Raw genomic sequence first — 57,671 nt, forward strand, 5'->3', positions numbered from 1 at the left:
TCAAGCCAGTTATTTTGACGGCCGCATTGAAAAATTGAATATCAATTACACCGGACAGGAAGTCAGGAAAGGACAGTTGCTCGCCACCATCTATTCACCGGGACTGGTTGCCGCACAACAGGAACTGCTCACTTCGAAGAACCTGAAAGGCACTCAGCCAGGACTCTATAATGCTGTCAGAAATAAGCTCAAAAACTGGAAACTGACTGAGAAGCAGATCAACGAGATAGAAAACAGTGGTAAGATACGGGAAGAATTCCCGATCTACGCAACGGTCAATGGTACTGTTACGGAAATTATGGCTGCCGAAGGTGATTTCATCAAACAAGGCGAACCCATTGTCAAGGTCAGTAACCTCGATACCGTCTGGGCCTCCTTTGATGTGTATGAAAATCAGATTGGCCAGTTCAGTAAAGGGCAAAGTATTCGCATTACGCCAAGGGCTTACCCGGAGCATGAGCTTGAGGGACGCATCTCGTTTATAGATCCCGTAATGGATAATAGATCCCGAACGCTGAGTATCCGGGCTACCTTACCTAATAGAGATGGCTTACTAAAACCCGGAATGTTCTTAACTGGCCGAGTTGAAACGGACCCTGCTACGGGGACCACACAACAATTACAAGTACCCGCCAGTGCTGTGATGTGGACCGGGGAACGATCCGTGGTGTATGTACAGACAGAAGCAGGGCAACCCGTATTTGAAATGCGCGAGGTAAGACTGGGCAGCAGGATTGGGGATCAGTACATGGTCACCGAGGGCCTTAAACCCGGAGAGTATGTTGTAACCAACGGTACCTTTACCGTGGATGCCGCAGCTCAATTGCAATCTAAGAGTAGTATGATGAATCCGCCCCAGCTCAGCGAGGGACATGCCACCATGTACGACATGGATATGGAAGTTTCTGATTCCTTCGCCAAATTTTTCACAAAGGCTTTACCGCAATATTTACGCCTTCAGGAGGCATTGGTAGCGGGGAATACGGAGGCTGGAAGTGAATCTGCCAGGCAGACCCTGAAAGCTTTGAATGAAGGGAAGTCCTCGCTACACGGCATGGCCCGGGATCACCTGCAGAAAAGCATACGAATGCTGGAGGCCATTGCCGGAAATGAAATCCTTGACAACCAACGGGAACATTTCGTAATACTTAACGAAAACCTGATTGCGCTCGCAAAAAACACCAACAATCTTCCTGAAGAGCTATATATCGTACAGTGTCCTATGGCAAATAATAACCAAGGTGCGCTATGGCTCAGTAAGGATAAACAGGTCAGGAACCCTTATTATGGGGATGCCATGCTCAGCTGCGGTAGTGTCATAGATTCCTTAGGACAGGAGTAATCATTAGCCTCAGAAAGCATACCCGGACAGATCTCCCAGTCCGGGGCTTTCACCGGGATAAAGAATTCCGTCCTTCAACCGGAACAATCCTTTAAAAGGATCCCCGATGATATCCATATGTCCATCCAGGTCTGCGTATTCAACGTTTGCCCTGCTGAGCGCAAAATGTAAACCCGCGGCTATCCCAAGACTGCACTCGTCTATACAACCTACCATGGCTTCGAGGCCCGCAGATTTAGCGACAGAATTAATATGCAGTGCTTCCATGATCCCTCCAACCTTCATGATCTTGATGTTCACCATGTCTACCCGTTCATTCTGAGCCAGGCGGAATGCATCGGCCAGGGTTTTGATACTCTCATCGGCCATCACGGGCAGGGTCACATGCTGGGTTACTTCGCCCAGGCTTTCTTCCCCTCCAACTCTGGTCGGTTGTTCAAAGATCTCAATGCCTACCGTGGCAGTCTGTCTTACAAACGAAATGGCCTCCGCCACCGAATAACCCTGGTTGCCGTCAAACCGCAATAAGACATCGGGGAAAACTTCTCTTAACCTGGTCATTTTCTCCACATCCTCTTCCAGGGACTTCCCGCCTTTTACTTTTAGGACAAAAAAACCTGCCTTTACCCATTCACGGGCATGGGCTATGGTATCCGCTACCGGCAAGATCCCGATCGTTACACTGGTCGGAATACTGCTTTTATACCCCCCTAAAAACTTATATAATGGAACCCCTGCTTTCTTAGATACCAGGTCAAATAAGGCAATATCCACCATGGCCAGTGTTGAGGATTTACCGGGCAGCATCCTTTTTAATTCTTCAATAATAAGGGCATAGGTAAAAGGATCCTTCTGTTTCAGGTAAGGACTGATGATCTCTTTTATAGCCTGGGTCACCTCCTCATTAGTCTCCCCGGTAACAAAACCGTCCGGACAGGCACAGCCATAGCCGGCAAGGCCGGTATCGGTCTCCAGTTTCAGGATGAAATTCGTGGCACTGCTTACGGTTTCATAAGCAATGGTATACGGCTCTGACAATTTAAGGTCCAGCCGTTGATAGGTCACTTTGGTGATCTTCATAGGCCTAGTACCTTTTCTGGTATAGATCTTCTAACGGGGTGCTCTTGATTGATTCCACGAATTTTACCATGTTCCTGATCATCAGCTGCCACATTATCTCTCCCTTTTCTGCCGTAGCTTTGGTAGCATCACCCATGACCCCGCTTTGGGAAAGTTTATGGGTATGGGCATACCAACTGACGCCCTGCTCATTGTCGTAGTCGAGAAATTTACTACCGAATTCAAGGGTCTGGTTTACGGCCTTAGACATGTCGACCATATCCGGTCTTACAGCCAGGGTTGTACTGGTCTCAATTTCACCGGCATGTATATCGTTTGGTGTATCTATTAGCCTGTACAGGTCCACATCACTGGTTTCCCCTGTATCCACACACACGAAAATTTTTGCATCCCGGTTGATCATCTGGGCTGCGTAGGATAAAGTCGGGGCATTATCCCCGTGCCCGTTCAGGATGATGATTTTCTTGATCCCGTTCTTGGCAAGCCCCATCCCGATATCATACACGAACCTTGAAAGCGCATCGTTGGTGACACTCAGGGTTCCTTTAAAGTCTTCGTGGTGGTACGATACCCCGAAAGGAATAGTAGGCAGCACCAGGGGTTTTGGGTCCTGGCAGGCTTCCGCAACCTTGTATGCCATGTACTTGGCATCAAAGTAATCAATATCTACCGGCAGGTGAGGTCCGTGCTGTTCTATTGCACCACAGGGCAGGATAACCGTGTCCGTGGTTTTCAGGTAATCTTCTATTTCGGGCCAGGATTTGTGCTCCCACAAAAAGCTGGCTTTTTCATTAATGGGTGTCATGTTCTTTGTTTAAAAAATAGGGAACCTCAAAAGGCTCATTTTCAAGAGCGAAGGTATGCCATTTCCGCTCCCGTAGTTGCACTGCACCCCCGGAATATTTACCGAGAATATCAAATAGTGGCCGGCGAACATATTCAGGGAGATCCCGCAGGTTACTGCGCTCATTATCAAAGCGCAACTTAACGATCTCGCTGTATTCTTTTGCCAATCTGGTGGTGTGTTCATTGGCCGGGATAAGCTCCTTATCAAGCAGCAGGTGGTATAGGTGTGCGGCATCGCTGCCGATCTGTTTCACACTCCTGCTGGCCAGTGCCTGTAATCCACGTTCTACCTGTTCTTCAGTATACCCACAGCGCCCAGGGTCTTCATCCAGGGCCTTCAGCATTCCAACAATCCGACGGCATTTTTCACAATTCCCACAAGGCAGCATGGTCCCCAGGTGTTCATGGGCTGCATGACAGGAGACCTGCCTGCGCTGTAACTCAGGGTAGCGTTTCACCAGGATCTTCAGGATGAGCAGCTCTGACAAGCTTCTCAGGATGGAAAATTGGTGTATATCCCATTGCTTTTTCTTGTAATACCGGGTAAGGGCATTATCAAAATACTTGCTCTGGTCATACAGGCCATGGTAATGGGTAATACCGTCGTGGTTTCCTTTGACCGTAGTGTCGTACTCGTTCCCGATAAGGATATTGCCGATGTTGCGTTTCCGGACCACGGGTAGTACCCCGAAGAGGAAGACTGCTACGGTCCATAAGCGGATAGGGTAAATATCGGCGCGGATATTCTGGAAATTTTCCTTGATAAACGGCATCTGCCGAACCATCCAGTTGAAAATCCGGTCGCTGTTACACCATGGTTTCACGGTATTGGGTTCTATCTCCTTGAAATATTTATGTGCATTAACAGCAGTGTACCAGTGGCGACCTGATTCGTTGATGTATACCGGGTGGGCTTCCCCTAGCTCCTTTACAATCCCGTAGGTAAGAAGACTGTCTTTCCCCCCGCTGCTCAGGATAGCATATTGATTCTTATCGGTACTGTAATTTCTCTTTTCAGGTTTCATCTCCCGGAAAACGGTATTGTCAAAGATGATCTCAGCTGCCGTATAGCGTTCCATCTTTTCGGGCCGGATCTGGTCAAAAGGCGTTTTTAGGAATTCGTTCCTGGCAAAGAACTTATTCACCAGGATCTCGCGCGAAGTGTTCTCCATCATATCCCTCAGGAACCTTTTATCGGTCTCATCAAATAAGCCGTCAAAGACGATCTTCTCGAAGAACAAGCCGTAATTCAGAGCCACCTGTGCCACCATCATCGAGGCCAGGTTAACATCTTCCGGGGCTTTGGGATCAAAATACCGGCTTTCGTAAGAATAAATAAGTTCATTACTCTGTGACGAACCATCCTTTTGTACCACCGTATAGGTCGCTTTTACCCGCTTAGGCTCTACCATTATCTGATGAACTTTCAGGGTATCGAGAACCAAGAGAGAGCGAATATTGCTCATGGGAGGTAATTTTTCAGCAATTCTACAAGTTCCCCTGCACCATACTCAAGGACATCATAGGCCGGGATACCGGTCTCTTTAGTGATCGCCTCACAGGCCGGGCGGATCTCATCTTTTTCCATCATCTCATGGTTGACGGTTATGGCTATCACCTTTTTCCCGGAGATCACTTCTATTGCGTTGATCTGTTCTTCCAGGGAGTGTAACTTATAGCCGGGGAAGCCGTCGTACTCTTCTCTTTTAGGTGCGTGCTGAAGGATCACGTAATCCGGCCTCCCCGCCGCGAGAATCTCGAATCCCCCGGGATAGGCCGGGTTCATTAGGCTGCCCTGCCCTTCGATAACCACGACATCCGGTTTTTCATTTTCCCAGGCACTTACCACGGCATGTTCAATCTCCCCGGAGACAAAATCGTTGATACAACTATCCATCACCATACTGTATTTGGCTCCCTGCATCCAGGCTGTTTGCCCTGTACCTATCATCTCTGCCTTAAGCCCGGCATCCCGGAAAGCATGTACCAGTATCCAGGAAGTAGTTCTTTTTCCCAGGGCAGAATCTGTCCCCAGTACCGCCAGCTTCAGGCAATCCACTTTTTCTATGTCCCCGGTAAAGAAATGAAGCTGGTCCCGGTCCGGAGTCTTGCGCACATCCCTGATCCGAAGGCCTTTCTCTGCTGCCAGGGCTGTCAGCTCAGTATCATTAGTCAGGAAATCGTGCAGCCCGCTGTCCACATTCCAACCTAATTCCAAGGCTTTTTTAATGGTTGCCTTCGCCACCTTGGGTAGCCGCCCACCATCAGGTGCCAGGCCTATGACCAAACTTTGAGGGAGGTTTTCGGTGCCCAGTTTTTCCACAGCCTCTCCCAGGTCTTTAAATACAGGGATGCCATTGGGCCTGCCATCCAGTATCTCTCCGGCATCACCACCGGCGTACTTTTCATCCAGAACCCCTACCACCTCGTACCGCTCTGTAAAGCGGACCAGGCCATGTGCAGTCTTGCCATTGGGAGTATTAAAGGCGCCCTCGCAGTACACCAGGGCTTTTCCATCTATCGTTCTTTTCATGCTATTAGTGTTTTGCCGTCAGTACTGCAACATACCTGTCGGGTTCAAAATTCTGTGTCTCATTCATTTCAAGCAGAGCGATCAAGCCTGCAGTAGATGCGGGCAATATCCGCATCCCTTCTTTTTTCAGGAGAAAAGTACTCATCTCCTTCATTTTCCTATCACTGATATTAAATGCATCACCGCCAGACTGCCGGATTGCATACAGGGCTTCCTCCCCATCAAAACTATGCCAGTTCACCAGGGGCTCATTGTACTTCGTTTCCCGGATAGCCTCCGGGTTCAGGTCTTTACAATAATCCAGCCCGGAACGGAAGGAAGAAACAATAGGGTTTTTCCTAGTTGAAGATGCAGCTATCATTTTTGGGATGCGGGAAGTTTTTCCTCGTTTATAGAGGCTTACAAAACCACGGTATATCCCGGCCAGCAGTGTCCCGTTAGAGACGGGGCAGGCACAGAATTTTGGGGCATCACCCAGATCTTCCACCAGTTCAAAAGCCATTTGAGAGTATGCCGTGATCTGCAGTGGTGTATTCACCCCACCCGGGTTAGCATCATACCATTGGTGCTGTTGGGCAAGAATAGTGCTCTCTCGCACCACATCCTCATAGCTGCCCTTCATCTGTACAATATCCGCCCCAAGGGCTTCCATTTCCTCGAATCTTTCGGTATTGTAGGAATCCGGGATATAAATTCGGCAACCCAGGCCTGCCAGGTTTGCGGCGAGAGCTACGGCCACCCCGTAATTACCACAGGTAGCCAGGGAAACGGTATCAAACTCGCGCCTCAGTGCATCATATACCTGTGCAAAGGCAATGCGGTCTTTCTGTGTCCCGGTAGGATTATCTCCTTCGTATTTAATATATAATTGCCGGATATTGAACTCCCTCTCCAGGTTCTTTGCGCGGTTAAGCCCGGTATCTCCAACTTCCAGGTTGATGATATCCTCGTAACATTCCAATCGATCAATGAGGCTTTTACTGTCATCCCTGACAAAGGCACTCAGTTTTTTAGCTTCCGCAGAAACCTTATTCTCCGCTGTTTTAACACCGTCTTTTAAATTCATATAATCATGGTAATTCCCAAGATGAAATTACCTTTTTTCTTTATGTTGAAGTTATAATTTTTGAGCGCGACAAGACAAATTTATTGACCCCTCATCCGGACCTGTTCAGTTGCCGCGCTTGGACAGCACGGAAGAATCCCTGAAGGCGCTAATAGAAATAACCGGGGATCCATATAAATATGTCTTGGATGAGCCACTGGAATCCAGTTCAAATTCACTACTCGCATTGATCTCCGCCGCAGGAGACCCGGACAATACCGCCCTGACCAGCCCGGCTTCCATTTTCTCCGCATCGAGGTCTGCATTATCACGGAGGTTAGCCCGCATGATTCCCGTTCGCCCTTCCAGTTTTGCTTTTGCATTCTCTGCCATATCCATGGCGATAGCTTCACCAGTTGTATATAATTTAAGATCGGCCTTATCCTTGGCATATACCTGGAGCGAATCCGAATCCACGTTAAACTCCCCGGAACTGTTTCCTTTCTGATTGATCTGTACAAAGGAGGCCCTGGCATCTAATTTCATCTTGGCAGAACCTTTTAGTTGTATCTCCACGGTATTAGAGACGATCACATCCTTTGCCGTAATATATCCATCATCTGCACTGATACTATTCAGTTCATTGAATTGCACAATAATCTCCAGTTTCTTTTTAGCCCTAACCTTGTAGAAGGAACTCACCACCAGGGTACTGTCCTCTACCCTGAATTTGAATATATCTATGAGGTTGTCATCTGCCCTGATAATAAAACCCGGTTCTGATGCCTTTTCCAGGGTGATTTCAATATCATCGGATAAGACCAGGGCATTAAAGGATGCCAGGCTTTCACGCACCTCTACCACTTCCCTGCTCCCCTTGATCTTTGGTTTTCGCTGGGCATAAGTGGATGCAACGGAAAATAATATAAGGATTAAAAGAAACTTCTTCACACTAACTGGTTTTAAGCCCCCGGAACAGCCGGGAACTACCCTCTAATATATCATAATTATGCGATATACGTATGTGATAGTACGGATTGTCGTTTTCATTTCAATTCTCTTATATTAGCTCATCTTGTTATTGTTATCCGGTCAATATTGAGCCTAAACAACCCTGAATCATGATTAAATATTTGTACGCCTTCCTATTCCTGATGGGCCTCTCCCATGCAGAAGCCCAATCCTTGTCGACACAAGAACTATTAGACAACGCAATAGCTTACCACGATCCTGACGGGAAGTGGGATACCCTACAGCAGAAACTATTTATAACGATGACTTACCCGGACGACAGGAAGAGGCTAAGCGAGGTTACAATTGATCTGCCAAAGGAATATTTCAGCCTAAGGTCTGAGAATGGAGATGATGTCAGCCAATATACCCTGGTAAAAGGCGAATGCAGCCTGATGCTTAACGGCAGTACGGATATCTCCGAAGAAGAGAAGAAAACACATCGCTTAAATTGTGAGCGTGCAGAGAGTATGAAGAACTATTACCAGTATTTATACGGTCTGCCTATGAAGCTAAAAGATAAAGGCACACAACTAAGCCCCACAGTGGCCACTAAAGAATTTAAAGGCAAGGAATATAAGGTCTTAAAGGTCACCTATGATGAAGCGGTTGGGAAGGACACCTGGTATTTTTATTTTGACCCTGAAACCTATGCCATGGAGGTTTACCAGTTTTTCCATGATGAATCCAAAAATGATGGGGAATATATTCTCCTGAGCGAAATAGAAAATGTGGGGACGATAAAGATGCCCAAGGTCAGGAAATGGTACTACAACAAAAATGACAAGCATTTAGGCACGGATACGCTGACCAAATCAGAACCGCTGCAATAGTCATTAAAAGCAGCGAGCGGTGTTTGAACCAGGTACAATAAAAAAGCCCATCCTTGACAGGTGGGCTTTTGTATTTATTAGGAGTGCATCAATGCTGCAGCTCTTCTTCGTTCTCCTGAAGCGGGATATGTTGTGGCACATAATCCTGCCCGGGGATGATATAGTCGCCGTTATCCCAGGTCTTACTGTAATCGTAAGCCCAACGGTGTACATGTGGAATTTCGCCTTCCCAGTTCCCGTGAAAATGCTTTACAGGAGCTGTCCATTCCAGTGTGTTCGATTTCCATGGATTCTGCTCTGCAGGTCTTCCGTAGAAAATACTGTGGACAAAGTTATAAGCGAAAACCAACTGTGCTGCACCAGCAATCAGGGCGAACACGGTCATCAGTATCTGTACATCCGTCAGTTCATCGAACATCGGGAAAGCAGTATTTTCGTAATAACGTCTTGGCACCCCGGCCATCCCTACAAAGTGCATAGGGAAGAATACTCCGTAAGCACACACAGCTGTTACCCAGAAGTGAACGTAACCCAGGTTCTTGTTCATCATCTTTCCGAACATTTTAGGGAACCAATGGTACACCCCTGCAAATAATCCGTAGAGAGCAGAGATTCCCATTACCAGGTGGAAGTGAGCAACCACGAAGTAAGTATCATGTACGTTAATATCCAGTGTACTATCCCCAAGGATAATCCCTGTTAGTCCCCCTGTAATAAAGGTAGATACCAATCCTATAGAGAACAGCATAGCAGGGTTTAACTGCAGATTACCTTTCCATAGGGTAGTGATATAATTAAATGCTTTTACCGCAGATGGGATTGCGATCAGCAGGGTTGTAAAGGTAAATACCGATCCCAGGAATGGGTTCATCCCGGAGATGAACATATGGTGACCCCATACGATGGTCGATAAGAACGCAATAGCAAGGATAGAAGCAACCATGGCCCTGTAACCGAAAATAGGTTTACGCGCGTTGGTCGACATCACCTCGGAAGTGATTCCCAGTGCAGGAAGTAATACGATATATACTTCGGGGTGACCTAAGAACCAGAACAAGTGTTCAAATAAGACCGGAGAACCCCCCTGGTAATGCAATACTTCTCCTTGTATAAAGATATCCGACAGGAAGAAAGATGTACCAAAACTACGGTCCATGATCAGTAACAACGCAGCAGACAACAGTACGGGGAAAGAGATCACACCGATGATGGCCGTTACGAAGAATGCCCAGATGGTCAAAGGCAAACGCGTCATAGACATTCCCTTTGTTCTCAGGTTGATTACGGTTACGATATAATTCAATGAACCCATCAATGAAGAGGCAATAAAGATCGCCATGGAAACTAACCAAAGGGTCATCCCAAGTCCGGAACCGGGTTGAGCCATAGGTAATGCACTTAATGGCGGGTAGATCGTCCATCCGGCCGCTGCAGGTCCTGCTTCAATAAAGATAGAAGAAACCATGATGACACTGGAGATGAAGAACAACCAATACGATATCATGTTCAGGAATCCTGAAGCCATATCCCGTGCACCGATCTGAAGCGGAATAAGCAGGTTACTGAAAGTACCACTTAAACCTGCTGTCAATACAAAGAATACCATGATGGTACCGTGTATGGTGACCAGAGCCAGGTAAATATCAGCATCCATAACGCCATCCGGAGCCCAGTCTCCCAGGAACCATTCAAATAATAAAAAGGATTCTCCGGGAAAAGCAAGTTGCATCCGGAACAGTAAAGACATCCCGATACCGATGAATCCCATGATCAGTCCTGTAATCAGGTACTGCTTGGCAATCATCTTGTGATCCTGGCTAAAGATATACTTCGTGATGAAGGTCTCTTTATGATGATGCCCGTGATCATGTGCATGATCTTCAGTATGCTCTTGAACTATTGCTGACATAATCAGATAATTTGTATAATTTATTATTCTCTTTTAAATAGCCTTTTTTAATTCATGGAAGCCATAGTCTGGCCGAAGGTTTGTTGCTCCTGCAACCAAGCCTCGTACTCCTCCTGGCTTTCCACGATGATCCTCATCTGCATGTTGTAGTGTGATTTTCCACAAATTTTGTTACAGAGAAGAATGTAATTGAACTCCCATGGGTCTGAATTGGGTTCTCCCATAGCCGCACGCTCTGCCCGGATCTTATTGGTCCGCTTTACTTTTTCGATGACTTCGGGGTTCTGCCTCATCTCTTCAGTAGTAATCGTCGGGGTAAAAGAGAACTCGGTGATCATCCCGGGAACACAGTTCATCTGCGCCCTGAAATGGGGCATATACGCAGAGTGCAGTACATCCTGGGAGCGAAACCTGAAATTCACTTTCCTTCCAACGGGCAGGTGTAGTTCCTTGGTGATGATATCATCACTTGCATAAGGGTCAGACTCGTCAAGTCCCAATACGTTTGCCTTATCGATATCGATCATCCGAACGTTAGCCATACCCAGCTCATTATCTTCACCACCATAACGGGCGGTCCAGTTAAACTGCTGTGCGTAAAGCTCTACGATAAGGGGATCGTCCTCGTCATTCACATCCATGATATTGGTCCAGGTGTATAATCCCCAGAGGATCAGTCCTGCCAATACCACTACCGGGATAATGGTCCAGATAAATTCTAATTTGTCGTTATCGGCATAGAACAAAGCCTTCTTTCCTTTTTCACCTCGGTATTTGTAGCCGAAGTAATGTAAAAGTGCCTGTGTTATGGTCTGTACGATAAAGATGATTACAAAAGATATATACATCAATGAATCGTACTCACCTCCATGCTCAGAGGCAGCTTCCGGCAATAGAAATTTGCCGTATTTCGCAAAACTGAAAATAGTGATCCCGTAGATGAAGATCAGGAAGGCGAACAGCAGGTAGCCGTTGTACTTATTGTCTTTATCGTTGGCAACCTGTGAATTATCGGCCTTGATCTGTGACAATTCGAAAATCTTGGTCATTTGCCAGATTGCAATTGCCACTAAAACTAATACCGCAATGGTCAATACTATAGTCATCCTATGAACTGATATTAAACTTTATTAATAGTGAAAATGCCTACTCTCTTCGATAAACGGATTCCGTTTAGGCTGCAATGGCACGGTGGCCATGGCCCTGAAAATCCAGAAGGTAAACAATCCCATAAAAAACAATATTGAACTAATTTCCGGGATTCCAATATACCATTGGTCACCTACGGTAGCCGGCATGATCATATTGAATACATCCAGGTAGTGCCCTGCCAGGATAATGATACCCGCCATTACCACGAACCAGTTTACTCGTTTGTAATCGCTGTTCATCAGCACCAGTATCGGGAATAAAAAGTTCATTACGATCATCCCGAAGAAGGGCAATTTATAATCATCGATTCTGGTTACAAAATAGGTCACCTCTTCAGGTATATCCGCGTACCAGATCAACATGAATTGTGCAAACCAAAGGTAGGTCCAGAAAATACTGATCCCGAACATGAATTTTGCAAGGTCGTGCAAGTGGCTGTCATTAACATCGGGGAGGTATCCACGAGATTTCAGGTAGATCACAACCATAGCGATCACTGTAATCCCGGATACGAACATACTTGCGAACACGTACCATCCAAAAAGTGTACTGAACCAGTGTGGATCAACACTCATGATCCAATCCCAGGACATTATAGATTCAGTAACCAGGTAAAATACCAGGAAGGCCGCAGACCACTTGAAGTTTTTGACAAAATTAGTGTTGTCATTAGCTTCATCCTGGGCTAAAGATAATTTCCGTGAATACTCGCGATAGAAAATCCATCCGCCCAAAAATATCGCGGCTCGGATCAGGAAGAAAGTAGGGTTAAGATATCCCTGTTTTCCTTGTAATAATTCATCATGTGCCACCACTTCCGGATCCATCCATACAAAGATATGGTTCAAATGAAGTACAGACAAGAGCAGTATCACAAAAACGATGATCCCGCCGGGCACCAGGTAAGCCGTGATTCCCTCCATTACCCGGAAGAGCAATGGCGACCAGCCTGCCTGTGCGGCACGTTGTATCGCATAAAAGGCTAATACCCCTAAAGCGATAAAGAAAAAGAACAATGCGGCTACGTAAAGTGCAGACCAAGGCCTGTTCTGTAATTGGTGTAAGAGGTGTTCATCATGAGACATCTCGTGCTCCTGTTCGTGAGCTAATGCGTTGCCGTGATCTACCTCGGCACCCATACCTACTGTTGGATGTGCCTTCCCGGCATCATCCATATGGACCTCTCCCTCTGTCTGTCCAGGAACTGCGTGGCCATCTCCGTGATCGCTACCATGACCCTCACCATGTGAGGCCACCATAGCCTTGGCTTCCTCAACCGTTGCAGGTGCTGATATAAAGCCGACAGCTATACCTATCAAACCTACGGCCATCAGGATGAAAGAACCAATTTTTAATCTGTTTGAAAACGTGTACATATCTTAATTCCTGGTCTTATTTGGTTAAGTCTTCTTTCAGTTGCATCACATACTCAGATACCATCCAACGCTCCTCGTGGTTTAACTGGCCTGCGTAAGACCCCATCGAGTTCAGCCCGTAATAAATTACGTGGTATACCCCCCCAACCTGAATGTCACGTGCTGGGTCTGCATAGCTAGGCACACCGAGTATCTTTTCCCTTTTGACCAAGGTACCTTGCCCTTCACCTTTATCCCCGTGGCAAATTGCACAGTAGATGGTGTACAGCTGCATTCCTTTGGCCATATTTTCTTCGTAGCTCAACGAGTCTAAGGGGCTGCTTGCTGCTTTAGACAGCTCTTTCCCTTCAGGAGTATTCTCAAATTCGTAAGGCATCCAGCCTCTCATAATAGTATGTTCCGCTGGTTGCAAAGCTTCCTGTTCATCAGGAAGGAAACCCACCTTGTCATAGGTCTCGTAGCCTACAGATTCATACATATCAGGCATATACTGGTAGTTAGGCTCAGCGTTTTCCTGACAACTGCTGATACTAACAATCAATCCTAAGAGGCAACCTATTTTGATAATATTATTCATATTTCCAAGACTACTTTTCAATACTATTTATTTCTACTGCACCGGTATCTACTAAAAGATCGTACAGTTCCTGTTCGTTTCCATGAAGTTCTATTTCCATCAGGAAATGATCATCGGTTGTCCTTACATCAGGGTTCTCTGCTTCTTTGAACGGCCACAATTTACTTCTCATGTAAAATGTGATCACCATAAGGTGAGCCGCAAAGAAAACAGTCATTTCAAACATGATCGGTACAAAAGCCGGCATGTTCTCCAGGTAACTGAAACTCGGTTTACCACCGATATCCTGTGGCCAATCCTCGATCATGATAAAATTCATCATCAGGATAGCGACGGTCAGCCCCACACATCCATAAAGGAATGCGGTGATGGCCAGCCTGGTCGGCGCCAGACCCATGGCTTTGTCCAGCCCGTGAACGGGGAATGGAGTATAGACCTCCTCTATATGATGTTTAGCGGCGCGCACCCGTTTAACCGCATGCATCAGCACATCATCATCGTTATAAAATGCTTGTATCACCTTAGATGCCATAATCTAGCTTTTGTTGTTTAACCTAACGGCCTGACCGGCCCAATCGTCCCGTTGTGCCCTTCCTGGGAAGGAACCGGTAATCTCATCAAGTAGCCTGTATTCCTTTTCCGTCATTCGGCTTACCTGGTCATATGTATAGATTCCCAGTTGATTCAGGGTTTCCTCCATCTGAGGTCCTATCCCCTTAATTTTCTTCAGGTCATCCTTACTTTCCTTACTGGCATCAAAAGTACCAAGTGCATTAAGTAAAGCTTCTTTTTCGGCCATAGGTGCCTTTTCCACTACTGTCTTTTCAACCACAACTTTCTGAGGTCCTACTTTCATCTTAGTCACTTCGTAAAGTGGCTTACCGGCATCACGTAAAAGCTTATATCGCTCTCCGGATGATTTCAGTATGGACTTCACCTCTGCCTGGGCAATCACCGGGAAGGTTCTTGCATATAACAGGAAGAGTACAAAGAAGAAGCCGATGGTACCGATAAAGATCCCAATATCGACAAACGTCGGTGAGAACATAGTCCATGAAGACGGCAGGTAATCACGGTGTAATGATGTGACGATAATTACAAATCGCTCAAACCACATCCCAACGTTTACCACGATAGATATAATAAAGGATACGATAATACTGGTCCTGATCTTTTTAAACCACATTACCTGGGGAGAGACCACGTTACAGGTCATCATCAGAAGGTAAGACCACCAGTAAGGTCCGGTCGCCCTGTTAAGGAAAGCGTACTGCTCGTACTCCACTCCGGAATACCAGGCCACGAAAAGTTCGGTAATATAAGCACAGCCCACGATAGAACCGGTGATCATGATCACGATATTCATCAACTCGATGTGCTGTACCGTAATATAGGCCTCCATATTACACACCTTCCTCATAATGATCAGAAGCGTGTTTACCATGGCAAAGCCGGAGAAAATAGCTCCTGCAACGAAGTAGGGAGGGAAGATGGTGGTGTGCCATCCCGGAATTACCGATGTCGCAAAGTCAAAGGATACGATGGTGTGTACAGATAGTACCAAGGGAGTTGCCAGACCGGCAAGAACCAGGGATACTTCTTCAAAACGCTGCCAGTCCTTGGCACGTCCACTCCATCCAAAACTCACAAGACTATAGATCTTCTTCTGGAAAGGCTTGACAGCCCTGTCACGGATCATCGCAAAGTCAGGTAAAAGTCCGGTCCACCAGAATACGAGGGACACGGATAAATAAGTAGAGATCGCAAATACGTCCCACAGCAGGGGCGAATTAAAGTTTACCCACAACGAACCAAATTGGTTAGGAATCGGGAGTACCCAGTATGCCAACCAAGGACGCCCCATGTGGATGATCGGGAACAGACCCGCCTGGATCACAGAGAAGATGGTCATCGCCTCTGCAGAACGGTTGATCGCCATTCTCCATTTCTGGCGGAACAGCAACAGTACCGCGGAGATCAGTGTCCCTGCGTGACCGATACCTACCCACCAAACGAAGTTGGTGATATCCCAGGCCCAGCCCACTGTTTTATTCAACCCCCAGGTTCCGATCCCGGTAGAGATAGTGTAAATGATACAGCCTACTCCCCATAAAAATGCCACCAGGGCTATGGAAAAAACTATCCACCAGTGCTTATTGGCTTTACCCTCTATAGGTTTAGCAATATCAACGGACACATCGTGATAGCCTTTATCTCCAAGAACTAAGGGTTTACGTATTGGTGCTTCGTAATGCGACGCCATAAAATTCTATTATTGTTACGTTCTTCTTTTATTAAGCCTTTTCAGTATTACGCACTTTTACGTGGTAGAATACATTGGGTTTGGTTCCTACGCTCTCAAGCAGGTGATACATACGGTCATTATCTTTCAATTCTGCCACCTGGCTGCTCTCATCATTGATGTCTCCAAAGACAATCGCTCCGTTGTTACAGGCATTAGAACAAGCGGTCTGGAATTCACCGTCTTTCACGGTTCTTCCTTCCCTCTTGGCATCCAGGATCACTTTTTGAGTCATCTGGATACACATTGAACATTTTTCCATCACCCCCCTGGAACGAACAGTTACATCCGGGTTGATCACCATCTTACCAAGATCATTGTTCATGTGGTAATCAAACTCGTCGTTGTTGTTGTAGAGGAACCAGTTAAATCGTCGCACTTTGTAAGGGCAGTTGTTCGCACAGTAACGCGTACCCACGCAACGGTTGTATGCCATATGGTTCTGTCCCTGGCGACTGTGAGAAGTTGCCGCTACCGGGCAAACGGTTTCACATGGAGCATGGTTACAGTGCTGGCACATTACAGGCTGGAAAGCGACCTGCGGGTTCACCGCCGGATCTTCCATTTCCTCGAATCCTACTTTAGAACCGATGGCTCCGGACAGGTTATCTTTTTTCTCGTTGTCATCCTCGAAAGTATCTTCGGAAGAATAGTAACGGTCTATTCTCAACCAGTGCATATCCCTGGAGCGTCTGACTTCCTGCTTTCCTACAACAGGAACGTTGTTCTCCGCGTGGCAAGCGATTACACATGCACCACAACCGGTACAGGCATTCAGGTCTATAGACATGTTAAAATGGTGCCCGATAGATCGGTCAAAACCTTCCCAAAGGTCTACTGTGGTTGCAGGAACCTCCTGATGGTTAAGGGATACTTGCGGAACATGGTTCCACTCCGCATGATCCTTGGTATTAAAAATCTCCAAGGTGGTTTCCTTGATGATATCGCCCCTACCCATAAGGGTTTTATGCAACTGAACACATGCAAATTCGTGCATTCCGGGAGCTCTGGTGATAGTAGCTTCCTGTATATTAGAGAAGTTCTGGTAAAGCGGGTAAGCATTTACCCCGATCTGCATATCTTCACGAATACCGGTTTTTTTACCGTAGCCGAAAGAGAGCCCCACAGTTCCCGGAGCTTGCCCTGGCTGTATGATTACCGGAACATTCTTTACAGTAACCCCGTTTACCGCTACATTTGCATAGCTTCCATCAAGTCCGCCATTGGCAACATGCTCATTCTCAAAGCCCATTTTCTCCGCATCAGCTTTAGAAATGGTCAGGTAGTTATCCCAGGACACCCGAGTGATAGGGTCAGGGAATTCTTGTAGCCATGGGTTATTTGCCTGCTGTCCGTCACCCATTCCAACCTTGGTATACAATACCAATTCCATATCGGATGTCGGCGTGGAAGACAGGGCGCGCAAGGCAGAAGCAATAGGCACCACCGTAGTAGGCATTTCTTCCTCTGCAGTTGTTGTCTCCGGCGCTTCAGCCTCAGTAGTGGTTACAGACCCTGACGAGACAAAAGCTCCGTCATGTAAAGCCTGGTTCCAGTCCGACCCATTGAGAATACTCTCACTCCAGGTCGTTTTCACGTAATCGTAATAGGATACATCGTTCCCCATCCACTTTAAGAGCGCGGATTGGAATTGCCTTGTATCAAATAATTCTTTTATGGTTGGCTGCATCAGGCTGTAATGCCCTTTTTTCAACTGCACATCTCCCCATGATTCCAGGTAGTGATTAGATGCTCCGGTGAATTTAGACACAGCAGTAGTATCATTCCATGTATTTGAAAAGGCGACAGAAACATCAACTTTCTCAAGTCCTGTAAGGAATTCAGCCGCATTGGGAAGCGAGTAAACCGGGTTTACTCCGTCCATCAGCAGGGCTCCTACCCTACCGGCATTCATATCTTCGATCAATTGATTCACCTCGGCGATATTTCCTTGGCGAATATAACGTGGAGTTGAAGGATTGAAAGCCTTGCTCCCCAGCATTTCATTGATCTCCAGTGCTACCGCCTGCGCATTGACATCGTCAATACCGGTAACGACGACTGCACCACTTCTGTTCTTAGAAATCTCTGCTGCGATCTGATCCAGGGCGCGCTCGGCAGCCTCCGGCAGTTCACCGCCCACGGTAGTTCCATTCAGTTTACCGTAAAGTTTAGCCAAGGCAATTTTCTGCTGGCTTGGCTTCAGCATGATTCGTTTATCAGCATTAGCACCGGTAAGAGACATATTAGCCTCTATCTGTACATGCCTGGACATTTTACCATTTTTAGGAACACGCCCTTTAGAATAGCCGGAATCAAAATTACCTCCATGCCAGTCTGCCAGGAAATCAGCACCGATCCCTACGATGTAATCTGCTTTTTCAAAATCATAATCGGCCAGGGCCCGCTCACCGTAACGCGCTTCAAAAGCTGTCAATGCTGCATCTTCCGAGATAGTATCGTAGGTGACATGACTTACGTTAGGATATTTAGCCTGGAATTCAGAAATAAGTCGGTCTGTAGACGGGCTCGCATAAGTCTGCGTAAGCATTACCACTTTCTTACCTGAATTCTGTGTAGCGTTAAGTGTAGCTTTTACCGTAGCATCCAGCGTATCCCAGTCTATCTGTTCTTCACCAGCCATTGGGCCTTGCAACCTGTTACTGTCATATAAAGACAGGACAGAGGCCTGCACCCTTGCATTGGCACCGGAATTGGATTTTGCATCCCTGTTGTTCTCTACCTTGATCGGGCGACCCTCCCGAGTCTTGATCAGGATACTGGCGAAATCAAAGCCATTCGCTATAGTAGTAGCGTAGTAATTCGCCACACCGGGGATGATCTGCTCCGGCTGCACCACGTAAGGGATAGAATAGTTCACCGGACCTTCACAAGCTGCCAGCGATGCCGCCGCAGTACTGAAGCCGACGTACTTAAGGAAATCCCTTCGGTTAGTCGTAGTAGCCGCCAAGCCTTCCTTGTCGCCAAGGAATTGGTCTACCGGCACTTCCTCCGGAAATTCGTTTTGTCTTAGCTGCTCAACAATGGAATTGTTCGGATTTAACTCCGCTTCACTCTTCCAATATTTCTTGTTTGATGCCATATGCTATTGATGAAATTAGCTGCTGCTTTTATAATTAATAGTGACACTTCCCACATTCAAGACCACCTAATTGGGCCGCAGTGAGCTGATCAACTCCATATTTTTTTGAAAGTTCCTCGTGGATCTTCTCGTAATATTCATTTCCTTCAACCTTCACATTGGTTTCCCTGTGACAGTTGATACACCATCCCATAGTCAGGGGAGAATACTGGTACATGATCTCCATTTCCTCTACAGGACCATGGCATGTCTGACATTCGATCCCCGCAACAGAAACATGCTGAGAGTGGTTAAAGTAAGCGAAATCCGGAAGGTTGTGAATACGAACCCACTCTACAGGCTGAGTTTCACCGGTGTACCGCTGGTTGGTCTCATCCCAACCTACAGCCTTGTACAATTTCTTGATTTCCTTAGTATAGAATTCGTTGGTGTACCCATTTGCCAGGTCCTCCGGACTAGGACCCTCAGGGTTCCCTTTGTATTCGTAAATGGATTTGTGACAGTTCATACACACATTCAGAGAAGGGATGCCCGAATGTTTAGAGACTCGCGCAGAAGAGTGACAGTACTTACACTCAATCTTATTATCACCGGCATGGATCTTATGCGAGTAATGGATTGGCTGTATCGGGGCATACCCCTGGTCTACACCAACCTGCATCATCCAGCCATATGCGTAGTACGCACCTACCAACATCAAGAAGATTACACTGACCAGTACCAGGAATTGGTTCTGAGCGAAAGCTTTCCAGATCGGCGTACGCTTTTCTACTTTTTCTTTTTCAATTACCACGCCGCTTGCCTCAGCAATACGTTTCAGGGTGCTGTTCACCAGGAACAACATTACCACGAGGATTCCGAATACCAGGACAAGAGCCCCCAGAATTAATTCGTTAGAGATTCCCGACCCCCCTGCAGCGGTCGCTTCTCCACCGGCGGCGGTTGCAGTAGTCTGCGGTGGCGCCGGAGGCGGTGCAGACGTATAAGCCAGGATGTCATCGATATCTTCGTTAGACAGGGTTGGAAAAGCGGTCATTGCCGCCTGGTTGTATTCGTTATAGATCTCGTTGGCATAGGCATCTCCGGAAGCAATCATCCCCGGGCTATTCTTGATCCAGGCATAGAGCCAATCCTTACCCAGACCTTCTTCTTCAGCCAACCTGCTCTCCACGTTAGCAAGAGCGGGACCGGTCATCTTACGGTTTAGTGCGTGGCAGGCTGCACAGTTCTGGTTAAACAACTGTTTTCCTTTTGCAGCATCCCCGGCGCTTTCGTCCGACTCCTCGGCGACAGCTTCAGTCTCAGCGGCAGCCGGTTCAGCAGCATCCTGAGCACTAAGAGATGGTGAAAATAGTAATGTTACGAAGAGGCTGATGCCTAATACAGTAGCGATTTGATGGCGGTTTAGAACCTTTTTCATGTGTTGCTTTTCAATATTTTCAACGGTCATACGAAGCCCGGCAAAGGTGAACTGTTATAAGATATAATTCTTGACTAACACTCCAGATTTACCTGTTTCATACATAAAATAGTACTATCGAAATCTTGGCACGATTATTCCTAATGTATTAGGACGGATGGGGAATTCACGGCCATTTAAATTGACAGCAAAAATACGACATAGACTTTATTTTGGAAATGTTAAGGTATTTATAATTCTCAATTTATAATTATTCTAAATAAGCCTTGAAAGCGCCATATACTAAGCAATAATTTACCTTTGTATCATCTAAATTTGAATTATGAAAACAGTATTATTAACCGCCCTGCTCCTCTGTAACTCAGGGATTTTACTAGCCCAGCAGGGGACGGTAAAAGTAGTCCAGGACAGCGAGCTGTCCCAATTACTCAACCTGTATAAGAAGGCCAATGAGAGCGAAGATTTCTATACCATACAAATAGGTTTTGGCTCATATGACAAGGCTGAAAAGCTGAAATCGGATGCAGAAGTGGATTTTCCCGGCTGGTATACCAAGATCATTTTTGACTCTCCAACCTACCGGGTTCACGTGGGTAAATTCAATACGAAATTAGAAGGCGAACGCAATTTTACCGAAGTGCGAAAAAAATATCCCGAGTCGCTCTTACTTTCTCCTAAGAAATAAATTATACCAAGGCAGCGAAAGCGAAATTTCCCTTTCAGTCATAAAAAAAGGGCCATCGCATGATGGCCCTTTTTTATTTATATAATTGATCTTAAAGCTTCTTCTTAACGGCAACCTCCTGGAATGCTTCCACAATATCGTTTTCCTGGATGTCGTTGTAGTTCTTGATCTGCAGACCACAATCGTAGCCTTTAGATACTTCCTTAACATCGTCCTTGAATCGCTTCAGGGAGGTCAGTGTACCGGTATAAATGACAACACCGTCACGGATCAGCCTGATGTTGGACGAACGGTAAATCTTACCACTGGTCACCATACATCCTGCAATAGTACCCACCTTAGAGATCTTGAAGGTTTCACGGATCTCGGCAGTACCGGTGATCTCTTCCTTCATCTCCGGAGACAGCATACCTTCCATCGCATCTTTCAGGTCGTTGATGGCATCGTATATAATAGAGTACATCCTGATGTCTATCTCTTCCTTATCAGCAATATCACGGGCATTACCCATCGGTCTTACGTTAAACCCTATCACCACAGCGTCTGATGCCGAAGCAAGCAGTACGTCAGATTCCGTGATCGCACCAACACCTTTGTGAATGATGTTCACCTGAATCTCATCTGTAGACAGTTTCTGGAAGGAATCGGTCAGTGCTTCAACAGAACCATCCACATCACCTTTCAGGATAATGTTAAGCTCTTTAAAGTCGCCCAGTGCAATTCGCCTTCCGATCTCATCCAATGTGATATGACGTTGTGTTCTGACGGATTGTTCACGCTGTAGCTGGGCTCTCTTAGCCGCAATCTGCTTCGCTTCTTTCTCATCTTCCATAACGTTGAACTTGTCACCCGCCTGTGGCGCACCATCCAGCCCGAGGATAGAGATAGGAGTAGATGGCCCGGCCTTCTTCACGGAATTTCCGCGTTCGTCCTGCATAGCCTTGATCTTACCACTGCAAGTTCCGGCAAGGACGTAATCCCCGATAGAAAGTGTTCCGGCCTGAACCAGGATGGTAGACACGTAACCACGCCCTTTGTCCAGGAATGCCTCCACTACTGTACCACTGGCCAGCCTGTCCGGGTTGGCTTTCAGGTCCAGCATTTCAGCCTCAAGTAAGACTTTCTCCAATAATTCTTTAACGCCGGTCCCCATCTTAGCAGAGATATCGTGCGATTGTATCTTTCCACCCCAGTCCTCTACGAGGAGGTTCATCTGGGCAAGTCCTTCCTTGATCTTGTCAGGATTAGCTGCCGGGCGGTCAATTTTGTTTATAGCGAAGATCATCGGCACACCCGCTGCCTGCGCGTGACTGATAGCCTCCTTGGTCTGTGGCATGATGTCGTCATCCGCAGCGATCACTACGATCGCGATATCGGTAACCTGTGCACCACGAGCACGCATGGCGGTAAATGCCTCGTGACCGGGAGTATCCAGGAAGGTAATCTTATTTCCGTTCTCCAGGCTTACACCATAGGCCCCGATGTGCTGGGTGATTCCCCCGCTCTCGCCGGCGATCACATTTTCTTTACGCACATAATCCAGTAAAGAAGTTTTACCGTGGTCTACGTGACCCATAACCGTAACGATCGGAGCTCTTGGCTTCAGGTCTTCAGGATTATCTACAACTTCTTCAAAAGACTCTTCAAGTTCTGCAGTGACGAATTCTACTTCGTACCCGAACTCGTCGGCTACGATAGACAGTGTTTCCGCATCAAGTCGCTGGTTCATGGTTACCATGATTCCCAATGACATACAGGCTGAGATGATATCCGTGGTAGACACGTTCATCATGGTAGCAACTTCTCCTACGGTAACAAACTCGGTTACCTTCAGAGTTTTGCTTTCCAATTCTTGCTGCTCCAGGTCGCGCTCTGTCTGCTGGCGGTGCTGGTCTCGTTTGTCCCTACGGTACTTAGCCCCTTTACCACGCTTGGATTTACCTTGCAGTTTCTCCAGGGTTTCCCGTACTTGCTTTTGTACTTCCTCCTCGGTAGGCTCTACCTTAGGAGCAGAAGAGAATCGCTGTCCACGCTTCGCCCCTGGTTTACCTCTTCCGGCACCGGGTGCATTGCTGCTGACAATTCTTCTTCGTCTTTTCTTTTTATCTCCGGAATCGCTTCCTTTAGCTTCTTCCTTCTTCTTCTTTGGTTTCTTAAACTGCGAGAGGTCGATCTTATCCTTGATGTTAGGTCCGGATAATTTCTGGTAGTTGGTTTTAATGGTATCAGAGTCGGCCGATTTTTCAGCAACTTCTTCCTTCTTAGCAGGCTCTTCTTTGGCAGCAGCAGGCTTTTCTTCTGCCTTAGGCGCTTCCTCCTTCTTTTCCTCTACCTTCTCCTCAACTTTAGGAGCTTCTACCGCTTCCGGCTTCTTCTCTTCAACAGCTTTTTCTTCAACCTTGGGAGCTTCCTCTACTTTCGGGGCTTCCTCGGCTTTAGGAGCTTCTTCAGCCTTAGGAGCCTCCTCTTTCTCTTTCGGAGCTTCTTTCTTCCCGAGATTATCCAGGTCTATTTTCCCAACGGTTTTGGGACCTGAAAGTTCGGCTTTGGCGGATACCACCTCTTTTTCGGCGGCGCGCTTCTCCCTCGCAAGTCGTTTTTCCTCTTGCTCCTGTTCCATCTGAAGCCTCAGGGCTTCCTTCTCCTTACGCTTTTCTTCACCAACCTCCTTAGATGCAACTTTCTTGCTCATATCGGTCTGGAACTCATCTAGGAGAACCTGATATACATCATTGGAGATCTTAGTGGTAGGGCGTGCTTCGACCTGGTGTCCTTTAGACGCCAAATAATCGACTGCCCTATCCAGTGATATGTTAAGTTCTCGCAAGACTTTATTCAGCCTTATTGTTGCATTTCCTGCCATATAATCTATTTACCTCTCTTTAAATACGCTGCTAATATAGAGCTTAATCTTCAAATTCCTCTTTCAGGATACGCATCACATCTGAAATAGTCTCCTCTTCCAGATCCGTCCTTTTTACGAGGTCTTCGATGTCCTGCTCCAGGACACTACGCGCTGTATCCAGCCCGATTTTCTTAAATTCTTCTATTACCCAGCTATCGATCTCATCGGAGAATTCGGTCAATTCCACATCCTCTTCAACACCTTCACGGAAGACGTCGATCTCGTAACCGGTCAACTGGCCTGCCAGTCGTATATTATGACCTCCCCTACCAATAGCCTTGGACACTTCCTCCGGCCTCAGGTAAACCTGGGCAGTCATTTTTTCGTCGTTCAATTTGACGGTAGACACTCGTGCCGGGCTTAAAGCCCTGGTCACCATCAACTGTGGATTACTCGTCCAGTTGATAACGTCTATATTCTCATTTCCAAGTTCACGGACAATTCCGTGGATACGGGAACCTTTCATTCCCACGCATGCTCCAACGGGGTCTATCCTGTCATCATAAGAATCTACAGCCACTTTGGCCTTCTCTCCCGGGATCCTCACGGCTTTTTTAATGGTGATCAAACCGTCAAAAACTTCAGGGATCTCCTGGTGGAATAATTGCTCCAGGAACAATGGAGAAGTCCTGGACATGATGATCATAGGCTTATTGCCTTTCAGCTCCACGCTTTCAATGATTCCCCTTACATTATCCCCTTTCCTGAAGAAATCCGAAGGGATCTGCTTATCCTTAGGTAAGATGATCTCGTTTCCTTCATCATCTAAAAGGATGATCGCCTTGTGGCGGATATGGTGTACTTCTGCCGTATAAATCTCTCCTTCAAGATCTTTAAACTGCTTGTAGATCGTCGTGTTATCGTGTTCGTGGATCTTAGAAATCAGGTTCTGGCGCAATGCCAGGATGGCCCTACGTCCAAGATCGATCAGCTTCACTTCTTCGGAAACATCTTCACCAACCTCAAAATCTGGTTCAATCTTACGGGCATCGGTCAGGGATATCTGCTCGTTAGGCTCCTCTACTTCACCGTCCTCTACCACTACGCGATTTCTCCAGATCTCCAAATCCCCTTTGTCCGGGTTGATGATAATATCAAAGTTATCGTCCGAGCCAAATTTCTTCTTCAACGCATTTCTGAATACATCTTCCAAAATTGCCATCAGCGTTACCCTGTCTATGAATTTATCATCCTTAAATTCGGAGAAAGATTCGATCAACGCAATATTTTCCATTTTGATCTACAATTAAAATATTAACTTAACTTTTGCTTCTTCGATATCTGAAAAAGGAACCTCCTGTTTCTTTTCTACCGTTACTTTTCCTTTACCCACGGGCTTTGGCTCCCTGGCTTTCCACTCCAGGGTGATGGCCTCTTCCGAAACAGCGGTAAGCGTTCCTTCTATAGCATCCCCCGCGGTTTTAACCTGCAGTTTGCGCCCGATATTTTTGGGGTATTGCCTTTGATGAACCAGCGGGGCCGTGGCTCCGGCCGATGTCACTTCTAAGGCAAAATCCTGCTCTTCCCTGTCCAGGGAAAACTCGATCGCCCTACTCACCATCATACAGTCTTCCAGGTTGATCCCTTCATCCCCGTCCAGCACGATCCTGATCTGGTTATCCGTTCCCACGTACATATCGATAAGGAAGATGGAAGGATTTTCTTCCAGCACCTTATCCAGCAATGTGGTCACTTTTTCTTTCAACATAGTCCTAATTCTTCAATGCTGTCCCCGGGCTACTGTAGTCCGGGTCGTCCCCGGCTGTCCGCCAGCGATGCCCCGGGACAATGATTAAATACCCTTAATAAAAGAGGGGACAAATTGTCCCCTCATGAATACTTTGATATCCTTTCAGTGCCGCAAATATACAAATTAATTTTGATTCCAACTCCGTAGTTTTCTCTGCCTGAACACCATCATCATAAAGGGCTTGTAAATTTACAAAGAATAGGATGATCTGCATATCTGCATGTGCCTCAAAATTGTATGAGCAGCACACTTTTATCACCAAAAAAAATCCCGGACCAAAACTGGACCGGGATTCGTGAAGGTTCTCTGTTGGCCTACTAGGACTCGAACCTAGAACGACTGGACCAAAACCAGCTGTGTTGCCAATTACACCATAGGCCAGAAATACCTAAGCGGGTGCAAATTTAAAACAATCTTTGTTATGCGCAAATTAATTTAAATACAATCACACAAAAATTTCATGACCCACTCCTAAAGGATTGATAAAAAGGACTGCCCATATTTATTTAAATTAGTAAATTCGCCCCCATCGGTAAACTTCGAATTGCATGTTTTCAAAGAACTTCGAAAAATGGGACACCATCCTGGGATGGGTCGTTTTCTTTTTAGCACTTATCACTTACGGTATCACGGTAGAACCCACGGGAAGTTTCTGGGATGCAGGTGAGTATATTGCCACATCGGCCAAATTGCAGGTAGGACACCCGCCAGGGGCCCCGCTGTTACAGATGATCGGCGCTTTCTTTGCCATGTTTGCCCCCAATGCCAACGAAGTGGCGCGAATGGTGAACTACGTCTCCAGCGTTTCCAGTGCATTCACCATCTTATTCATGTTCTGGACCATCACCAACCTTTGCCGAAAACTCATTATAAAGGAAGGAGAACTCACCAATAATAAGGCCATGGCCGTGTTGGGAAGTGGCTTGGTCGGATCTCTTGCCTTTACTTTTTCAGATAGCTTCTGGTTCAACGCTGTAGAAACCGAGGTGTACGCGATGGCCAGTTTTATCATGGCCTTGCTCCTCTGGATGGGTCTTAAATGGGTGGATAACCTGGATGATGCCAGGGGAAACCGCTGGCTGATCCTGATCTCCTTCGTCGTCGGGCTCACTTTCGGAATTCAGTTTATGGGATTCCTGGTCATTCCAACTATAGGTTTACTCTACTATTTTAAAAAATATCCAACGGTCACCGCCAAGAATTTCCTGGTTGCCAATGTACTCGTAGTGGTTATCCTGATGCTGGTCTATAAATTTTCCCTCACCTACGTTCTGAAACTATTTGGTTGGGGAGAGGTATTCTTTATCAACAGTATTGGCCTACCCTTTAATTCGGGCACCATCATTATAGGTTTACTGTTTGCCGCTGCTTTTTATTTTGGCCTGCGCTATACCAGGAAGAACAACTACCTTTTTGCCAACACCCTTGTACTTTGCGCACTGTTCATTTTCCTGGGGTTTTCCTCCTGGTTAATGCTCCCTATTCGCGCTAATGCCAACGTTCTTATCAATGAGAATAACCCGGCAGATGCACGGGCACTGCTGGCCTACTACAACCGGGAACAGTACCCCGGGGTAGACAGCCCGGTCTACGGCACTTACTATTCCAATGCCTTTGCCCCTCCCGGGGAAGACAAGGATGAAAAGCCGAAGTACGAAAAAGACGAAGCCCTCGGTAAATATGTGATCACGAACAACTATAAAGGGGCGCTGCAGGGACCTAACGAGGATCATGTGGGGGTGCTGCCCAGGCTGTGGAGTGAGCAGCATGCGGAAAACTATATGAAATATTTTGGCGCACTGGACTTCCGTATGACTACCTCTAACGAGGAACTTCGCAGGGCTGTAAACCAGTTGAAAGCGGGCTATGCCAACGGTGAGATCGACGAGGAACAGTATATCGGGTTCCTGAGGCAGTTCAATGAATATATAGAGGTAGAACCTCCATCGGTCTGGGATAATATCGAATACATGTTCCAGTTCCAATTTGGCTATATGTACTGGAGGTACTTTATGTGGAACTTTGTCGGGAAGTCTGATGACCTGCAGGGCCGGTACAACGGCAACGGGGAGTGGCTCAGCGGGATTAATTTTATCGACAGTATCAGGCTGGGAAGCCAGGATAACCTGCCACAGGATGTGCGGGATAATAAGGGAAGGAACACCTATTTCTTCCTTCCGCTTATCCTCGGACTGATCGGACTTGTGTTCCAGGTCAGCAGGAATCCCAAGCAGTTCTGGGCCCTGTTCATCTTCTTCCTCTTTACAGGGCTGGCCATACAGTTTTACACCAATCCTTATATCTTTCAGCCCAGGGAAAGGGATTATTCCCTTGTAGGTTCATTTTACGTATTTGCCCTATGGATAGGCCTGGGAGTTTACGGTTTGTTTGACGAGTTCAGGAAGCGACTGAACCCCAAGATCCTGGCTCCGGCTATCACCCTGGTTTGCCTGCTGGCGGTTCCTACCGTAATGGCCTACCAGAACTGGGACGATCATGACCGCTCTAATCGCTATACCGCCGAGGCCAGTGCAAAAGCATACCTGTCTTCCTGCCAGGAAGATGCGGGAGCCATGATATTTACCATTGGCGACAATGATACCTTCCCGCTCTGGTACGTCCAGGAGATAGAAGGTTTCAGGACCGATGTCCGCGTTATCTGTACCAGTTTATTCGCTACAGACTGGTACGTGGACCAGATGAAACGAAAGGCTTACGAGAGTGACCCTATTCCATCCCAGTTAACCCATGATCTCTATCGTTACGGGAACAGGGATGTCATCTATTACCAGGGCATTACTGAGAATCGATGGGATGTAAAAGATTTCATCAACTGGGTGGGAAGCGACAAACCACAGACCAAATTCCGGTATATACTGGAGAAACAGGGAGCAGACCTCAGCGCTTATTCTGAAAACACCCTGAACCTGGTCTACTACCCCACAAATAAGATCCGTATCCCGGTGAATAAAGAGAATGTCCTTAAAAGCGGACTGGTCAAAGCCGAGGATGCAGACCTTATCGTCGATTATATCGATATAGACCTGCCGCAGGCATTGCCTAAGAACCGTATCATGATGCTCGATATCCTGGCAAATAACGACTGGAAGCGACCACTGTATTTCTCCGGCGGGAGCTTTGACAAGGCAGAATATATCTGGATGAAGGATTACCTGCAACTGGATGGACTTGCCTACAAATTGGTGCCGATCAAGACCCAGAACAGGAGTCCTTTTGAGATGGGCCGCATAGATTCGGAACTGATGTATGACATAGTTACCAACTGGGATTGGGGGAACATGGGTAGTGATAAGATCTACCACGATCCCCAGACCAGGACCCAGGGACTATCTTTCCGCAGTAACCTGGCACGACTTATGGAGCAACTTATCGACGAGAACAAGATAGATAAGGCAAAAGATATTATTGAACTGGCCATGACCAATATGCCGGTGAAATATTACGGGTTCTATACCTTCGTTGAACCTTTTGTGGACGGATACTATAAGGTCGGGGAAGCGAGAAAGGCAAGAGAGCTATTCACCCAACTGAAAAACATCTACCAGGACAAATTGGATTATTACGCATCACTGCCTCTGGATGAACAATATGACCAGATTGAAGAGATCATTTCAGATATGGAAGGTTATCGTCGGAATATTGACATACTGATCGCCAATGATGACCGGGCGTTGGTTGAAAAAGAGACGATGATCTTCAATGAACAGATAGACCAATTCAGTCATTTTTACAAGGAAGACCTTCTTGAAGAAGCTGATGTTCCTGCAGACCTGGACCCTGAAGAGATCGTAGATTCGATGCCCGTTCAGGACACCACCGCAAGGGATAACACCGAAGCGGTCACTACCCCGGACACCACCTTGACAAGAGAAATCATCGATTAAATAAAAAGTCCCCGGTTGGGGACTTTTTTTATACGTGTTGTTTTCCTGAAAGCTAGATATATTCGTTCAGGATTCCTATGAGGGTGTTTGCATCCTGCTCTCCACTCTGCCGCCATACCATTTCCCCGTTTTTATAGATCATAAGGGTTGGTAAGCCTTTTATTCTCAGGGCCTGTGACAGCTCTTTATTTTTATCAACATCTATCTTGATCACTTTCCCTTTATCGCCCAGGGCTGCGGCCACATCGCGCAATACGGGATGCATGGAGGTAGACTGTTCGTTCCACTCGGCATAGAAATCCAGCAAGACTGGTATGTTCAGATCTATTAGTTCACCGAATTTAGACATATGCGGATCTTTAGGTTATTAACCAAATGTAGTAAAAATTAACAAAAACAAGATCTCAGCCCATATTTTGTTAAAACCTCCGCAAGCAGGCCTTAGGCTACCCCTTTCTTCTTCAGGGTGATCACGGTGATCTCTGGCCATATCCCTACCCTGCCGGGATACCCCAGGAAACCAAAGCCACGGTTTACGTTGATGAACTGCCCCAGCTCCTCGTAAATCCCGGCCCAGTACTTATATCGCCACTTCACAGGACTCCATTTTACAAGACCCGGGATCTCTATTCCAAACTGCATACCATGGGTATGCCCACTCAGTGTCAGATGGTAATGCAGCTCGTCCTTGATCACTATATCTTCCCAGTGTGACGGATCGTGACTGAGCAATATCTTGAAATCATCCTTGCCCACTCTACTGGCTGCCTTTTCCAGGTCCCCGGCTTTTTTAAAACCTCCTCTACCCCAGTTTTCCACACCGATAAGAGCCAGCCGGTCGTTCCCTTTTTGCAGGTATCGACTTTCATTAAGAAGCAAATCAAAGCCCATATCCCGCTGCAATTTTTTCAGCGATTCCAGGTTTTCGCTTTTCTCTTCTTCAGTATCCCAGTCCACATAATCACCATAATCATGATTCCCGAGAACCGAGTACTTTCCATCCTTGGCTGAAAGGCCCGAAAAAAGATCGGCCCATGGATACATCTCTTCGGCCTTGTTGTTCACCATGTCCCCGGTAAAGAAGATAACATCACTTTGCTGCTGGTTAATCAGGTTCACCGCGTATTCTATCTTTTTACGATTATCAAAACTACCGCTATGGATGTCTGATATCTGGGTAATCTGGTAGCCATCAAAGGCATCGGGCAGATCATCGTACTCCAGGTTGTATTTCAAGACCTTAAAGTTGTACTTACCCCTGTACATCCCGTACAACAAAGCACTGAATGGGAGCGCTGCAATTCCCAATGCCACCAGGCTCAGGAAACGCCTGCGGGAAGGCAGGCTGAATTCTTTAGAATCACCGGACAATTTATAATAGGCCCCACTTAACAAGCGGATCAGGTCTTCAGATGCCAGGAAAAGTATAGTGATCAGTTTAAAGGCTAACATTGCCATCAGGAAGCCAAAAGCGTAACTTTTGGGTTTGCTCAGGACTCGACCATCGGCCTCAGCTAAGGTGAATTGGTAAATGAAATTTCCCAATACCAGGAGGGAAATCGCAATAAACACGTAATAAACCCAAGGGTAGCGGGTTGCCGTTTTAAGCGCCTGTAATGCATAAAAGCTGAGGACAGCATAAACGACAACAAAAATAATCCATCTAAGCATAGGGGTGTTTTCTGCAAATATATTTCTTTAACAAGGGTTTAGCAGGTCCATTAACAATTTATTTAACGCTATGAACCACAGTCGAAATGATCTCGGGATCACTTTCTAATATATAGGCATCCCCAATCATAGAGGGAGAGATCATACTCACCGGGGGTGAGCTATTTAAACGCTTTTGCTGCCTTACCCCGGATAGATGCAATGCCTGGAAGCCCAGCGATTTTAATTGTCGAGCCTCCTCGTCCCGTACGCCCCCGCCGGGCATGACCATGACTCCGGGAAGCCTGTTTTTTAACTGCTGTAACAATTCTATCCCGTCCATCGCTTTGCTTTTTTGCCCCGAGCTCAATAAGCAATCAACTCCCATAGTATCGAGTGCTTCGGCAGCTGCCATAGGATCTGGCACCCAATCAAAAGCCCGGTGAAAAGTAAAAGACATTCCCTCTGCGTACTGAATGAGCCTGGCTGTACGCAGCCGGTCTACAGAGCCGTCTTTTAAAAGTATACCGGAGACGATACCCGCCACACCCAATGTTTTACAAACCTCTATATCGGCGAGCATGGCCTCGTACTCCAGTGCTGAGTATGTAAAATCCCCGGAACGGGGCCTGATCAATACATGAACAGGAATTTTAAGTGCTTCTACAGCGGTCTTTATAAAACCATAAGACGGAGTTATCCCGCCTACTCCAAGCTCAGAACAGAGTTCAACCCTATCTGCCCCGGAGTGTTCGGCATTCAGGGCAGAACGGAGAGAATTGGCACAAACTTCTACGATCATATTACCTATATTTAGAGACTAATGTAAACATCAACCACCAATGCAAAGAAGAAAATTCCTTAAAAATTCTACCCTGGGAACCGCAGGGATCCTGAGTGCTCCACTTATAGCATCACAAGCGTCGCCAAACCCGGCTTCGCACTCCTTAACACAGCAGGAAACCACGCCCGTTGTCCTGGCTACATGGGATGTGGCAAATGCCACTTCCCGTGCCTGGGAAGTTCTGCAGGAAGGCGCATCTTCCCTCGACGCTGTTGAACAAGGAGTTATGATCGAAGAAGCCGATGAAAGCAACCAGACTGTCGGCAAGGGTGGAAGACCGGACCGGGACGGGCAGGTCACCCTGGATGCCTGCATCATGGACCAGGATGGGAACTGCGGATCCGTAGTATACCTTAGGAATATTGTACACGCAGTTTCCGTGGCCCGCAAAGTAATGGAAGAAACCCCACATGTTATGCTGGCAGGAGACGGGGCGGAAAAATTCGCCTATGAACACGGATTCCCTAAAGAAGACCTGCTTACCCAACAATCCAGGAATGAATGGGAAGAATGGAAGAAAACTTCACAGTACAAACCAATCATCAATATTGAAAACCACGACACCATCGGGATGCTCGCCATTGACCGGCAAGGAAATATTTCAGGAGCCTGTACCACCAGCGGGATGGCCTATAAAGTTGCCGGCCGAATCGGCGACTCCCCCATTATCGGGGCCGGTTTATTCGTCGATAACGAGGTGGGCGGGGCTACAGCCACCGGTGTGGGCGAAGAAGTGGTGAGGACCGTAGGCAGCTTCCTGATCGTTGAACTGATGCGACAGGGAAAAAGCCCTCAGGAAGCCTGTGAAATAGCTGTGAAACGCATCGTAGAGAAGAACCCTGATTACGAGGAATTCCAGGTCGGTTTTATCGCGCTCAACAAGAAAGGGGAAACCGGTGGGTACTGTATACAACCGGGCTTTAGCTACCGCACCTATTCCGGCGAAGGGCACCTCCTTACTCCTGCTGCAAGCTATATTACCAAATGATTCCTTCTCCGTAGCGGCAGAAGTTCGTAAATTTGAACTCTTTCTAGCAAACTTACAATGGCAGACCAAAAACGACTCTTTTTACTCGATGCATACGCATTGATTTTCCGCGGCTACTACGCCCTGATCAAAAACCCAAGGATCAATTCCAAAGGCATGGATACCTCGGCTATTATGGGATTCATGAATTCCCTCTTTGATGTCATAAAACGGGAAAAGCCGGATCACCTTGCCGTGTGTTTTGATAAGGATGGGAGTGCAGAGCGAACCGAATTATTTCCTGAATACAAAGCTAACCGCGATGAGACCCCGGATGCCATCCGGATTGCTGTGCCTTATATACAGAAAATTCTTAAGGCTATGCATATTCCTTGTGTGGAGGTATCGGGCCTGGAAGCAGACGATATCATAGGAACCCTGGCTAAGCAGGCAGAAAAAGAAGGCTACAAAGTTTTTATGGTGACCCCTGACAAAGATTTTGGTCAGCTGGTATCTGAAAACATATTCATGTACCGCCCTGCCAGGATGGGGAACGGTATCGAGATCTGGGGCATCCCGGAAGTTCAGAAACGCTTTGGAGTAGAAAGGCCGGAGCAGGTGATCGACTACCTGGGGATGATGGGAGATGCCAGTGATAATATACCAGGACTTCCCGGGGTTGGCGATAAGACCGCGAAAAAATTTATCACCCAATTCGGATCCATGGAAGAGCTATTGGAAAATACAGATCAGCTGAAAGGCAAGATGAAAGAGCGGGTGGAAGAGAATGCCGAACTGGGACGCTTATCTAAACAATTAGCCACCATCTGCATCACTTGCGACGTTACTTTTGACGCCACAGATTACGAACTTTCCATGCCTGATAGCGAGAAGGTGCAGGAGTTGTTCGAAGAACTGGAGTTCCGTAGACTGAAAGACCAATTCTTAAAGATTTTCAGCGGTGAAGCAGAAGATAAGCAGGCACAGGTAAGCAGTACCCCAACCGCCAAAGAACAGGCCAGGGAAGCAGGGAGCGGTCAATTTTCCCTCTTTGGAGGAGAGGGTGAATCTCCAGCTACCTTGAAAGAAATTTCGGGCCGGAAGACCCTGAAAGATGTACCTCACTCCTACCAGAGCGTGGCCCCCGGAATGGCTATGAAGCTCTTTCTTCAGAACCTGTTGAAGCAGCAAAGCGTTTGTTTTGACACTGAGACCACTTCCCTGAATCCCCTGGAGGCAGAACTGGTGGGTATTGCCTTTTGCTGGGAGGCAGGCAAAGGATTCTATGTACCCTTACCGGAGGACCAAGAACAGACCGGGGCCATCCTGGAAGAACTCAGGCCATTTTTCGAGTCTGATCTCATTGAAAAGATAGGACAGAACCTAAAATACGACATTAAAGTCCTGGACCGTTACGGGATGGATGTCAAGGGTCCGCTTTTTGACACTATGCTGGCACACTACCTCATCAACCCGGACATGAGGCACAATATGGATGTACTGGCCGAAACCTACCTGAATTATACCCCGGTCCCGATTTCTGACCTGATCGGTAAAAAAGGAAAGAACCAGTTGAGTATGAGGGATGTTCCGCTGGATGCCCAGACAGAATACGCTGTAGAGGATGCCGATGTCACCTTCCAATTAGCTCAGTTCTTCCGTCCCGAGCTAAAAGAGGCCAATACAGAAGAACTTTTTCAGAAAATAGAAGTACCGCTGCTGAGGGTTCTTGCAGATATGGAGCTCGAGGGTATCAGGCTGGATAAAGATTTCCTGAATTCCCTGACCGAGGAACTGAATTCCGATATCGAAAAACTGGAAAAACAGATCTATAAAGAAGCCGGTACCGAATTCAATATTTCGTCTCCCAAGCAGTTGGGTGAAATCCTCTTTGACCAGATGAAGCTGGTAGCTAAACCAAAGAAAACCAGGACCGGCCAATATTCCACTGCAGAGGATGTACTTTCCATCCTGGCCAAAGACCACCAGATCATCAGGGATGTATTGGAGTACAGGGGGCTTAGCAAACTTAAAAGCACTTATGTAGAAGCCCTGCCCGAACAGGTGCAGCAAAGTACCGGAAGGGTTCATACGGATTATATGCAAACAGTTGCAGCGACGGGTCGGCTCAGCAGTAACAACCCTAACCTGCAGAACATCCCCATCCGTACAGAACGCGGAAGGCAGGTACGAAAAGCATTCGTCCCCAGGAACGAAGATTATATTTTACTCGCGGCAGATTACTCCCAGATAGAACTCCGGGTGATTGCTTCTTTAAGTGAAGAATCTAACATGATCGAGGCCTTTAAAAAAGGAGAGGACATTCACGCAGCAACGGCTGCCCGGGTATTTGATGTCCCCCTGGAGGAGGTCACCCGTGAACAACGGGGCAACGCTAAAACCGTCAATTTCGGTATTATATACGGGGTTTCTGCTTTTGGATTGAGCAACCAGACCGACTTGTCCAGGACAGAGGCCAAGGAGTTGATAGACACCTATTACAAAACCTATCCTAAATTACGGAATTACATCAGCGAGCAGATCGACTTTGCCCGGGAGCATGGATATGTGCAGACCGTACTGGGCAGGCGCCGATACCTTAAAGATATCAACGGGAGTAATGCCGTTGTGAGGGGCGCAGCAGAACGAAATGCCGTGAATGCCCCTATCCAAGGGAGTGCAGCTGATATCATCAAGGTGGCGATGATCAATATTCACAAAAAACTGGAAACCGGGGATTATAAGACCAAGATGCTGCTGCAGGTGCATGATGAATTAGTCTTTGATGTCTATAAACCCGAATTGGAGCGCGTAAGCGAAATGATAAGGTCAGAGATGGAATCGGCATTCAGCCTGGATGTACCATTAGTGGTTGATATAGGAACGGGGGAAAACTGGCTGGAGGCTCACTAGTCTCCTTTATAGCCAGATGATCATAGAAAAAGCGTACAGCCCTAACGGGTGTACGCTTTTTCATTTGTTGTTGCTTACAAAATAAAGCGGTAAGTGGCCTTGATCAGGAAGGTGTTATCCGGTTTCTGCCCCAGGATCTGGCTATCCAGGTTAGAACCCAGTGATCCCATGGGGTCACCAAAACCGGTGACTCCTTGCGACCACACAAAGAACAGCTCGGAGCCGGGGATATATTCCCATCGTAGGACGAGGTTAGACCGGAACTGCACAAAGGCAAAATCGGGATCGGAGAAAGAGTAATCGGTCTGTCCATCAAGATCCTCATCTACCAAGTAACTACCAGATTCATTTTTAGAAATCTGTGTATCGGTATACAAATTGACGCGCTCAAATAAGTCTTCTGCCACAGGGTTTACCACCCGGTTAAAATTGCGATACTGCCCCCTGGATATAAAAGGCTCCCCATAGAATTGTATACTCAGGTTGGGATTTATACTGTAATTGAAACGTAATGATGTACTGAAGGTTTTCTGGTCAATCTCCCCTAATACATAGCGTGGCTGCCCATTGAAATCTGATGTGGTGACATACTGTGTTTTGTTGGGGTTGTAATTCATAGCGGTAGACATGGAGATATTGAAGGCCGAAAAAGGCTGGTAGCCAAATCTCAGTACATATCTCCTGAACTTAAAATTATCCTGGGTGGCATCACTGTGTACATATCCCATGGTAAAATTAAATTTCTTGCTCTGATCCGACCCAAAGAACAGGAAGCCAAAATTTTCTTCATTGAACCTGTACCTGGGGCCACCCCTGAGCATAGTGTTACTATAAATACGTGGTTTATGCGCACCCCCTATCTCGGTCCACCAGTTGTTGGCCCAACTGATATTCCCGTTCATTTCGTACTGTATACGGTTGTAGTTGCCATCAAAATCATAGGTAGTGTATTGTTCCATCCCCACACGAATCTGACGGTACCAATCTGTTGGTTTTAAGAACAGGCGGTTTACTTCGGCATACTGTATAATCTCATCTGCCTGCCTGAGGAAACCCACATCATTGAGTTCCAGTTCCGGTGACCTCCAGATAAAACCTCCCTGGTAACGCCAGTTACCTCCCCCTGCTTTCCCGGCTTCCAGTTTTCCACCGGTTCCGGATAGCGAAGTACGGTCCGGGTCTACTGAAACATGACCCGCATCACTACGCTGGAATAAATGTGTAATGCTGCGCTGGGTGTTCTCTATTGCCTCCGGGGATCCATTCACCTGGCTCAATACCATATTACCTTCAACATAGTACTGCCTGTCTTTCCAGTTATGCCGAAAATCTATTCCTCCCGTATATGCCGATTCGTGAAGAAAGTCCAGTTCCTCTGTGAGATTACGATTTGTGGCCGTAAACATTCCGCCTATATAAGTATTACGGTTGTTAAAGTCTTTCTGGACCCTTCCCACAATGTAATTCGTCAATGGCTCTACGATCTCTTTCCGCTCTTCACCATCCGTCTCAATAACACGGGCATACATGTTAGCAGTTACACTTTCTAACAAACCAACGGACCATCCATCCTTGGTCTTCCCGGAAAATTTGGCTGCCCCGAGAATGGTAGTATTATTAGGAGCATCGACAAATTCCCCTTCCCCAGAATTGACAAAGCCCTGCGGACTGCGCCCAAGGCGCCTGCTGTAGAATAGGTTATCATTCCCGTTAGCAAATTCAAAATCGAATATATTCTTGTTCTCCACGAAGAACGGACGACGCTCCTGGAAAAAGATCTGGAACCCATCCAGGGCAATCGCCCCCGGATCTGCATCCACCTGACCAAAATCCGGATTCACCGTAAGATCCAGGGTGAGGTCGTTGGTGATACCGATCTTTGCATCCAGACCTACATTAAATGGATAGTCGCTACCATCGCGGAAAGGGTTGCCTTCTTCTGCCGGGTAAGATTCGTACTGGCTAACGGCGAAAGGTTGAATTTCCAGCTGCTTTTGAGGCGCTATATCCTTCAGCCCGCGAAGTAATCCGAATTCACTGGTAAATCCGGCCACATCCCTAGGGATTCGTTGCCAGACGGATCGTTCATTTCCTCGAAAAAGGGTACGGAAAACCTGTAATCCCCACACCTGCTCATTAGCCCTGCCAAATTTCAGCTGGCTGAAAGGAATCTTCATCTCTACCGTATATCCATTTTCATCCACCTGGGCATCTGTATACCAGATCGGGTTCCAGCTATCGTCCCAGTTTCTGCCATTATCAGACATAAACTCCTCTCCTTTAACTCCGGCAGCCGTGGTAGTAAATGAAAATGCTGTTCGCTTATCGTGATAGCTGTCGATCATTACCGTGACCCTATCTCCTTCAAAAGAATCCCGGCGCGATAATCGTCTTTCTATTTTGTCGGGCATGGAGTCATAGCAACGAATAGCGACATAGAGGTACTTATCGTCATAGATCATTTTAAAATCTGTGGGTTGGCCGGGCGGGGTATTCTCTGCAGGTTGCCACTCCACGAAATTTCCATCCCAGTCCGCAAGTTCCCAGACCGGGTCATTCAGGTGCCCGTCTATCTCAGGGGCACTATGATCGATGATCTTGGCTGCATTATAGGTGCGTTGTATCACCTCTTCACTGTCTGGCTGGTACTGCGACCAGCACAAAGAGGTTAGTAAAAGGAAACATCCGACGGTCCATCCGGAAAGGTTCATAACTGGTTAGTTTGTGATTGATGTATTGGAAAGACGCGCAAACTACGGAGACGTTACAGCAATTCCCTTTTTTTTAAAGGATTTTTAACATACTTTTGCAGATGGCCGGGAAATTACCCTCTCCCGTATTCCGGCTTTCACTTTTGTGGAAATAATTGATAAAAAAATAGGGAAACAACGGTTTGTAATTCAACTTAATAGTTGTACATTTGCAGCCCGCTAAACGGGATTGAAGTGTTTAATTTTTAAAAATATAGGTAGTGGATACATTAAGCTACAAGACAGTTTCGGCCAATAAAGCCACAGTAGACAAGCAATGGTTGTTGGTGGATGCCGAAGGACAGACGCTAGGAAGGTTAGCTTCCAAAGTGGCTAAGTTACTCAGGGGAAAACACAAGCCTAATTTCACCCCTCACGTGGATTGTGGTGACAATGTTATCGTGATCAACGCTGAGAAAATACAAATGACTGGGAACAAGTGGACCGAGAAGGTTTACCTGCGTTATACTGGATATCCAGGTGGGCAGCGTTCTGAAACAGCTCAGGAGTTATTAGAAAAGAAGCCTGAAGCGGTTATCGAAAGATCCGTTAAAGGAATGCTTCCTAAGAACAAATTAGGTGCGGAACTTTTCAGGAACCTGAAGGTGTACGCCGGTGACAGACACCAGCAAGAAGCTCAAAAACCAACTGCAATTAATCTAAACGACCTTAAATAATGGACGTGATTCATAAAATCGGAAGAAGAAAGACAGCCGTTGCCCGTGTATACCTTTCTGAAGGTAAAGGTAACATCACTATCAACAAAAAGGATCTTGCGGAATATTTTCCTACTGCTACCCTGCAGTACAAAGTTACTCAGCCTTTTGCCTTAACCGGTACTGATGATACTTTTGACGTAAGGGTAAATGTATTCGGAGGTGGTATTACAGGACAGGCAGAAGCTGTAAGACTTGCCCTTTCTCGTGCACTTTGCGAATTAGACGCAGAGCACAGGGGAGTTCTGAAGCCAGAAGGTCTTTTAACCCGTGACCCGAGAATGGTAGAGCGTAAGAAATTCGGACAGAAGAAAGCTCGTAAGAAATTCCAGTTCTCTAAACGTTAAGAATCAACTTCGCCGGTTTACCGGCGAATTCTTATTTTATATTAATAACCCAAGTTCATTGAAAGTCTACTCCTGGAAAACCGGGAGAGACCTCAAGGCATCCTGATCAGTACATATCCAGCTCCTACCGGAGTTAAAATGCCCTTCAGGATACCCTTAGTTTAGCATCTAAATGCTCAAGGCGTCCCCCGGGATACCACTTGGGCATTGCTAATTCAACGGAACGTAAACTAAGTACATTAAAATGGCTAAAAAAGCTGAAGTAAAAGATTTACTAGAAGCAGGTGTGCATTTCGGCCACCTGACCCGCAAATGGAATCCAAACATGGCTCCTTACATCTACATGGAGCGCAACGGGATTCACGTTATCAACCTTTACAAGACTGTAGCAAAGCTGGACGAGGCTAATGAGGCCCTCAGGAAGATCGCTGCTTCTGGCAGAAAGATCCTTTTTGTCGCTACCAAGAAACAAGCTAAGGACATCGTTGCCGATAAGGTAGCAGAAGTGAACATGCCGTACATCACTGAAAGGTGGCCCGGTGGAATGCTGACTAACTTCGTTACTATCCGTAAGGCAGTAAAGAAGATGGCTTCTATTGACCGCATGAAAAAAGACGGGACTTTTAACACCCTTTCTAAGAAAGAGCGTCTACAGGTAGACCGTCTGCGTGCTAAACTGGAAAAGAACTTAGGATCTATCGCAGATATGACCCGTTTGCCAGGAGCATTGTTCATCGTAGATACTATGCGTGAGCACATTGCTGTTAAGGAAGCTCAGAAATTGAACATCCCGATCTTCGCAATGGTAGATACCAACTCTGACCCACGAGCAATTGATTACGTTATTCCGGCAAACGATGATGCTTCCAAGTCTATCGAAGTGATCATGAGCGAAGTTACCAAAGCAGTAGCAGAGGGACTTGCCGAGAGAAAATCTGATAAGCAGGGAGATAACGAAGGAGATGATAACGAGCAAACAAAAGCCGCTACTCCTAAGAAAAAGAAAGTAGTTACTGAAGCTCCTGCAGTTGCCAAGACTGACAAGGAACCGGAAGCTGCCAAGAGAACTAAGACTATCGAAGAAGCCCCTGTAGTTGAGGAGAAAGCTAAAAAAGAAAAGAAGGAAGCTGCTAAAGCCGACGATCTTACCAAGATTGAAGGTATCGGACCAAAAGCTGCAGAAGCTCTTGTTAATGCCGGGATCAGTAGCTACGCTAAATTAGCAGAGTCCAACGCAGATTCTGTAAAGGAGATCCTTACCGAAGCCAGTTCTAACCTTGCCCACCTTGATCCAGGATCCTGGGCTAAGCAAGCTAAAATGGCTGCAGATGGTCAGTGGGACGAGCTTAAAGAATGGCAAGACCAAGCCAAAGGTGGCGTTGAGTAAATCATAGACTAGACTATATTTTTTATATAACAGGGGTTACTAAAAACCTCCACTAAAAGAACAACAGATGATGGTAAAAGTTACCGCTTCAGAAGTTAATAAATTGAGGAAAACTACCGGTGCAGGCATGATGGATTGCAAGAATGCATTGGTAGAAGCAGAAGGTGATTTTGATAAAGCGATTGAGATCCTTCGTAAGAAAGGACAGAAAGTTGCTGCCAAGAGAGCAGATCGCGAATCTTCAGAAGGTGCAGCTATTGCTAAGGTAAATGGTGAGAACACTAAGGGGATTATTATCTCCCTGAACTGTGAAACAGATTTCGTTGCCAAGAATGATTCTTTCGTTACATTGGCTAACGATCTTGCTGATCTTGCTTTATCCTATGACAACAAAGAGGCATTCCTGGAAGCAGATTTCAATGGGATGACTGTTCAGGATAAACTGACAGAGCAGACCGGCGTAATTGGTGAAAAGATCGAGATTGGAAGTTTCAGGACTCTTGAAGCTCCATTCGTAGGATCTTATATCCATGCAGGGAATAAGATTGCTACATTGGTCGGACTTTCGGCTGATGTTGATGGTGCCGCCGATGCTGCCAAGGATGTCGCAATGCAAGCTGCTGCAATGAACCCGGTTGCCCTTGATCAAGATGGCGTAGACCAGGAGACTATTGCCAAAGAAATTGAGATCGCTAAAGATCAGTTAAGGCAAGAAGGAAAACCAGAAGAAATGCTCGATAAGATTGCCCAAGGTAAATTGGGACGTTTCTTCAAGGACAACACCCTGGTAAACCAGGATTTCATCAAGGACAACAAAATGAGCGTTGCTCAGTACGTGAAGTCTGTAAATGCAGATCTTAAAGTTACCGGATTTGAAAGGGTTGCCCTGGGATAATCTTCCTGTAAGGAACTATACACAAGGCCATTAATCCAACGATTAATGGCCTTTTTTAATTCAGGTCATCGTCTTCCAGGCTAAACAGTTCATTCACCGTTTTTCCGAAAACCCCGGACAAACGCAGTGCTAACACCGTGGAGGGACCATACTTACCCAATTCTATGGCATTAATGGTCTGCCTGCTCACCCCTACCCTTACCGCCAGGTCGGCCTGCGTCATTTTTAAGCGCGCACGTTCCACTTTAAGACTATTCTGCATAGGAGAGTGATTTTTTCAACAGGCGGAGATCCCAGTGGAATTTAAGTATGAATAACCATAACACGGTAAACATATTAAATAGCATGACCCAGAAAAAACCAAAATCATAGACAAAGATAAAGCCCAGTATCAGGATTATGTAATTGCCATAGGTAGCCCATACCAAGGCTTCTAAACGGATCTTCTGTATCAATTCATCCTCCTGCTGCTCTTTAGAAAAGGCCACCAACAGTCCCCCTATGATAACCAGGAGACCACAAATCTCGTTCAGCAAGTTGTTATCGAGGTATCCCCGCACAAAACCCTCCCCGCTGTAATCCGTTATAAACGGACCATACATCTCCACATCAAAGAGCGCAGGCTCCCAATCATTGAGGACGGTAAACAATCCTAACAAGGCGGCAGGGATCAATATCATCCAGCCGACTTTCTTCCAACGCGATTCAAATAAATACCTGGTTTTCATTACTTTACTTTTTATAAATGTAAAGTATATTTTACATTTAGTCAAGTATTTTTTACATAATCGGATGAGAGCATAAAAAAAACAGCCCGGAAATGGCTGCCTTTTTATTTGGTGGTCAAAACGAATCAGTTCTTCATCCAGGCTTCACGAAGTGCCAGTTCTTCGGCGCTGGCATCTTCAGCTGCCACTATTTTTTCTGATTTTACCATGGGTGTACCGGCAAGTCCCTTCAACTCTATTTGCTCTCCATCGCGCGTAATGGTCATGCTTATTTCCTTATCGGCATTCCATCCAAAGCTTTCCCCGATGATAGGTCTTATACTTTCTAAGGACACTGGGGTTCCGTTTATTTCTTCGATCACATCACCTCCCTGCAGCCCTAGATTGTTCATAAAACTATTCAGGGTGATGCCCTTCCTAACAAAGATGGCATCATCGTTCTTCTGGTCCACATCTATATAAGGGATCTGTCCCTGCAGAAAATAACCACTTTCTTCCTGGACGGTAACCAAAGACAACCCTACTTTAGATAAGAATTCTTCATAATTAATAGGAGTATCGCCGATAACGTAAGTATTGAAAAACTCCCCTATTTCCGGGTAGGTCATTTCAACGATCTCCTCGATGAGTGTATCATCCTTGAAAGGGGTATTATTCCCATAGTTATCGGAAAGCGTCTTCATAAGCCAAAGCACACCTTTTTCTCCCCCGCTGAGTTCTCTTAGCAGTATGTCCAGGGACATATTGATCAAAGCCCCTTTCTCGTAAACATTGGCGTAATTTTCTTTATAGGGAGACTCCAGGATGTTCTCACTCATAACTGTAAAGGACATCGCATCGTCATACGAGCGTGAATTACCAATCTTATCCACCAGTCGCTGGTAAAACTCCTCTTCCTGTATCAAGCCCTGGTTAATCTGGAAGAGATTGGCAAAATATTCGGTGGTACCTTCATACATCCACAGGTGCTTTGACATTACCGGAGCATTGAAATCAAAAAACTGAATTTCCTCAGAATGCACATTCAGCGGGGTTACGATATGAAAGAATTCGTGCGAAACAACATCGACCATGGCTTGTTCAAGGTTCTCTTTCGGCATTTGTTCCGGGAGTACAACCACGGTAGAAGTATGATGTTCAAGGGCACCGAAACCACTGGGATCTGTAGGCCCCATGGGCGATAGATGCAATAGTATATTGTATTCCTCTGTCCCGTCTATAGGTCCTAAAAATGCCTTTTGGGCACCCATCATTTCTTTCATGCGCTCCTCAAGGGATACCGCGTCATAAGTGCCATTAGGGGAATACACCGCAAGGTTCACCGTAATTCCCTGAACCTGGAAACTGATATTATTAGGCTTGGCATACATGATGGGATTGTCTATAACTTCGAAATAGCGTGCTGCCAGGAAAGTATCTTGTCCTCCCGTGCTTTCCGTATTTTTACGCTTTAGCGAGGTGGTCGCTACCAGTCCTGACGAAACTGTTATATCCACTTGATACGGAACTTCCTTAAACCCGTCAAAATATCCCACGAAGCCGTGTAAGTTCAACATGTAGGTATTTCCTTTATCGATGTTGGTCCCTGCCGGAGAAAATACCGCGTTCTCTGTTTCTGATTCCGTATCGTAGGTATCGTTCACCCAGTATACCACTTTATCCAGGTCTTTTGCCCCACTGATCTTCCAGCTGTTCTCGTCTGCCTGGATCACAGGCATTTCATTTCCCTTGTAATCAATAGCTTTTAAAGCTTCTACATATTGCCCATAATCGTCAACACTATAGGTGCCGGGGACGGTCTTAGGAATATAAAAGGTTACATTGTCTGCCGAGAAAGCGCCCGGATCCACGGTCACACTCACTTTGTCATTTTCAATATTCACCAGGTCCAATGTTGCTACTATCGGAGATGATGATGCACTGCTCAAAGATTTAGATGCTCCGCAACCGCTTATTATAAGGCAGGACAGGAGCAGGTAATATATAGATAGTCTTTTCATCTGATTATAGGATTAATAGCACAAGATTATTAAATAATTTCGGCTTGCCAGCTTTCCTTCGAAATAAATTTCGTTTAAACCCTATCAATTTCAGAGGTCATGACCATAAATTATTTTACTATTTTTGTGCGGATCTAAATACCAAAATTCACATGCCTTACAAAAGAATACTCTTAAAACTCAGTGGCGAAGCTTTAATGGGTGAAAAACAATACGGCATAGACCCCAAAAGACTCGGGGAATATGCAGATGAGATTAAAGCAGTTGTTGAGAAAGGGGTAGAAGTAGCCATAGTCATTGGCGGAGGCAACATTTTCCGTGGACTGGCAGGGGCAAGTTATGGAATGGACCGGGTCCAGGGAGATCATATGGGGATGCTGGCAACCGTGATCAACGGATTAGCGTTGCAGGCAGCATTGGAGGACAAGGGAATGCAGACCCGTTTACAATCGGCCATAAAGATCAACGAAGTTGCGGAGCCTTTTATTCGCAGGAGAGCGATTCGTCACTTAGAAAAAGGGCGTGTTGTCATCTTCGGGGGAGGAACAGGGAACCCATACTTCACCACGGATTCTGCCGCTGTGTTGAGAGCGATAGAAATAGAAGCCGATGTCATCCTGAAAGGTACCCGAGTAGACGGGATTTATACCAGCGACCCGGAAAAAGACAAGACAGCCACTAAGTTTGACACCCTGTCTTTTAATGAGGTGCTGAAAAAGGGGCTCAAGGTAATGGATACCACGGCATTTACCTTAAGCCAGGAAAACGAATTACCGATCGTGGTTTTTGACATGAATAAGAAAGGAAACCTGATGAAGATCGTTTCCGGTGAAAATATCGGTACTGTAGTCAACCTTTAACCCATACGATTAACCCTGCTTGAAAACAGTGAGGAGTATTCCTATATTTGTCAGTATAACGAGAATCGACCAAGAATAAAATCAATCGCCATTACCATTAATAATACGATATGAACGAGGATGTAAAATTTATATTGGATAGTGCAGAAGAGAGTATGCAGGGAGCTATCGCACATTTATTAAAGGAATTTGTTAAGATCAGGGCCGGAAAAGCCAGTCCGTCCATGTTATCCTCGGTGATGGTCGAGTATTACGGCAACATGACACCTCTTTCCCAGGTCTCTAACATCAATACGCCTGATGGACGAACTATATCGGTACAACCTTGGGAGAAGAACCTGCTGCAGGAAATTGAAAAAAGCATCATGAACGCCAACCTGGGCTTTAACCCGATGAATAATGGCGATCTTATTATCATAAATGTACCCCCACTGACCGAAGAGCGCAGGGTACAACTGGTTAAACAGGCCAAGGCGGAAGCTGAAGATGCAAAGGTTAGTATCCGGAACGCCAGGCAAGATGCCAATAAGGAACTGCGCGACCTGGATATCTCTGAAGATCTTCTTAAAAATGCCGAAGCAGATGTACAGGAACTGACAGATACTTACAGTAAAAAGGTAGAATCCACCCTTGCGACCAAAGAGGCAGAGATCATGAAGGTCTGATCCACCGCACCTGGATCACTGCTCTAAGCTATACCATTCTATATCCTTTAAAACCTGCCTGCGACCCTTAGTACTAACCGGGTATTCGCGGGTAAGGTATTGTATGACCACTTCCTGGTCATCACCAAGGTCCCATAAGTTCTGGGTCTCCTGCATCCAGTGAATTGTCGATTCCCATCCGGCTGCATCCATACGGTTCTGGATGACGAGTTTCGCAGAATGACAGGGAGTACAATGCCGGATTACCGCATCCATGCCTTCTCCTGCCTTTAAACCGGTTCGAAGGTGGATCCCGTCCTCTATTCTTTCAGGATCAGTTGCGATTTCAGTGCTTACCGTGGATTCGGTTTCTTCAGGGGTCTCCATCATGAGATAAGTGACTATACCCAATAAGGCTGTGATCACTATAGCGCTAAGGAGCATTATACTGCTGTATGGCCTGGTATTTCTTTTCTTAAATTGTTGGTTTTTCATCTATGCGACTTTAACGGCAATACGATGGCAGGCATTATTGAGATACCCTTTGGGGTTCCATCCCGGCAATACCATAGGTTGTGAAATTCCCCTGCTATCGGTCGCCCGTGCCCATATTTCAAAATATCCTTTCCCCGGGAAATCAACGATGGCTTTAAACTGCTGCCAGCCGAGGCGATTAAGCGGCTTATCCAGGGTACAGTCCTGCCATGTGGCGCCAAAATCGATGGAGTAAGATACCTTATCTACTTCCAGTTCACCTGCCCATGCATGCCCCTTAATCCGCAAATTTTTCCCTGCTTCCAGGATGGCCCCTGAACGTGGATTGGTGATTAATGATTTAATCGGCATGGATTCTATGATGCACATGTCCTCGGCAGACACTTCAGTGCCCGGAGCTACCGGCCGGCAAGGTACCCGGTATGATGGAGATTCCATTTTGGGCCCATCGTGCACCTTGTTCCGGACACTGATCCCCTTGAGCCATTTCCCCGAAACGGATGCAGGCCATCCCCCGGCAACCAGTCGCAGAGGAAAACCATGGATTATAGGAATGGGTTTCCCGTTCATTTCAAATGCCAGCAGGGTTTCTTGCTGTAAGGCTTTGGCGATGGGAATTCCCCTGGAAATAACTTCCTTCCGCGGGTCCCCACTGAGGTGAATATCTGCGGCGTGATACCCGATATAAACAGCATCTTCCTTGAGCCCCACTTCCCTGAGTACATCCCTCAGCCGAACCCCTGTCCATTTTGCGCAGCTGACCGCTCCAACCGTCCATTGGTTTCCTTTAGCTGGTGGGTCAAATTCGCTCCGCCCATTACCCCCGCATTCCAGGGTGAGGTGATACGTATGATGTGTAAATTGCTCCTTTAGCTCTTCCAGCGTAAAGCTCCTGGCTTGCCTGACCGATTCGCCATTGATAAGAAGGCTCCAGCTACCAGCATCTAGTTCCCCGGGAACCTTACCGTTATTCCGGACGAACATAAATTGCTCCGGGGTGACATGATCATCCAGGAGGTGTGCCTTAGCCTCGATATTGATCGGTCGGTCATTCAACAAGACCATATCCCGGTCTTTATGGTATAAGGAAAAGAGGTCGGGATCCTGTTCAATGATCAGCTGATAGCCCGAAGGGATTTCAGCTCCGTAAAATACCTCTGCCCCGATGGCAGCACTCAGGGCCGCCAGGGTTGTTCTAGATAGAAAGCCACGTCTGTTCATAGGTTGTCATCGGAAGTAGTTCCTAAATTACATAAAAAATCACAGGAGGCGATCTCAATAAGGAGTTAGGATCCACAGCTAATATAAAGACATGTATTAGGAACAGAACGCTGCGTTTTCTACCTTTGCCGCTGAAAATTAACAGCGCATCGCAATCACCGGGTTCCTCACCCGATCAAGCGCAGTACCGGGAAGTTAACGGATCATCCGCATCCTTGAAGACGCTTGCGATGCAACGTAAAACCAAATATGGGAGCAAAGCTTACGCAAGGCATATGGGCCAAAATTGCCAGGATCATCCTGAGGAATCGCATCCTGATCCTTCTGGCCATTGCCGCTGCTACGGTTTTTATGGGGTTCCAATGGCAACACATGCGTTTTTCCAATTCGGAAGCCAACTTACTGCCCGATGATCATCCCATTAATTTGGAATACCAGCAATTTGTAAAACGATTCGGAGAGGAAGGGAATGCCATTGTACTTGCGGTACGTGATTCTGCCCTCTTTGAGCCTGCCAACTTCAGGATGTGGAACACCATGAGCAAGCAGCTCGACGCTTTCCCTGAAGTCGATTTCGTGATCTCTACAGACAACCTGCAACAATTGGTGCGGGACCAGGAGAAAAATGAATTTGTACTGAAACCATTCCTGGAGCGCCCCCCGGAATCCAGGAAGGAAGTAGACAGTCTTGCGAACCAGTTATTCAATAACCTGCCATTTTATGACAACCTTCTATTTAACAAGGACAGCAGGACCATCCGGACCGTGGTATACATGGACAAGGATATTATTAACACCTCTGTTCGAAAGGACTTCGTCTTAAAAGATCTCACCAACCTTGTCAATGATTTTGAAGCAGAGACAGGGCTAAATGTACGTGTCTCCGGTATGCCTTACATCCGGACTATGAGCTCACAGAGCATTATAGACGAAATTGGAAAGTTCATCTTTGCCGCCCTGGCAGTGACCTCTCTCATTTTCTTCTTCTTTTTCAGGAGTATCCGGGCCACGGTGATCTCTATAGTAGTGGTCATCATCGGGGTAATGTGGGCTTTTGGTACCCTTGGATTATTACAGTACGAGATCACGGTACTTACGGCACTGATACCTCCGCTGATCATCGTAATAGGTATCCCCAACTGCATCTTCCTGATCAATAAATATCAGCAGGAAGTGAAAAAACACGGCAACCAGGCATTATCCCTGCAACGGGTAATCTCTAAGATTGGAAATGCTACCCTGATGACCAATGTCACCACTGCTTCGGGATTTGCCACCTTTATCATCACCGATAGCACGCTGTTGAAGGAATTCGGAATCGTGGCATCGATCAACATCCTCTGCATTTTCATCCTGTCACTCCTGATCATCCCGATTATCTACAGTTTCATGTCCCTGCCTAAGACCAAGCACCTGAAACATCTTAACAAAAAATGGATAGACACTTTTGTCAATTGGATGGAGCGCATTGTACGCGAAAGAAGGATCGCCGTCTACCTGGTGTCTATAGCCGCACTGGTGGTGAGCATCATCGGGATCTATCAAATCAATATATCCGGGAGTCCAATAGAAGATATGCCTAAAAAGGCTGAATTCTTTAAAGATATCCGATTCTTTGAAGCCGAGTTCGACGGGATCATGCCCCTTGAGATCGTGGTCAATACCCAGCGAGAAAAAGGCGTAATGAAACCGGCTACACTTAAACGGATGGAGCGGTTGAGTGAGGTGATCCGTGAAACTCCCGAGCTCTCAGAGCCGGTTTCCATGGTGAACCTAGTCAAATATTCCAAGCAGGCATTTTACAACGGTATTCCTAAATATTACCAATTACCAACTTCCCAGGAGAATACCTTTATCATGGATGTGGCCAAGAACTCGCGTGGCAATGGGAACCTGCTCTCTACTTTTGTAGACAGCACCGGGCAATACGCCAGGATAACCACCTACATACAGGATGTGAAAACAGACCGTATGGAAGCTATTGAGCAGGAGTTGGTAGAGAATATAGAGAAGATCTTCCCCGAAGATCGATACGAAGTGAGTTTAACAGGGAAGGCCCTGTTATTTCTCAAAGGCACCAAATACCTGGTAAAAAACCTGATCATGTCCCTGGCCCTGGCTATCGTGCTTATCTCCTTGTTTATCGCCTACTTGTTCCGCTCTTTCCGGATGGTGGTCATATCCCTGGTCCCCAACCTACTCCCGCTGGTAATCACGGCAGGGGTCATGGGTTATGTTGGCGTCCCTATTAAACCTTCTACCATACTGGTTTTCAGCGTGGCATTCGGAATTTCTGTTGATGATACCATTCATTTCCTGGCCAAGTACCGGCAGGAGCTCATAGCCAACCGCTGGCGTATACAGAAATCCGTTTACGCGGCACTAAGAGAAACCGGGGTGAGTATGTTTTATACCTCCATAGTGCTGTTCTTCGGCTTTTCGGTATTTATCATTTCCAGCTTTGGCGGCACGGTAGCTTTAGGAGCACTGGTTTCGGCAACCTTGTTATTCGCTATGCTTGCCAACCTTATCCTGCTTCCTTCCCTCCTGCTTTCCCTGGAGCGCAGCATTGCCAACAAAGAAGTACTTAAAAAACCGCAGATAGACATCCTTCCCAAGGAAGAGATCAATAAGAGGCCCAAACAGAAATGATCTCTGGTATTAAGGTCAGAATTCTACGGTAAACATCTCCCATAATTTTAGCAATCGATTATCTTTGCCTTTCATATTTAGAAGCGAATACCCATGAACGAATTTAGTGTTAAGCAGTTACTCACCCAGCAACCATTATCGCAACCCGTAACCGTGAAAGGTTGGGTACGTACTTTCAGAAGTAACCGCTTTATCGCCCTTAATGACGGCTCTACTATAGACAACATCCAATGCGTGGTAGATTTCGAGAAACTCGATGAATCCCTACTTAGAAAAATCAACACCGGGGCAGCCTTGGAAATTTCAGGGACCTTGGTAGAAAGCCAGGGCCGGGGACAGAGTGTGGAGATTCAGGCTGAGCAGCTTATTGTACATGGCACTGCAGATCCTGAAACCTACCCTATACAGCCCAAAAAGCATTCGCTCGAATTCCTCAGGGAAAAAGCGCATTTACGGGTAAGAACAAGTACTTTTTCTGCAGTGATGAGGGTTAGATCGGCCTTATCTTTCGCTATTCACGAGTACTTCCAGAAAAATGGCTTCTATTACATGCACGCCCCGATTATCACCGGATCCGATGCGGAAGGTGCGGGTGAAATGTTCAGGGTTTCTACCCTGGACCCGATCAATCCACCCAAGGATGAAGAGGGAAAGGTCAATTACAAGGAAGATTTCTTCGGGAAAGAAACCAACCTCACCGTATCAGGGCAGCTCGAAGCTGAAGCATATGCCATGGGGCTTGGAAAAGTCTATACCTTTGGACCAACCTTCAGAGCAGAGAATTCTAACACCTCCAGGCACCTGGCCGAATTCTGGATGATAGAACCCGAAATGGCATTCTATGACCTTGATGATAACATGGACCTGGCCGAAGATTTCATCAAATACGTATTGCGCTATATCCTGGAGAACTGCCAGCAGGACTTGCAATTCCTCGAGAAACGCTTACTTGATGAAGAAAAGACGAAACCACAGAATGAGCGCAGTGATATGCCGCTACTGGAAAAACTCCGTTTTATCGTAGATAATAACTTTGTTCGTGTAAGTTATACGGAAGCCATAGATATCCTGAAGAACAGTACCCCGAATAAAAAGAAAAAATTCCAATATCCTATAGAAGAATGGGGCGCGGATCTGCAGAGCGAGCACGAGCGTTACCTGGTTGAGAAGCATTTTAAATGCCCGGTCATTTTGTTTGATTACCCCGCCAAGATCAAAGCGTTCTATATGAGGCTTAACGAAGATGGGAAGACTGTAAGGGCGATGGACATCCTATTCCCGGGTATTGGTGAGATCGTTGGAGGATCGCAGCGTGAAGAGCGCCTGGATGTACTTAGGTCCAAAATTGAAGCATTAGGTATTGATGAAGAGGAACTCTGGTGGTATATGGATCTGAGGAAATTTGGAACTGCAGTTCACAGTGGTTTTGGACTAGGTTTTGAACGTCTTGTACTCTTTGCTACAGGGATGGGTAATATTCGTGATGTAATCCCGTTTCCAAGAACCCCACAGAATGCCGAATTCTGATATGAATTCTTTAAATTTATAACAGTCGCATCAAGGTAGCATCCTATGTTAAAACAACACTTACAGTTCAAATTATCCCAGAAGCTATCGCCGCAGCAGATACAGTTGATGAAACTGATACAGCTGCCTACACAAGCTTTTGAACAGCGCCTGAAACAGGAGCTGGAGGAAAATCCTGCGCTGGAAAGTGGCAAAGAGGAAAGCAGTAGCCTTGAAGACGATTTTGGCGATAATTACGAGGAAGATATGGACCACGAGACCGTGGCCACCGACGACATCAATATAGACGAATACCTGAGCGATGACGAGGTTCCTGATTACCGTACCAAGGCAAATAACTACAGTAGTGACGATGAAGAGAAAAACGTGCCATACGCGGCAGGAATTTCCTTCAACCAGTACCTGATCAACCAGCTGAACACCGTTTATCTCAGCGACGAGGAGTGGGCCATTGCCGAATTCCTGGTGGGTAGTGTGGACGAAAGTGGCTATATAAGACGCCCGCTGGCAGATATCATGGATGATCTCGCATTTACCCAGAACATCTACGTCGAGGAGGAAACCATAAAAAAGGTACTGTCCATCGTGCAGGAACTCGATCCCCCGGGCGTAGGAGCACGCTCCCTGGATGAATGCCTGGTTATACAGTTACAACGTAAAGAACCCACACCGGCCATCGAACTTGCTGTTGATATACTAGAAAAGAGTTTTGAACACTTCACCAAGAAGCATTACAAGCAGCTTATCCAGAAACACGATATCACTGAAGAAGAGCTACGTGATGCCATCAGTGAAATTGAGAAGCTTAACCCTAAGCCGGGTGGAAGTTATTCCGGCAACAATCGGATTGTAGAGCACGTGGTTCCTGACTTCTCCATTCGTATCGTTGATGGGGAGCTTGAACTCACCCTCAACGGGCGGAATGCACCGGAACTACATGTTTCCCGGGAATACAGCAATATGCTGGCAGGTTATAAAAGTGCCAAGGACAAGTCCAAGAGCCAGAAAGATGCAGTTATGTTCATCAAGCAGAAACTGGATGCGGCGAAATGGTTTATCGATGCTATCCGCCAACGACAACAGACCTTGTTTATCACCATGAACGCCATCATGCAGTACCAAAAGGAATACTTCCTGACGGGCGATGAACGTACCCTGAGACCGATGATACTGAAAGATATCGCCGATGCTATAGACATGGATGTATCTACGGTATCACGGGTGGCGAACAGCAAATATGTTGATACCCCCTACGGCACTAAGCTCATCAAGGAATATTTTTCAGAATCTATGAAGAATGTGCAGGGGGAGGATGTTTCCACCAAAGAGATCAAGAAGATCCTGGAAACCGTGATCGGGGAAGAAGACAAGAAGAAACCCCTGACCGATGACAAACTGGCCAAAATACTGAAGGAAAAAGGATATCCTATAGCCCGAAGAACGGTGGCTAAATACCGGGAGCAATCGGGATTACCCGTCGCCCGACTCAGAAAGGAGATCTGATGCGGTCGCTATCCATCTTCCTGTCCTACCTCTTTCACCCATTGTTAATCCCGATGGCCGGATCCTTAAGTTACTTCCTGGTCACACCCAAATACAGCCCTTTAGAAGAACAAGGAGGCAACCTCCTGCCCATCTTTATACTAACGGTAATTATCCCGCTGATATCCTATGCAATCCTGCGCAACCTGGGCCTGGCCTCATCGGTGTTCCTGGCACCGGCTAAAGAGCGTTTGTACCCTCTTATCATTAGTCTAGGGTTATTGCTGATCGTCCTGTTCCGGGTGATTCCCAATAATTATACGGCGGAATTATACTACTATTTCGTAGGTCTGATTGCCGCTACTGCGGCCTGCCTGCTTGCATTATTATTGAAAGTGCGATGCAGCCTGCATATGATGGGCCTGGGAAGCCTGCTGATGTATCTCATTGCCCTGAGCATCCATTTTGAGATTAATATTACGATCGCGATAAGCGCCTGCACTCTTATTTGCGGCCTTGCTGCCACGGCTCGTATCTACCTCAAAGCACACAACCGCGCAGAGATCGTGATCGGGTTCATCATCGGTTTTCTCTCCCAACTGATGACCATCAAGTACTGGTTATAAAATATAGAAGATAAGGCCTATCCTTAATGGTGTCATTCCTATCTCCTCCCCGTTAACACTGGCTTTCCCAGGTTCAAAGAGCGTATTCAGAGCGTAATACGCATGGATATTAAAGGTGTTGTAGCCCAGGTTAACCATCAGGCCGTAACGAAAATTATCCGTGTCCGTATTGTAGAACGAATCCTTAAAGTCTTTAGTGACAATCTTGGACCGGCTTCCCACGACGTACCCCAGTTTAATGCCACCGTAGAATCGCCAGAATTTATAATCGACAGGGTCAGAGTTTCGTAAACGGAGTTCTAGGGGAAGTTCGATGAGGTGGGTTTCAATTTTGTTCCGTTTATAGGAGAAATTATCAGGGATCACTTCGTAATTAAAATCCTCAGCATTTTCGGTAGCCCTGAGATTGGAGTAATAGGAATTAACGGCATATCCAAGCCCTATACCAATTGCAACATTCCGCTTGAGATTTAACGGAATATCCTTAATGAAACCACCCTGCAATCCATAGGACAGGTTACGTTGCTTTACCCCTTCGGGCTTATTTAATAAGATATTATATGCGAGCCCTACATAGAACTGGTCTTCCAGGTAATCCGGATCGGGAATCAAACTATCCTGTGCAGGCGGAACAGGGGGCACTGTCTGTGCGCATAATGTGAAGGTGCAACAAAATACAAGCAGCAGGAAAAAGTCTTTCATATCGCCTTAAAAATAATCATTACTTCCGTTCATGCACAAAATAAAAGCGCTTCAAATAATAATTTGAAGCGCTTAATACATTTACCCTTTAGGTAATATTACTATTCAATATTACTGAAGGCATCCCCTTCAAAAGTCGTATAATTAACTTTGAGGGCATTTACTTTACGAAGTTCCTGCTTGATATCAGAGATAAGACCCATGTTGGCATCGCTATCCACTTTAAGAGCAGTAGTCAACACGTTTTGCAATTCCTGGGGCTTCTTAGCCCTCTCTTGCAATATGAAATCTCCAACCTCGGAAACATCAGCAAATTTATCGTTCAATTGGATCTTTGGTTCCGTCCCGTATGTTTTCTGGAATTCCTTGGTAGGTTTTCCGACATAGATATACAGAACACGATCCTTCTTTTCGAGCTTCTTGGTCTCGGTTGCATTAGGCAGGGTGTTTTCTACCATAATGGAACTATCCTTCATCGTTGTTACCGTCATAAAAAAGAACAGTAACATGAACACGATGTCGGGTAACGAGGCCGTATTTACCCCAGGGGTATCAGCGCTTTTTTTCTTATTAAATTTTGCCATAATAGTCCGGTTCTCGTTAGTTAGTTGCAGTTTCTGCTTCAGATAATTTCTGCGGGAACAAGTCCTGGACGCGTTGCACCTTGTCTTTTAGTTCTTCCCTTACCTCTTCAGGAGTCTCAGGATTAAGGTATTCGGCTTCCATATCCGTAAAGTCTCTACCGAATAATCGTTGAGCCTCACGGTTTCTTAACTCGTTATACGCCCCTACCAGTTCGTTTTGAACGGTAATATAAGTGGCATACTTTGTTTCCCTGTCATTCTTCAACGAGATAATGGCTTTGGTCGGGTTATCCGAAGAATCCGGATTCCTCTTTCCTTTACAATAGCTGCAGTATTCAGGGGATCCTGAAGGCGCGCCTCCATTGTCAAGGAAAGCCATGGCTTTTTCCCTGAGATTTCTCAGGTCTGTAAGCTCTTCCTCTACAAGTAACTGGCCATTCTTGTTGATGTTTACAGTAAATATGTTTTTCTGCTTAATAACCACGTTCTCGTCTGGCGGCTCAATAGGCGGTAACATTCGATCCAGTCCTGAATCCGTTTCAATAGTGGTTGTCACTAGGAAAAAGATCAGTAGTAAGAATGCGATGTCTGCCATGGAACCTGCGTTAACTTCCGGTGGTGCTCCTCTTCTAGGCATAATAGTTCTTTTAAGGTTATTTTGTCATTTTCCGTACTCCACCCCATAACATGGCGCCAACGGCGATTATGGTCAGGAGGAAGAAGACATTGAGACCCATTCCGATCAACTTCACGGTTGATTCGTCAGTAGCTACGCCTCTTCTTGCCATTTCATCGATGTTCACATCAGTTCCACTAGAGATCCCGTAAGCGATCCCGACCACCACCAGGAAGCCAACCACTACGATAAGTGTACGCTTCAGGCTTTGGGGGTTAGAGAACAATGCGACCAGTGAAAAGACCAAGCTGAATAAAATAGCGATAGCTAATAACAGGTACGTAATAATGAACATGAAGTTCATTGCCCCGCTGTCCACGGCCTCAGAAGCTGGTACATCTGAGCTTGGAAGCTGGAACCATAGTACGGCACCTATCACTCCCAATACAACCAATATAATTTTAACAATCTTGTGCATAATGCTTTTGGTTTAGGAGTGTTACTTATTTTTTGTGGTCTACCAACATATCGATCAATACGATTGATGAATCTTCCATATCGTTAACGATACTGTCAATCTTAGCGATGATATAGTTGTAGAAAATTTGTAGGATAATTGCTGTAATAAGACCGAAAACCGTGGTCAATAATGCAACCTGGATGTCACCTGCAATCAGGGAAGCACTAAGGTTACCAACTGCACTAATTTTCTGGAAGGCCTGGATCATACCAATTACTGTACCCATGAACCCAAGCATAGGAGCAACAGCGATAAATAGAGACAACCAAGAAACGTTTTTCTCTAATTGACCCATTTGAACTCCTCCGTAAGCAACAACAGCCTTTTCAGCAGACTCGATGCTTTCTCCGGCGCGATCTAATCCTTGGTAATAGATAGAAGCAACAGGACCTTTGGTGTTACGACATACTTCTTTAGCAGCCTCGATCCCACCAGAAGCAAGAGCATCCTCTACTTTTTGCTTAAGCTTAGTAGTGTTAGTGCTAGCCATGTTTAAATAAATGATTCTTTCAATAGCGACCGCAAGACCTAAGATCAAACACAGTAATACGATTCCCATGAAGCCAGCACCTCCTTGGATGAACTGCTCTTTTAAAACTTGGGTAAATCCTTTTTCTGCTTCAACGGCTGCCTCATCCTGCAACATCACTGTAGCTGTAGCCACGGTTGAAGAAAGACTCGACACTATTGCGTTCGCTTTCGCGCTTACTGTATTTGTACTAAGGACAAATAGCCCAGCCATGGCCAGGATGGAGAATAATTTTTTCATTT

General features: G+C 46.3%; 47 protein-coding genes and 1 tRNA gene (1 of these 48 running past the window's edge). 16 read left to right on the forward strand and 32 right to left on the reverse strand.

Annotated elements, in window-relative coordinates; genetic code table 11:
* Positions 1-1,342: the 3' portion of an efflux RND transporter periplasmic adaptor subunit gene (locus PP178_RS01295; RefSeq protein WP_272592500.1), read on the forward strand. 392 nt of this gene lie to the left of the window's left edge; the window shows 1,342 of its 1,734 coding nt (coding positions 393-1,734); its start codon lies off the left edge, out of view; it ends in the stop codon at positions 1,340-1,342.
* 9 nt (positions 1,343-1,351) lie between these two features.
* On the opposite strand, the gene PP178_RS01300 is transcribed toward PP178_RS01295, so the two are convergent.
* From PP178_RS01300 to PP178_RS01325, 6 genes are all read right to left on the reverse strand, one after another.
* Complete coding sequence (locus tag PP178_RS01300) at positions 1,352-2,422, reverse strand: mandelate racemase/muconate lactonizing enzyme family protein (RefSeq protein ID WP_272592501.1); 1,071 nt, start codon at positions 2,420-2,422, stop codon at positions 1,352-1,354.
* Positions 2,423-2,426: 4 nt separating this feature from the next.
* On the reverse strand, positions 2,427-3,227 hold the full coding sequence (locus PP178_RS01305) for a creatininase family protein (protein ID WP_133642369.1): 801 nt from the start codon (positions 3,225-3,227) through the stop codon (positions 2,427-2,429).
* Positions 3,214-4,734: a hypothetical protein gene (locus PP178_RS01310; protein WP_272592502.1), complete on the reverse strand. Its 1,521-nt coding sequence runs from the start codon at positions 4,732-4,734 to the stop codon at positions 3,214-3,216. The genes PP178_RS01305 and PP178_RS01310 overlap by 14 nt, the downstream gene beginning before the upstream one ends.
* Positions 4,731-5,801, reverse strand: coding sequence for a DUF1611 domain-containing protein (locus PP178_RS01315; RefSeq protein WP_272592503.1), 1,071 nt, complete (start codon positions 5,799-5,801; stop codon positions 4,731-4,733). Before PP178_RS01315 ends, PP178_RS01310 begins: the two co-directional genes overlap by 4 nt.
* Before the next feature lie 4 nt (positions 5,802-5,805).
* Positions 5,806-6,867: a pyridoxal-phosphate dependent enzyme gene (locus PP178_RS01320; RefSeq protein ID WP_272592504.1), complete on the reverse strand. Its 1,062-nt coding sequence runs from the start codon at positions 6,865-6,867 to the stop codon at positions 5,806-5,808.
* Between the two features lie 105 nt (positions 6,868-6,972).
* Entirely contained in the window at positions 6,973-7,797 is an 825-nt protein-coding gene (locus PP178_RS01325) for a GIN domain-containing protein (RefSeq protein ID WP_272592505.1), read from the reverse strand.
* Between the two features lie 170 nt (positions 7,798-7,967).
* Here PP178_RS01325 and PP178_RS01330 point away from each other — a divergent pair, with 170 nt between their 5' ends.
* Entirely contained in the window at positions 7,968-8,690 is a 723-nt protein-coding gene (locus tag PP178_RS01330) for a DUF6503 family protein (RefSeq protein ID WP_272592506.1), read from the forward strand.
* An 88-nt stretch (positions 8,691-8,778) separates the two neighbouring features.
* Here PP178_RS01330 and PP178_RS01335 read toward each other — a convergent pair whose 3' ends face one another.
* Genes PP178_RS01335 through PP178_RS01370 form a run of 8 tightly spaced genes read right to left on the reverse strand, consistent with a single transcriptional unit; the run spans position 8,779 to position 20,529 of the window.
* On the reverse strand, positions 8,779-10,599 hold the full coding sequence (locus PP178_RS01335; RefSeq protein WP_272592507.1) for a cytochrome c oxidase subunit I: 1,821 nt from the start codon (positions 10,597-10,599) through the stop codon (positions 8,779-8,781).
* 47 nt (positions 10,600-10,646) lie between these two features.
* Positions 10,647-11,705, reverse strand: coding sequence for a cytochrome c oxidase subunit II (locus PP178_RS01340; RefSeq protein WP_272592508.1), 1,059 nt, complete (start codon positions 11,703-11,705; stop codon positions 10,647-10,649).
* A 24-nt stretch (positions 11,706-11,729) separates the two neighbouring features.
* Complete coding sequence (locus tag PP178_RS01345; RefSeq protein WP_272592509.1) at positions 11,730-13,127, reverse strand: quinol:cytochrome C oxidoreductase; 1,398 nt, start codon at positions 13,125-13,127, stop codon at positions 11,730-11,732.
* Positions 13,128-13,143: 16 nt separating this feature from the next.
* A complete protein-coding gene (locus PP178_RS01350; protein ID WP_272592510.1) occupies positions 13,144-13,704 on the reverse strand; it encodes a c-type cytochrome in 561 nt (186 codons plus the stop codon).
* Positions 13,705-13,714: 10 nt separating this feature from the next.
* Positions 13,715-14,236: a DUF3341 domain-containing protein gene (locus tag PP178_RS01355; protein WP_272592511.1), complete on the reverse strand. Its 522-nt coding sequence runs from the start codon at positions 14,234-14,236 to the stop codon at positions 13,715-13,717.
* Between the two features lie 3 nt (positions 14,237-14,239).
* Entirely contained in the window at positions 14,240-15,967 is a 1,728-nt protein-coding gene (nrfD, locus tag PP178_RS01360) for an NrfD/PsrC family molybdoenzyme membrane anchor subunit (protein ID WP_272592512.1), read from the reverse strand.
* Between the two features lie 31 nt (positions 15,968-15,998).
* Positions 15,999-19,109, reverse strand: a complete 3,111-nt coding sequence (locus PP178_RS01365) for a TAT-variant-translocated molybdopterin oxidoreductase (protein WP_272592513.1) — start codon at positions 19,107-19,109, stop codon at positions 15,999-16,001.
* 34 nt (positions 19,110-19,143) lie between these two features.
* Positions 19,144-20,529, reverse strand: a complete 1,386-nt coding sequence (locus PP178_RS01370; protein ID WP_272592514.1) for a c-type cytochrome — start codon at positions 20,527-20,529, stop codon at positions 19,144-19,146.
* Positions 20,530-20,851: 322 nt separating this feature from the next.
* Between PP178_RS01370 and PP178_RS01375 the strand changes: the two genes are divergently transcribed.
* Positions 20,852-21,214, forward strand: coding sequence for an SPOR domain-containing protein (locus PP178_RS01375; protein ID WP_272592515.1), 363 nt, complete (start codon positions 20,852-20,854; stop codon positions 21,212-21,214).
* 91 nt (positions 21,215-21,305) lie between these two features.
* Here the strand turns inward: PP178_RS01375 and infB are convergent, their stop codons facing one another.
* The 4 genes from infB to PP178_RS01395 form a co-directional block, all read right to left on the reverse strand.
* Positions 21,306-24,077: a translation initiation factor IF-2 gene (infB, locus tag PP178_RS01380; RefSeq protein WP_272592516.1), complete on the reverse strand. Its 2,772-nt coding sequence runs from the start codon at positions 24,075-24,077 to the stop codon at positions 21,306-21,308.
* A 43-nt stretch (positions 24,078-24,120) separates the two neighbouring features.
* Positions 24,121-25,353 carry a transcription termination factor NusA gene (gene nusA / locus PP178_RS01385; protein ID WP_272592517.1) on the reverse strand — a complete coding sequence of 411 codons (1,233 nt, stop codon included), beginning with the start codon at positions 25,351-25,353 and terminating at the stop codon, positions 24,121-24,123.
* Between the two features lie 12 nt (positions 25,354-25,365).
* Positions 25,366-25,827: a ribosome assembly cofactor RimP gene (gene rimP, locus PP178_RS01390; RefSeq protein ID WP_272592518.1), complete on the reverse strand. Its 462-nt coding sequence runs from the start codon at positions 25,825-25,827 to the stop codon at positions 25,366-25,368.
* Positions 25,828-26,178: 351 nt separating this feature from the next.
* Positions 26,179-26,250 (reverse strand) — tRNA-Gln (locus tag PP178_RS01395).
* Positions 26,251-26,417: 167 nt separating this feature from the next.
* On the opposite strand from PP178_RS01395, the gene PP178_RS01400 reads away from it, so the two are divergent.
* On the forward strand, positions 26,418-29,774 hold the full coding sequence (locus tag PP178_RS01400; RefSeq protein ID WP_272592519.1) for a glycosyltransferase family 117 protein: 3,357 nt from the start codon (positions 26,418-26,420) through the stop codon (positions 29,772-29,774).
* A 52-nt stretch (positions 29,775-29,826) separates the two neighbouring features.
* On the opposite strand, the gene PP178_RS01405 is transcribed toward PP178_RS01400, so the two are convergent.
* The 3 genes from PP178_RS01405 to PP178_RS01415 all read right to left on the reverse strand — a co-directional run bounded on the left by PP178_RS01405 (position 29,827) and on the right by PP178_RS01415 (position 32,226).
* Positions 29,827-30,123, reverse strand: coding sequence for a thioredoxin family protein (locus PP178_RS01405; RefSeq protein WP_272592520.1), 297 nt, complete (start codon positions 30,121-30,123; stop codon positions 29,827-29,829).
* A 92-nt stretch (positions 30,124-30,215) separates the two neighbouring features.
* Entirely contained in the window at positions 30,216-31,445 is a 1,230-nt protein-coding gene (locus tag PP178_RS01410; protein WP_272592521.1) for a metallophosphoesterase, read from the reverse strand.
* A gap of 58 nt (positions 31,446-31,503) precedes the next feature.
* Complete coding sequence (locus tag PP178_RS01415) at positions 31,504-32,226, reverse strand: copper homeostasis protein CutC (RefSeq protein ID WP_272592522.1); 723 nt, start codon at positions 32,224-32,226, stop codon at positions 31,504-31,506.
* Positions 32,227-32,266: 40 nt separating this feature from the next.
* Between PP178_RS01415 and PP178_RS01420 the strand changes: the two genes are divergently transcribed.
* Both PP178_RS01420 and polA read left to right on the forward strand, forming a co-directional pair.
* Entirely contained in the window at positions 32,267-33,256 is a 990-nt protein-coding gene (locus PP178_RS01420) for an isoaspartyl peptidase/L-asparaginase family protein (RefSeq protein WP_272592523.1), read from the forward strand.
* A gap of 57 nt (positions 33,257-33,313) precedes the next feature.
* Complete coding sequence (gene polA / locus PP178_RS01425) at positions 33,314-36,148, forward strand: DNA polymerase I (protein WP_272592524.1); 2,835 nt, start codon at positions 33,314-33,316, stop codon at positions 36,146-36,148.
* 74 nt (positions 36,149-36,222) lie between these two features.
* Here polA and PP178_RS01430 read toward each other — a convergent pair whose 3' ends face one another.
* The gene (locus tag PP178_RS01430) at positions 36,223-38,859 is read right to left on the reverse strand and encodes a DUF5916 domain-containing protein (protein ID WP_272592525.1); all 2,637 of its coding nucleotides are present in this window, start codon (positions 38,857-38,859) and stop codon (positions 36,223-36,225) included.
* Positions 38,860-39,119: 260 nt separating this feature from the next.
* On the opposite strand from PP178_RS01430, the gene rplM reads away from it, so the two are divergent.
* The 4 genes from rplM to tsf all read left to right on the forward strand — a co-directional run bounded on the left by rplM (position 39,120) and on the right by tsf (position 42,243).
* Positions 39,120-39,575 (forward strand): 50S ribosomal protein L13, encoded by a 456-nt coding sequence (gene rplM / locus PP178_RS01435; protein WP_272592526.1) that lies wholly within the window; start codon positions 39,120-39,122, stop codon positions 39,573-39,575.
* Entirely contained in the window at positions 39,575-39,961 is a 387-nt protein-coding gene (gene rpsI, locus PP178_RS01440) for a 30S ribosomal protein S9 (RefSeq protein WP_272592527.1), read from the forward strand. Before rplM ends, rpsI begins: the two co-directional genes overlap by 1 nt.
* 244 nt (positions 39,962-40,205) lie before the next feature.
* Positions 40,206-41,348 carry a 30S ribosomal protein S2 gene (gene rpsB / locus PP178_RS01445; RefSeq protein WP_272592528.1) on the forward strand — a complete coding sequence of 381 codons (1,143 nt, stop codon included), beginning with the start codon at positions 40,206-40,208 and terminating at the stop codon, positions 41,346-41,348.
* A gap of 70 nt (positions 41,349-41,418) precedes the next feature.
* Entirely contained in the window at positions 41,419-42,243 is an 825-nt protein-coding gene (tsf, locus tag PP178_RS01450) for a translation elongation factor Ts (protein ID WP_272593605.1), read from the forward strand.
* 55 nt (positions 42,244-42,298) lie between these two features.
* Here tsf and PP178_RS01455 read toward each other — a convergent pair whose 3' ends face one another.
* The 3 genes from PP178_RS01455 to PP178_RS01465 all read right to left on the reverse strand — a co-directional run bounded on the left by PP178_RS01455 (position 42,299) and on the right by PP178_RS01465 (position 44,971).
* Positions 42,299-42,505 carry a helix-turn-helix transcriptional regulator gene (locus PP178_RS01455; protein ID WP_272592529.1) on the reverse strand — a complete coding sequence of 69 codons (207 nt, stop codon included), beginning with the start codon at positions 42,503-42,505 and terminating at the stop codon, positions 42,299-42,301.
* The gene (locus tag PP178_RS01460) at positions 42,495-42,971 is read right to left on the reverse strand and encodes a hypothetical protein (protein WP_272592530.1); all 477 of its coding nucleotides are present in this window, start codon (positions 42,969-42,971) and stop codon (positions 42,495-42,497) included. The genes PP178_RS01455 and PP178_RS01460 overlap by 11 nt, the downstream gene beginning before the upstream one ends.
* A gap of 125 nt (positions 42,972-43,096) precedes the next feature.
* The gene (locus tag PP178_RS01465) at positions 43,097-44,971 is read right to left on the reverse strand and encodes a M61 family metallopeptidase (RefSeq protein WP_272592531.1); all 1,875 of its coding nucleotides are present in this window, start codon (positions 44,969-44,971) and stop codon (positions 43,097-43,099) included.
* Between the two features lie 152 nt (positions 44,972-45,123).
* Here PP178_RS01465 and pyrH point away from each other — a divergent pair, with 152 nt between their 5' ends.
* Together pyrH and frr are read left to right on the forward strand one after the other, a co-directional pair.
* Positions 45,124-45,831 (forward strand): UMP kinase, encoded by a 708-nt coding sequence (pyrH, locus tag PP178_RS01470; protein WP_272592532.1) that lies wholly within the window; start codon positions 45,124-45,126, stop codon positions 45,829-45,831.
* Between the two features lie 110 nt (positions 45,832-45,941).
* Positions 45,942-46,496, forward strand: a complete 555-nt coding sequence (gene frr, locus PP178_RS01475; protein ID WP_272592534.1) for a ribosome recycling factor — start codon at positions 45,942-45,944, stop codon at positions 46,494-46,496.
* A gap of 15 nt (positions 46,497-46,511) precedes the next feature.
* Here the strand turns inward: frr and PP178_RS01480 are convergent, their stop codons facing one another.
* Both PP178_RS01480 and PP178_RS01485 read right to left on the reverse strand, forming a co-directional pair.
* A complete protein-coding gene (locus PP178_RS01480) occupies positions 46,512-46,970 on the reverse strand; it encodes a monoheme cytochrome C (RefSeq protein WP_272592535.1) in 459 nt (152 codons plus the stop codon).
* Positions 46,971-48,191, reverse strand: coding sequence for a sulfite oxidase (locus tag PP178_RS01485; protein WP_272592536.1), 1,221 nt, complete (start codon positions 48,189-48,191; stop codon positions 46,971-46,973). It lies immediately after the preceding gene.
* A 249-nt stretch (positions 48,192-48,440) separates the two neighbouring features.
* Here PP178_RS01485 and PP178_RS01490 point away from each other — a divergent pair, with 249 nt between their 5' ends.
* The 4 genes from PP178_RS01490 (at position 48,441) to PP178_RS01505 (ending at position 54,478) form a co-directional block, all read left to right on the forward strand.
* Positions 48,441-50,843 carry an efflux RND transporter permease subunit gene (locus PP178_RS01490; protein WP_272592537.1) on the forward strand — a complete coding sequence of 801 codons (2,403 nt, stop codon included), beginning with the start codon at positions 48,441-48,443 and terminating at the stop codon, positions 50,841-50,843.
* Positions 50,844-50,936: 93 nt separating this feature from the next.
* On the forward strand, positions 50,937-52,370 hold the full coding sequence (asnS, locus tag PP178_RS01495; protein WP_272592538.1) for an asparagine--tRNA ligase: 1,434 nt from the start codon (positions 50,937-50,939) through the stop codon (positions 52,368-52,370).
* Positions 52,371-52,415: 45 nt separating this feature from the next.
* Positions 52,416-53,873, forward strand: a complete 1,458-nt coding sequence (gene rpoN, locus PP178_RS01500) for an RNA polymerase factor sigma-54 (RefSeq protein WP_272592539.1) — start codon at positions 52,416-52,418, stop codon at positions 53,871-53,873.
* Positions 53,873-54,478, forward strand: coding sequence for a hypothetical protein (locus tag PP178_RS01505; RefSeq protein WP_272592540.1), 606 nt, complete (start codon positions 53,873-53,875; stop codon positions 54,476-54,478). Before rpoN ends, PP178_RS01505 begins: the two co-directional genes overlap by 1 nt.
* On the opposite strand, the gene PP178_RS01510 is transcribed toward PP178_RS01505, so the two are convergent.
* The 5 genes from PP178_RS01510 to PP178_RS01530 form a co-directional block, all read right to left on the reverse strand.
* Complete coding sequence (locus PP178_RS01510; RefSeq protein WP_272592541.1) at positions 54,473-55,180, reverse strand: porin family protein; 708 nt, start codon at positions 55,178-55,180, stop codon at positions 54,473-54,475. The two genes, PP178_RS01505 and PP178_RS01510, sit on opposite strands and share 6 nt — an antisense overlap.
* Positions 55,181-55,281: 101 nt before the next feature.
* Positions 55,282-55,764, reverse strand: coding sequence for an ExbD/TolR family protein (locus PP178_RS01515; protein ID WP_272592542.1), 483 nt, complete (start codon positions 55,762-55,764; stop codon positions 55,282-55,284).
* 16 nt (positions 55,765-55,780) lie between these two features.
* Positions 55,781-56,401, reverse strand: a complete 621-nt coding sequence (locus PP178_RS01520; RefSeq protein WP_272592543.1) for an ExbD/TolR family protein — start codon at positions 56,399-56,401, stop codon at positions 55,781-55,783.
* 16 nt (positions 56,402-56,417) lie between these two features.
* The gene (locus PP178_RS01525; protein ID WP_272592544.1) at positions 56,418-56,858 is read right to left on the reverse strand and encodes a hypothetical protein; all 441 of its coding nucleotides are present in this window, start codon (positions 56,856-56,858) and stop codon (positions 56,418-56,420) included.
* 25 nt (positions 56,859-56,883) lie between these two features.
* Entirely contained in the window at positions 56,884-57,669 is a 786-nt protein-coding gene (locus tag PP178_RS01530) for a MotA/TolQ/ExbB proton channel family protein (protein ID WP_133642411.1), read from the reverse strand.
* Positions 57,670-57,671: the final 2 nt, after the last annotated feature.

This window comes from Zeaxanthinibacter sp. PT1 (assembly GCF_028464225.1).
In the GTDB taxonomy this organism is placed as follows: domain Bacteria; phylum Bacteroidota; class Bacteroidia; order Flavobacteriales; family Flavobacteriaceae; genus Zeaxanthinibacter.

What these genes read in the sequence shown, in the direction of transcription:
- PP178_RS01300 (WP_272592501.1), bottom strand. Translation starts at nt 2,422, where the DNA reads ATGAAGATCACCAAAGTGACCTATCAACGGCTGGACCTTAAATTGTCA.
- PP178_RS01305 (WP_133642369.1), bottom strand. Translation starts at nt 3,227, where the DNA reads ATGACACCCATTAATGAAAAAGCCAGCTTTTTGTGGGAGCACAAATCC.
- PP178_RS01310 (WP_272592502.1), bottom strand. Translation starts at nt 4,734, where the DNA reads ATGAGCAATATTCGCTCTCTCTTGGTTCTCGATACCCTGAAAGTTCAT.
- PP178_RS01315 (WP_272592503.1), bottom strand. Translation starts at nt 5,801, where the DNA reads ATGAAAAGAACGATAGATGGAAAAGCCCTGGTGTACTGCGAGGGCGCC.
- PP178_RS01320 (WP_272592504.1), bottom strand. Translation starts at nt 6,867, where the DNA reads ATGAATTTAAAAGACGGTGTTAAAACAGCGGAGAATAAGGTTTCTGCG.
- PP178_RS01330 (WP_272592506.1), top strand. Translation starts at nt 7,968, where the DNA reads ATGATTAAATATTTGTACGCCTTCCTATTCCTGATGGGCCTCTCCCAT.
- PP178_RS01335 (WP_272592507.1), bottom strand. Translation starts at nt 10,599, where the DNA reads ATGTCAGCAATAGTTCAAGAGCATACTGAAGATCATGCACATGATCAC.
- PP178_RS01340 (WP_272592508.1), bottom strand. Translation starts at nt 11,705, where the DNA reads ATGACTATAGTATTGACCATTGCGGTATTAGTTTTAGTGGCAATTGCA.
- PP178_RS01345 (WP_272592509.1), bottom strand. Translation starts at nt 13,127, where the DNA reads ATGTACACGTTTTCAAACAGATTAAAAATTGGTTCTTTCATCCTGATG.
- PP178_RS01350 (WP_272592510.1), bottom strand. Translation starts at nt 13,704, where the DNA reads ATGAATAATATTATCAAAATAGGTTGCCTCTTAGGATTGATTGTTAGT.
- PP178_RS01355 (WP_272592511.1), bottom strand. Translation starts at nt 14,236, where the DNA reads ATGGCATCTAAGGTGATACAAGCATTTTATAACGATGATGATGTGCTG.
- nrfD (WP_272592512.1), bottom strand. Translation starts at nt 15,967, where the DNA reads ATGGCGTCGCATTACGAAGCACCAATACGTAAACCCTTAGTTCTTGGA.
- PP178_RS01365 (WP_272592513.1), bottom strand. Translation starts at nt 19,109, where the DNA reads ATGGCATCAAACAAGAAATATTGGAAGAGTGAAGCGGAGTTAAATCCG.
- PP178_RS01370 (WP_272592514.1), bottom strand. Translation starts at nt 20,529, where the DNA reads ATGAAAAAGGTTCTAAACCGCCATCAAATCGCTACTGTATTAGGCATC.
- PP178_RS01375 (WP_272592515.1), top strand. Translation starts at nt 20,852, where the DNA reads ATGAAAACAGTATTATTAACCGCCCTGCTCCTCTGTAACTCAGGGATT.
- infB (WP_272592516.1), bottom strand. Translation starts at nt 24,077, where the DNA reads ATGGCAGGAAATGCAACAATAAGGCTGAATAAAGTCTTGCGAGAACTT.
- nusA (WP_272592517.1), bottom strand. Translation starts at nt 25,353, where the DNA reads ATGGAAAATATTGCGTTGATCGAATCTTTCTCCGAATTTAAGGATGAT.
- rimP (WP_272592518.1), bottom strand. Translation starts at nt 25,827, where the DNA reads ATGTTGAAAGAAAAAGTGACCACATTGCTGGATAAGGTGCTGGAAGAA.
- PP178_RS01400 (WP_272592519.1), top strand. Translation starts at nt 26,418, where the DNA reads ATGTTTTCAAAGAACTTCGAAAAATGGGACACCATCCTGGGATGGGTC.
- PP178_RS01405 (WP_272592520.1), bottom strand. Translation starts at nt 30,123, where the DNA reads ATGTCTAAATTCGGTGAACTAATAGATCTGAACATACCAGTCTTGCTG.
- PP178_RS01410 (WP_272592521.1), bottom strand. Translation starts at nt 31,445, where the DNA reads ATGCTTAGATGGATTATTTTTGTTGTCGTTTATGCTGTCCTCAGCTTT.
- PP178_RS01415 (WP_272592522.1), bottom strand. Translation starts at nt 32,226, where the DNA reads ATGATCGTAGAAGTTTGTGCCAATTCTCTCCGTTCTGCCCTGAATGCC.
- PP178_RS01420 (WP_272592523.1), top strand. Translation starts at nt 32,267, where the DNA reads ATGCAAAGAAGAAAATTCCTTAAAAATTCTACCCTGGGAACCGCAGGG.
- polA (WP_272592524.1), top strand. Translation starts at nt 33,314, where the DNA reads ATGGCAGACCAAAAACGACTCTTTTTACTCGATGCATACGCATTGATT.
- PP178_RS01430 (WP_272592525.1), bottom strand. Translation starts at nt 38,859, where the DNA reads ATGAACCTTTCCGGATGGACCGTCGGATGTTTCCTTTTACTAACCTCT.
- rpsI (WP_272592527.1), top strand. Translation starts at nt 39,575, where the DNA reads ATGGACGTGATTCATAAAATCGGAAGAAGAAAGACAGCCGTTGCCCGT.
- rpsB (WP_272592528.1), top strand. Translation starts at nt 40,206, where the DNA reads ATGGCTAAAAAAGCTGAAGTAAAAGATTTACTAGAAGCAGGTGTGCAT.
- tsf (WP_272593605.1), top strand. Translation starts at nt 41,419, where the DNA reads ATGGTAAAAGTTACCGCTTCAGAAGTTAATAAATTGAGGAAAACTACC.
- PP178_RS01455 (WP_272592529.1), bottom strand. Translation starts at nt 42,505, where the DNA reads ATGCAGAATAGTCTTAAAGTGGAACGTGCGCGCTTAAAAATGACGCAG.
- PP178_RS01460 (WP_272592530.1), bottom strand. Translation starts at nt 42,971, where the DNA reads ATGAAAACCAGGTATTTATTTGAATCGCGTTGGAAGAAAGTCGGCTGG.
- PP178_RS01465 (WP_272592531.1), bottom strand. Translation starts at nt 44,971, where the DNA reads ATGAAAAGACTATCTATATATTACCTGCTCCTGTCCTGCCTTATAATA.
- pyrH (WP_272592532.1), top strand. Translation starts at nt 45,124, where the DNA reads ATGCCTTACAAAAGAATACTCTTAAAACTCAGTGGCGAAGCTTTAATG.
- frr (WP_272592534.1), top strand. Translation starts at nt 45,942, where the DNA reads ATGAACGAGGATGTAAAATTTATATTGGATAGTGCAGAAGAGAGTATG.
- PP178_RS01480 (WP_272592535.1), bottom strand. Translation starts at nt 46,970, where the DNA reads ATGAAAAACCAACAATTTAAGAAAAGAAATACCAGGCCATACAGCAGT.
- PP178_RS01485 (WP_272592536.1), bottom strand. Translation starts at nt 48,191, where the DNA reads ATGAACAGACGTGGCTTTCTATCTAGAACAACCCTGGCGGCCCTGAGT.
- PP178_RS01490 (WP_272592537.1), top strand. Translation starts at nt 48,441, where the DNA reads ATGGGAGCAAAGCTTACGCAAGGCATATGGGCCAAAATTGCCAGGATC.
- asnS (WP_272592538.1), top strand. Translation starts at nt 50,937, where the DNA reads ATGAACGAATTTAGTGTTAAGCAGTTACTCACCCAGCAACCATTATCG.
- rpoN (WP_272592539.1), top strand. Translation starts at nt 52,416, where the DNA reads ATGTTAAAACAACACTTACAGTTCAAATTATCCCAGAAGCTATCGCCG.
- PP178_RS01505 (WP_272592540.1), top strand. Translation starts at nt 53,873, where the DNA reads ATGCGGTCGCTATCCATCTTCCTGTCCTACCTCTTTCACCCATTGTTA.
- PP178_RS01510 (WP_272592541.1), bottom strand. Translation starts at nt 55,180, where the DNA reads ATGAAAGACTTTTTCCTGCTGCTTGTATTTTGTTGCACCTTCACATTA.
- PP178_RS01515 (WP_272592542.1), bottom strand. Translation starts at nt 55,764, where the DNA reads ATGGCAAAATTTAATAAGAAAAAAAGCGCTGATACCCCTGGGGTAAAT.
- PP178_RS01520 (WP_272592543.1), bottom strand. Translation starts at nt 56,401, where the DNA reads ATGCCTAGAAGAGGAGCACCACCGGAAGTTAACGCAGGTTCCATGGCA.
- PP178_RS01525 (WP_272592544.1), bottom strand. Translation starts at nt 56,858, where the DNA reads ATGCACAAGATTGTTAAAATTATATTGGTTGTATTGGGAGTGATAGGT.
- PP178_RS01530 (WP_133642411.1), bottom strand. Translation starts at nt 57,669, where the DNA reads ATGAAAAAATTATTCTCCATCCTGGCCATGGCTGGGCTATTTGTCCTT.